This is a genomic window from Arcticibacter sp. (assembly GCF_053551015.1).
This window is the reverse complement of record NZ_JBMQOB010000011.1, coordinates 57,672-102,247: the sequence shown is the minus strand read 5'-3', so window position 1 is coordinate 102,247 and position 44,576 is coordinate 57,672. Positions and strand designations below refer to the sequence as shown.

The window sequence follows — 44,576 nt, the reverse complement described above, 5'->3', positions numbered from 1 at the left end:
ATCCTGAACCGGAGAGCGTAAGAGCGAAACACCGGCACTTGTTGAAAGATGCCGGATATCTGACACAGAATATCGACCTGATTCAAATGGGTATAGGTGGAAATGATAGCTGGACTGATGTGTCGGCGCCTCTGGAGAAATACCAAATCCCGTCAAAGCCATATCAATACACATTTTATATGTTGCCAGTAAAGTCAAAACAGGCCGATCCGGGGACTATGGCAAAGAAGATAAAGTTTTAAGGAGAAAAGATAAAGATGATCAAGAGATATTTCGCGTTCCTGATAGCCCTGCTTTGTGTTCTTAGCAATGCCAGCGCGCAGCCAGATAAAAATCTGGCAGACCCGTCGAAACCATGGGTGCTGTGGTACTGGATGCATGCCAGTTCTTCAAAGGAGGGGATTACCAAAGATCTGCTGGCAATGAAAGAAGCAGGCATTGCCGGTGCGTATATTGCCACCATCAAAGGGAAGACCAATCCTCCCTTGTTTCAGCCGGTGACTGAGCAACTGACGCCTGAGTGGTGGGAGATGATCCGGTTTGCTATAGAAGAGGCAGATCGCCTGGGCTTAAAAATAGGTTTATTACCTGGTGATGGATTTGCAACAGCCGCAGGTCCGTGGATCACCCCTGAACTATCGATGCAGAAAGTAGTTTGGAGCAAGACGCAAATCAAGGGAGCTAAGCTTTTTAACGATACACTGATCAGTCCGCCGTCTTACAAGGGCTACTATAAAGACATCGCCGTTCTTGCCTATCCTACTCCTTTCGGAGCAGTACAGAATACATACAACACGATTCCGAAGATCACGTCGAGCATTCCCGGTAAGGATGCTTCTTTCCTGATCAAAAAAGGAAATAAAGAAAACTTTGCAAGTAATGATCCCTGCTGGATTCAATATGAGTTCAGCAAACCGTTTACTGCCAGGAACGTGACTATACACGTAAATAACTTCAATACGCAATCACAGCGACTGGTGCTCGAGGTGAGCGACAACGGCAAAGATTTCCGGAGAGTAACACAGATGCAGGCACCCCGCTCTGGCTGGCTCGACTGGGATTCTGATGTAACACATGCCATCCCACCTGTCACCGCAAAATTCTTCCGGTTCGTATATAACCGTGAAGGGTCCGAACCAGGCGGAGAGGATCTGGATGGTGCAAAGTGGAAGCAAAATCTGAAGATTGCCGGGATAGAGCTGTCTTCGGAGCCTAAGGTTCATCAGTTCGAAGGTAAGACAGGAGAGGTATGGCGGGTAAGTCCCCGCAGCACAACAGGGCAGTTGGCCGACGAGCTGTGCATCCCCTTAAATAAGATTGTTGACCTGGGCAAACATCTGGATTCAAATGGTAAATTAAAATGGAAACCTGCTGCAGGAAACTGGACAGTCTTGCGCATCGGGCATACATCAACCGGCCATATGAATGAAACGGCGGGTGCAGGAAAAGGTCTTGAATCCGATAAGCTGAATCCTGAAGCAGTTACTTTGCAATTTAACAGCTGGTTTGGTAAAGCGGTACGTACAGCAGGACCGGAACTCGCCAACCGTGCTTTGAAAGTTTTTTATATTGACAGCTGGGAATGCGGAAGTCAGAACTGGACACCTGCATTTCAGGAAGAATTTAAAGCACGCAGAGGCTATGACATGAAGCTCTACATGCCTGTTATGGCGGGTATACCTGTACAGAGTGCAGACGTATCGGAAAGGTTCCTTTACGACGTACGAGTGACGATTGCGGAGTTGCTGAACAAGAACTTTTATACCGTAGCCAGGGATCTCGCGCACATGAATAACGCACTGTTTGGATCTGAGACTACCGCTCCGGTGATGATGTCCGACGGACTGATGCACTTCAATGAAGTAGACATACCCATGGGCGAATTCTGGTTAAGAAGCCCGTCTCATGATAAACCAAACGATATGGTAGACGCGATTAGCGGCGCTCATATATATGGCAAGCCAATAGTCCAGGCGGAGGCATTTACACAATTGAGGATGGCTTGGGATGAGCATCCCGGTATGTTAAAAGCATTACAGGACAGGAACTATGCGATGGGTGTGAACAGACTCGTTTATCATGTATTTACACATAATCCATGGGCTGACCGTAAACCGGGTATGACACTGGACGGAGTTGGTCTCTTGTTCCAGAGAGACCAAACCTGGTGGAAGCCGGGAAGAGCCTGGGTTGATTATGCGGAAAGAGCGCAGAAAGAACTACAGAAAGGACATTTCGTTGCAGATGTGGCCGTATTTACAGGGGAGGAGATACCAAGAAGAGCAATTTTGCCAGACCGTCTGGTCAGCACATTGCCGGGCATCTTCGGAGCTGAACGTGTTGCAAGTGAAAAGGCAAGACTCGCGAATAAGGGATTGCCGATGAAGCAAATGCCCGAAGGCGTAAACGTTTCGGCAAACCTGTACGAGCCCGAAAACTGGCATGATCCTCTGAGAGGTTATGCGTACGATTCCTTCAATCCTGATGCTCTTTTACGTCTCGCACGGGTTGAGAATGGAAGGGTCACTTTCCCTGGCGGCGCAAGCTACGCACTGTTAGTATTCCCCGGAAAACATCAGATGCAGCCAAACAGTGAGATAATGTCTGTTGAGGTGGCTGAAAAGATTCTTCGGTTAATAAATGACGGCGCTACGATCATCTTGATGGACAGACCTGCAAGTACTCCAGGACTTAGTCAGGCTAAACTGAAAGACCAGCGCTTAAAAGAGATCACCGAACAACTTTGGGGAGGAACCTTTGAGACCGTCCAGGATGGGGCAGAAAGCTTCCGGATGAAGAATTTAGGAAAAGGAAGGGTGGTATTAGGACCTTTTCTAGGATCCTCCTTCGCTAAGTTAGGCGTAGCAAGGGATGTGGAAATATTTGATTCATCATCAAATCCAGCTTCCGGATTTGTATGGACACACAGAAAGGACGGGGAGACAGATATCTACTTTGTCGCCAACCAAGACTCTGTTAAGAAAGAAGTTACCGTTTCGTTAAGAGCATCAGCTCGGATTCCTGAGCTGTATAACGCTGCTACAGGAGAGCGGTTTATGGCCCGGAGTTATAGTTCAGAGAACGGGAGAACTCAACTGAGTTATTTGTTTGAGCCCAATGCCTCTGTTTTCATCACGCTATCCACACCTGCTACGCAATCTGTGCGGGCGGAAGGGAAGAACTGGATAGAGACAGAGCATTTGCAAACCTTGTCAGAACCTTTGACTGTCCGGTTCGACGCAAGCCTGGGGGGACCTGCTGAACCGGTTCGGTTCAAAGATCTCCTAAGCTGGAGCGAGCATCCAGACTCTCTGATCCGCAACTACTCTGGAACGGCCGCGTATAAAAGCACTTTCAAATTAAAGTCTCTGCCCGCTGCCAAAAAGGTATTCCTTGACCTCGGCAACGTAGCTAACATCGCGGAAGTGACCGTTAACGGACAGAGCTGTGGGGTTGTATGGACCGCTCCATACCGCGCTGACGTTAGCTCCTGCATTAAAAAAGGTGTGAATACCATTGAAGTGCGGGTTACCAATACATGGGCTAACCGACTGATGGCCGATCAAAAGCTACCTCAAGAAAAGCGGATCACACAAACAACGGCACCGTTCCGCCTTCAGGGCAAAAAACCATTGAGGGGAGGTCTTATCGGTCCCGTGAAATTGATAAAGTCGAAAAACATTGAAAGGAATTAATATGAATAAGATTTGTACAGGCGTGGTCGCAGCAGGATTGCTGTTCATGGCGAATACCCCAGGCTTTGCTCAGCAGAAAAGCCTGGTGAACACATCAAATAGCCCCTATGCGAAATTGAAAGGGGTAAATATGAGTGCTGTGAAACTTACTAACGGCTTCTGGGCTGATCGTTTTAAGGTATGTGAAGATGAGATGATCCCCTATATGTGGGATCTATATAAAGATCCGAACAGGGCGCATGCTTTCACCAACTTTGAAATTGCGGCCGGTCTTAAAGATGGAAAACACACGGGTCCGCCGTTTCATGATGGTGATTTCTACAAATTGATTGAAGCGCTCGCTTCGGTGTACGCTGTTAATAAAGATCCTAAGATTGATAAGCTGATAGATGAGGTCATTCCGGTAATTGCCAAATGTCAGCGGGAGGATGGATATATCCATACGCCAACGATGATTGAGGAAAGAAATCAGGCAGCAGGTGCAAAAGAATTTAAGGATCGCCTGCATTTCGAAACCTATAATCTGGGCCACCTGATGACGGCTGCATGTGTTCACTATCGTGCCACAGGCAAAACCACTCTTCTCAATATCGCTAAAAAGGCGACTGACTACTTGTATAACTTTCATGAAAAAGCATCTCCGGAACTTGCAAGGAACGCGATCTGCCCGTCACATTACATGGGGGTTGTGGAAATGTACCGCACTACTAAAGATCCCCGTTACCTGGAGTTATCGAAAAATCTGATTAACATCCGTGGGCTTGTAGAAAACGGAACCGACGACAACCAGGACCGCATACCTTTCAGGAAGCAAACCAAGGCAATGGGACATGCGGTTAGAGCGAACTACCTTTACGCCGGAGTTGCAGATGTTTATGCTGAAACGGGTGACACATCCTTGATTTCCCGTCTTAACCTGATGTGGGATGACGTGACAGAAAGAAAAATGTATATCACGGGTGCCTGCGGCGCGCTTTATGATGGTGTATCGCCTGATGGTACTTCTTATGAGCCTACAGACGTCCAAAAGATCCATCAGGCTTATGGCCGCGACTACCAACTACCCAACCACACGGCCCACGGCGAGACTTGCGCCAACATCGGTAACGTGCTCTGGAACTGGAGGATGCTGCAGTTAACCGGAGATGCCCGCTACACCGATGTGATGGAGCTTGCTCTTTATAACAGTGTTCTATCCGGTATCAGCCTCGATGGTAAGAACTTTCTTTATACTAATCCATTAAGCGTGTCTGACGATCTTCCGTTTCAGCAACGCTGGTCTAAAGACAGGGTGGGGTACATAGCGCTATCCAACTGCTGCCCTCCAAATGTAGTACGTACTGTTGCTGAGATAGGAAGCTATCTCTACAATGTTTCTGACAAAGGTCTTTGGTTCAATCTCTATGGTGGAAGTGAACTGTCTACAACCCTTACAGACGGATCTAAAATCAAGCTCAACCAGATGACAACTTACCCTTGGGATGAGACAGTAAGCGTAAGCCTGCAGGAAGCACCACGGAAAGCATTCTCGATGTTCTTCAGAATACCAGGATGGTGTAAAAATGCAAAGCTAACCATCAACGGAAAGCCTGCAAATGTTAATCTTACTGCCGGCCAATATGTAGAACTCAACCGTAAATGGTCGAGGAACGATAAAATTGAATTAACCCTTCCTATGCCCGCTATGTTGATGGAATCCAATCCTTTAGTCGAGGAAACCAGAAATCAAATAGCTGTGAAAAGGGGGCCTATAGTCTATTGTCTTGAGTCGAACGATATTCCTAAGGATGAGAAGCTTTTTGATATCACCATCCCGGCCAATATCGCGTTTAAACCCGTGAAGACTACAATTGAAAACAGTCCTATTACCATGCTTGAAGGCAGCGCAATCAGTACGGGAAAAGGCGGTTGGAAGAATACCCTTTACCGCGAAGTATCAACACTGCAAAAGCCTGTTCAGATCCGCCTGGTTCCTTATTATGCATGGGGCAACCGCGGACATAATGAAATGGCAGTATGGTTACCTTTAAGCAGATAATTACGCAAATGAAATATCTTTTTTCCGCAGTCCTCTTTTTTGTAGCCCATTTAAGTCTCAGGGCTGAGATAAAAATGGCTTCCATATTCACAGATAATATGGTTTTGCAGCAGCAGTCCAATGCTCCTTTATGGGGCTGGGCATCGCCCGGTCAAACGGTTACGGTTATTCCTTCCTGGGATCAGAAGTCTTATTCTGTCAAGGCGAACGCTGCAGGTAGATGGAAGATTGAGATTGCTACTCCGGTAGCAGGAGGCCCTTATCAGATCAGCATCAGTGACGGACAGCCACTGAAACTAAATAACGTCCTGATCGGCGAGGTATGGCTATGTTCCGGACAGTCTAACATGGAAATGCCTATGAAAGGATTCAAGGGCCAGCCGGTTTATGGCGCCAATGATGCCATCCTCAAATCCCGGAACAAGAATATCCGTATTTATACAGTGCCAAGATCTTCGTTCACCGAGCCGCAGCAGGATAGCAAGCCTTCTGCATGGAAGCAGGCAGAGCCGGAAGCAGTGTCTAATTTTAGTGCCACAGCTTACTACTTTGCGCGACTCTTAAATGAAATGCTCGATGTGCCGGTTGGAGTAATCAACTCCAGCTATGGCGGCTCATCCATAGAAGCCTGGATGAATCCGGAGACTTTAAAGTCCTTTAAGGATATCAAGGTTCCCGCGAAGAATGACCCTATTGTGCAGAAAAGCCGCACCCCGACAACCCTGTACAACGGTATGATTTACCCTATCATTGGATATGGAATCAAAGGCTGCATCTGGTATCAGGGCGAGTCAAATTATGAGCGTCCTGATCAGTATGAGCAACTCTTTCCTGCACTGGTTAACCAATGGCGGAAGCAGTGGGGTGCGGGTGAATTCCCGTTCTATTATGCTCAGATCGCTCCTTTCAATTACACTCAGCTTCCTCCATATTACATGGGAGGTAAATACAATTCCGCATATCTCAGAGATGCTCAGCGAAAGTCCGCAGCAGCGATTCCAAACTCGGCAATGGCCGTCTTGCTTGACATAGGGGAGGAGAATTGTATTCACCCGATGAACAAGGAAGTTGGCGGAAAAAGGTTGGCACTCCTGGCTCTTGCGAAAACATACGGAATGAAAGGCTTTGGGGCTGCGAGTCCTGAATTTGTTTCTGCAGAAGTGAAAGGCAGCATTATGGTGCTTAAGTTTAATAACGCATCCAACGGGTTTACATCTTATGGTAAGAAACTCAGCCTTTTTGAAGTTGCCGGAGAGGATAAGGTCTTTCACCCAGCCGAGGCGATGGTAGGAGGATCAAGTATTTCTGTTTCCTCGCCTTACGTCAGCCAGCCTGTACACGTCCGCTATGCTTTCAAAGACTTCGTGATAGGCGATCTTTACAGCACGGAAGGTTTACCGGTATCATCATTTCGTTCAGACAGTTGGTAAGATGTTGAAGAGGGTATTTTTAGCTATTGCAGCGAGCTTTACGGTTATATGTTCAAATGCCCAAACGGGCATAGATCAATATAATCAGGTGTGGAATAAGCAAAGCATCAATTCAGGAGAGTCGATGCCTTGTGGTGCTGGTGACGTTGGATTGAATGTCTGGGTGGAAGGTGACGAACTGTTCTTTTATATGTCCCGCAGCGGTACATTCGATGAGAACAATACGCTGCTGAAGCTAGGAAGGGTCAGGTTGAAACTTAGTCCCAACCCATTTAGTCAGGAAGACTTTAAGCAAGCTCTGATACTGAAAAATGGCCACGTAGACATCAGTACAAAGAAAGGTTCAGCAAGCACAAACATCAGGGTATGGGTAGACGTGTTCCGCCCCGTGGTGCATGTCGATGTGAATAGCAATAGTCCCCTGATCGCCGAGGCATCTTATGAAAGCTGGAGGAATCGCGATCTGTTCCCTAAAGGGAAGGAAAATAATGCCAACTCCTGGAAATGGGCGCCGCCCTCACCGGTAGTAACCTATAAAGACTCCCTTCGCTTTAACGGCAATAGTGTTCTTTTTTATCATCAGAACAGAACGAATACTGCCTTCGACATCGTCGTGAAGCAACAGGGCATGGAGGGTGTCAAAAACCAGATGATGAACCCTCTGGCAGGTCTCTCTTTCGGGGGACTCATGAAGGGATCCAATATGTCCGCTAGTGGCACCTATGCTGGCAAGTACCACAATACAGAGTTTACAGGATGGACCCTTAAAAGTATAAAGCCTGCCAAACGTCACGAGCTTCTGATCTATCTCCCCATTGCTAAGGCAGATCAAACCTGGAGCTCAGAGCTCAAAGCTCTTGTTCAGGAAAGTCAGAGAAAATCAGGAACAGCAAAAAAGCAATCTGAAGACTGGTGGAAGAGCTATTGGGACAGAAGCTATATCTATCTGGATTCTGCAGTATCCGATAAATCATCAGCCGCCTGGCAGGTTGGACGCAACTATCAATTGTTCCGCTATATGCTGGCTTGTAATGCCTATGGTGAATACCCTACGAAGTTCAACGGCGGACTCTTTACCGTCGATCCGGTGTTTACAGATTCCACGCTTAAGTTCACACCCGATTTCCGCAACTGGGGCGGTGGAACCCACACCGCGCAGAACCAGCGTCTGGTCTACTGGCCAATGCTCCGAAGCGGGGATATTGATATGATGAAGCCGCAGTTCGACTTTTACAAGAACATGCTCCGCAATGCAGAACTTCGTTCTGAGGTTTACTGGAACCACAAGGGAGCCAGCTTTACCGAACAGATCGAGAACTTCGGATTACCTAATCCGGCAGAATACAACTGGAAAAGACCTGCAGATTACGATAAGGGCATGGAGTACAATGCCTGGTTGGAATATGAGTGGGATACTATTCTTGAGTTCTGTCAGATGATCCTGGAAACGGAACGCTACCAGAACAAGGATATCACCGGGTATATGCCTCTGATCGAGAGTTCCCTTACCTTCTTCAATGAGCACTATCAATATCTCGCCAAGAAGCGCGGGAGTAAAGCATTCGACGGAAATGGGCACCTTGTTCTGTACCCTGGTTCTGCCGCAGAGACCTATAAGATGGCGTATAACGCGACATCTACAGTGGCAGCGTTAAAGACAGTGCTGACCCGCTTGCTTGAGCTTCCCGACAGCTATCTGACTGCAAAGAAACGTGAAGAATGGTCAGCAATGCTGAAGCGCATTCCTCCGATAAGCTTCAGGCAGCAGAACGGCCATCCAACCATTGCACCTGCTAAACTATGGGAGCGCATCAACAACGTAGAAACGCCCCAGCTTTATCCTGTGTACCCATGGGGAATCTACGGAATCGGAAAACCTGGTCTGGACACCGCCCTGAACACGTACCGGTATGATACAGATGCTTTGAAGTTCCGCAGTCATGTAGGCTGGAAACAAGACAATATTTTCGCAGCACGTCTGGGGTTAAAAGAGGAGGCTCAAAGGCTGACATCCCTGAAGCTAAAAGATTCAGGGAGAAGATTTCCCGCATTCTGGGGACCCGGTTTCGACTGGACACCTGATCATAACTGGGGAGGTTCAGGAATGATCGGCCTTCAGGAGATGCTCATGCAGACCGACGGTCGGAAGATCTATCTGCTGCCTGCCTGGCCGTCAGACTGGAATGCCAGCTTCAAACTGCACGCTCCTTACAATACAACCATAGAAGCAACGGTTGAAAATGGTAAAATCACCTCAATGAAGGTGAGCCCGCAAAGCCGTAAAGCAGACGTAGAAATTATCTGAGGGATCTGCTCAGAGCTTCCACCGCATTCGCAAGATAGACCAATGGAGCATTCCAGTTAATCGCAATTTCGTTTGATGCGTAGGAGCGCTCATCATCAACGAATGCGGTTTCCGGATCAGTAAGAGAATAGGTACATCCGTCCTTCGCATCCTGCATGCCGTAATTAGGGCCTCCAGATAAAAGACCTGGAACGGGTTCCTTAATCCCGTCCGCCGCCGAAGGGCGATGATGAGGGTGCATAACACGCTTGCTCCCCAGGCCTGTTACAAAGCAGTAGCCGGTTGCATTGCGGCCCAGAAGATAATCGAGGTTTCCCAGTGCACCGCTCAGGTACGCTTTGTTATGGCTTAGAGAATATGCATTCAGCAATAAAATTCCCTGGTTGGCGGCATTTGCATTACTTCCCCAGTTGAAGTCTTGCTTTGACTGACCCATGACCGTGCGAAAAGCGTTATCCTTCCCCGTCTCCAGATAAAGATCAGCCTTTTTGATGAGCAGGTTTTTCAAGCGTAGCGCTTTGGGTTGCAATACAGAAGGCAGCTTCCTGGTGTTTCTCAGAAGCGTATAAACGCCAAGAGCTTCCACGTTAGACCAGGATGGAAGGCGTATTTCTTCCAGGACATGTTCAGAAACATGCTTTATGTAACTTTTTTCCCCCGTGGTGACCAGCAATTCACACGCTGCCCAATATTGTTCATCCTTAAATTCACGGTCCCCATAAGCACCTGTGCTGATTTCAGGCTGATAGACTTCATTGATGCGTGTTTGATCATATCGTACGTCCGAGTTGTTTAGTGACCAGCTCCATGCCCGTTCTGCGGCGACAATACAGCTATCGCTCAGTCCAGGCAGCTGCTTCCCGAACTTTCTAAGAACTCTGGAAGCCTGGGCAGTCACCGCAGCAAAATCAAGCGAAGCAGCAGTGCTCTTCTGGACCACATACCGAGGCACTTGAGTCACACCAGGCATGACCATTCCGTCAAATGCCGCATTCGTACACTTGTGATACACGCCCCCGTCATTCGGGTCCTGCATCGTTAGCATCCATCGGAGGTTGACGATGATCTCATCAAGGATATCCGGCACTTCATTACTGCTCTCCGGAATATTCGTGTGCAGACGATCAAAATAGGAAGGGAAGTCTTCGTAGGCCGAGAGGAGCGTACCCATTGTAATGCCTGAGTTAACGATGTACTTATTGTAATCGCCAGCATCATACCAGCCTCCGGGACTGGATATCCTCGTGCCTGCAGGCCTCGTTCCTAAAGCAGCAGAGGGATGAATAAGGACAGAAGTATCGGGATGCCCCGCAGATCGGGCCCACTGCCCTGCAAACCGCTTATCCAGTGGCTCTGATACCCGTTGATAGTAGAAGCCTTTCAACGAAGACAGAGCGACGGGTTTTAAAACCGAGTCGCTGATGTGAAAAGGAGCTGATGTCTGTACGCCGATACGAAGTAAATAGGTCCCCTTTTTTCGGAAGCTGCTGAAATCTGCTGCCCGTGTGCTCGTTGCCGAGTAGCGGGAAAGTTTCTCATCTCCCAAGGTTCCGCTGAAGACAGTATAACCGCTGGCAGAGTCAGTGAGGGCAAATGTCTTGGCATCGGTTTTCGAGCTCAGAAATGCTAGCTTAGGACCTTCCGTGTAGAAGCCGACCTGGTTGAATGCGATGTGGTTCTGCTGTGTAAGCGCCCTTGACGAAAACAGTAGAAAGATGAAACAAAGGGAGTATTTCATAGAGAACTACACAGCTTCCTCCAGAAGTCTGATAGCGTCGAGGTTACCCTGCTGAACGGCAAGATCCAGAGCAGTAAGGCCTCGTTTCTCTTTGATCGTTGTATCCGCCCCATGATGCAGCAGAATTTCCGCCAGCTCATTTCTCCCAAAGAGCACAGCGAACATCAGCGCTGTTCCCCCGTTTCCGTGTTGTAAGTTAAGATCCGCACCCTGAGCGATGAGAAGTTCCGCTATTTCGGGATAGCCTTTGAAACATACACCCATCAAAGCTGTATTCCCACCCGCATCCTGGATGTTTACATCGGCTCCGGATTCAATCAAGAGCTTCGAAGCCTCAAGCTGCTCGTTGTAACTGGCGATAATGAGAGGAGTGTAGCCCCTTGCGTCTTGCGTATTGACCTCAGCTCCCTGGTCGATTAAAGATTTAATGTGGTAAATATCGCCGGTGCGGGCGCTGTTAATTAAATCATCATTCAGTTGATTCATGTTTAAGATTTTGGCTATAAATGGGATTGGCCAGAATCTTTCCTTTCCGGCCAATCTCTTCCATCGGTTGTATGTATTAATAAGGCTTAGCTTCTCTGCCTTCCTCTTCGGCCTGTTGTACAGCCTCATGAGATGTAGTAGTACCAATCGGCCCCTTGTTGCTCATATCCACTTCTGTATTAGCCAGCCCTTCAGCAACACGTCTGCCGTAATCTTCGTCACACTTCCTGAACAACTCCACCATTCGATCTTGTATATCCTTGTTTGCAGTGGCCAGGGTGTTGACCAGATTGAGAATCAGCTCATCTTTTTCCCAGTCTTCAAAATTCCGGTATGTTTCTCCCGCCTGTGCAAAGTTGTTCTGCTTTTCTATTTTTTGACGTACCAATGCAGCATGATACATCGGCGTATGATCCTTTCCTGTTTTCGGAGCCTCTATCTGGCCACCCAGAGACGAAGGCTCATAGTTGACGTGCGGGTTATTCACGATGTCACCTCCCTGATTATAGGCCATCTGTCCATCCCGCTGGTTCGTAGATACTTTATTCCTGGGAGCATTGATCGGCAACTGCAGGTAATTCGTTCCCACGCGGTAACGCTGTGTATCCGAATAGGAGAAGGTTCTTCCCTGAAGCATCTTATCGTCTGAAAAATCAAGTCCATCAACCAGCACACCTGTACCGAATGCACTTTGCTCAACTTCAGCAAAGTAGTTTTCCGGATTTTTGTTCAGCGTCATCTTTCCAACCGGATGCCAGGGGAACTGTTCCTTCGGCCATAGCTTGGTATCATCCAGCGGATCAAAGTCCAGCTCGGGATGTTCTCCATCTTCCATAATCTGCACACAGAGCTCCCACTGAGGGAAGTTTCCGCTCTCAATCGCTTCATAGAGATCTTGAGTGGCATGATTGAAGTTTTTTCCCTGTATGTCCTGCGCCTGAGCAGTCGTCAGGTTTTTAATGCCCTGAAGAGGTTCCCAATGATATTTTACCAGCACGCCCACACCATCTTTATTCACCCATTTATACGTATTCACGCCTGAGCCCTGCATCTGCCGGTAATTGGCCGGTATTCCCCAGGGCGAGAAGAGGAAGGTCACCATGTGCAAAGCCTCTGGAGTATGGCTGATAAAGTCGAACTGTCTCTCCCCGTCCTGACGATTCGTAACAGGATCTGGTTTGAAAGCATGGATGAAATCAGGAAACTTCAGCGCGTCGCGTATGAAGAAGATCTTCAGGTTGTTTCCAACCAGATCCCAGTTGCCTTCCTCCGTATACATCTTCACGGCAAACCCTCGCGGATCACGCAGCGTTTCTGGAGAGTGACCTCCATGGATAACGGTCGAAAAACGCACAAAGCAGGGTGTCTGCTTTCCCTTCTCCTGTAAGAACTTGGCTCTCGTATATTTCGATACCGGCTCATTTCCTACCATTCCGTACGATTCGAAAACACCATGAGCTCCCGCGCCCCGTGCATGTACAACACGTTCAGGTACACGCTCTCTGTCGAAGTGCGACATCTTTTCCAGAAACTGGTAGTTTTCGAGCGTGGCAGGGCCTCGGCTTCCAACGGTTCTCAGGCTCTGATTATCATAGACAGGGTGGCCGTTTCTCGTGGTAAGGATTGGTTTAGTGCCGTTTTCGCTGGGTTTTCCATTGGTTTCGTGCAGATCCATTTTAGTTGTTTTATAGGTTTGTACTATAAAGTTACTGGTTTTCAGTTAAAAGCAAATCAAAATGGAATTATATTTTGCTTTTCAGAAGATCCGCCGGGGAATAGTGCACAGGTACCCCAGGCACCCTTGTTCAGGGTATTGATTAGCGCGGGACACCTGGTCCCGCTTCTAAACTGTAAAGTGCGAATAATATGGATTTGTTGTAGCAGACAAGAGATATCTTCTTAGCTCAACTGGCTTGAAAACACTTCGTTCAGCGAGATGATCGCCTCGTCAAAATGCTCTCTCTCTACAAGGAACTGAATGTTGACCTTTCTCAAAGAGAATCCCGCGCTCATGATGTTGATGCCTTTTTTCGTCAGCGCATAGGCACTTTTTGCAAGCAGACCCGGCTCATCCATGTTTGAACCCAGCAAGCATACCATGGCTGCTTTTTCCACTGTGATCTTCTCGAATTTAGCCTCCAGATCCGTAATCAGCTTGTTCACGAAGTCACGCTCCCAGATCACAAGTGAAATACAATTGGCACTGGTCGCCTTAAACGTATAACTCACATGATTATCGTAGAAAATCTGCATGATCTGCAGGTCACTTCCTACGTTACCCACCATCAGCGGGTCGTAAACATCGATGATCAGGAGCTTGTCAGTTCCAGTGATTACCTCTACGCGCTTTTGTTCGCTGATATACTCCCTGGTAATGAGTGTACCGGGGTGGGAGGGGTCGAACGTATTCTTCAGACGAAGATTGATGCCGTTAATCTCCAGCGGCTTTGTTGCCTTTGGATGGATGGCTTCCATACCTACATCAGCCAGCTGATCGGCAATGTCATAATTAGTATATCCAACGGGGAAGCAGTTGTCTACGCCAACCAGGGCAGGGTCTGCTGTCGAAAGATGATATTCCTTATGGATGATCGCTTCCTGTGGCTTCAGCAGAACAGCAATTTTGCTGAAGGTAACCTCGGAATATCCGCGGTCAAACTCCCGCATGATACCTTCTTTACCCTTCGTATAACCGGTCACAATGCAGATGGTCTTGTCAAACTCAATATTCTTGAACGCACGTTCAATCCGCTGATCAATAGTATATGCTTTCGGATCGTTGAATCCGCTCAGATCTACCAGCGTTGTATGGATGCCCATGTTCTGCAGGATATTTGTGAAGTTGAATGCCGAATGGCTTTCACCAATAGAAGCCAGGATTTCACGTGCTGCCTGAAGAATTCCCGTCTGGCTCACATAACCTGAAGCCAGGATATTGGCCAGATTATCCAGCATAGTCTGTGCTTCGAGAACATGCTTTTCAATGTACTCATCAGCTACTGCCAGATCCAGTCCCAGAGGTTCATACTGCTTGTTGATTGCCTTAAGCTTGGTGATCAGGTTCTTTATAGGCTTATGGAAGTCCTGTAGATTAACGATCTTGTGATAAACACCCGGGTCACCGGTTTTCTTGTTCTCCAACAATAAGTTTGTCACTCCTGAAAATGCTGATACAACAAAGACTCTGTTGTAAAGCTTGTCACCTGAACGTTCAAATAAAATGATATTGTTGATAACGTCCTGCAGGGCACTCATGGAAGTGCCGCCTATTTTTTCTACTGTTAACATGTTTGCTTAATATACCCGCTATGGTTGTTGCCCATGCATTCTATGCATCCGGGACATAACCTATAACCAAACCTACTAAAAAAAATGATAATTGCTTAGCCAATATCATGCTACGATGAATGTCTGTCCAAAGGAGATCTTAGATTATAGGTTCTGGTGATGCGATTTCTGCCCATAAAGAAATACAGAAGGCCCGTAATGAGATTGAAAAACAGGAACCCGACTGTCCACATGATCTTTTCACTGAGGACAAGCCGTTTTGACCTGTATATTTCAGCCAGGGACAAGATCATGAAGCCAATAAAAAAGACAGCGGCAAAGGCGAGCGTGATTTTGCCGAGCGATCCTGCGGTATGTGTAATCTTTAATGCAGAACCAGTAAGAAAAGCAGCGTAACTGAAATAAAACAGAGGCCTTAACAGTTCATTGTTTTTCATCTTTTGCAGTCAGTTTAGGTAAGTTATAGTTTTCGATATTAACGATCTTTATTCCCTCAACTTCAACCTCAAAATATTCATGTCATTGGTAATATAAAGGGTCTTCTCGTCTCCCGATAATGTACAATTGGAAGCCGGCGCCTTCAGGCCGCTTAGCTTTCCGATCAGCTTACCGCTTCTGTTGAAAATCCAGATACCACCCGGGGCACCCGAAAACACATAACCGTTTTTATTAATCTTCATACCGTCAGGTGCCCCTCTTAAGCCTTGTCCCTGATTTTTAGCGCTGTAAAAGATCCTGCCATTGGAAAGGCCATTCTCGTTTACATCATAGATATACCAGTTCGGAGCAGCACCGTCTGAACTGGCTAAAAGCAGCTGTTTTCCACCAGGGAAGAAAGCAATTCCATTAGGGCGACTGATAGAGTCGATAAGCAACACCACCTCTCCATTCTTTTTTACTTTGTAAACTCCCTGGAACTTCATTTCCTTTAGCGGATCATTGTGCTGGCGCTCCAGTCCATAGGGTGGGTCTGTGAAATAAAGTTCCCCCGCCGGAGAGTACGCAGCATCGTTCGGACTATCAAATTTCTTGCCCTTATAGTTGTCTGCCAGGGTAATGAACTTCGGTTGAGGAGCATCCAAAGGCGCATCCATCCTCGCCATCCGCCTGTCGCCGCACATACAGAGTACCAGGTTCCCTTTTGGATCCAACACGAGTCCATTAGATCCTTTTTCCCCTTTTCTGGGAATACTACCTGTATAACCTGAAGGCGTGAGGTAAACTTCCTTGCCGCCCTTCTCTGTCCACTTCCAAACAGTATCCCTCGGAACGTCAGACCAGAGCAGCATCTTGTGTCTTTCCACCCAGAGCGGTCCTTCACTCCAATCCATGCCTGTAGCAATAATTTCTGCCCGGGCACCTGGACTGATCACCTTGTCCAACTCAGGATCCAGGCGTTCAATACTTCCTATTGTTTCCGGCGAAGGCTGCATCATTCCCAGTGAAACTGCAGCTAACAGCATAACGCTTAGTTGTTTGATCATTTTGCCGGACCTTTATGCTTTAAGTGACACTTTTTGCCCGCTACGCATCGCCTGGTAGATCGCCTGAAGATAGGCCACATCCCGTCTTCCCATTTCTCCCGGAACCCGAGTCGGCCGCTTTTGGATCAGTGATAACGCAAAATCATCCATCTGACGCGCCTGTTGATTCACAGCCGGGAAGCTGAAGTTTCCTTCTGGTCCCTTACCACGGAGTCCGTTATAATTAAATGCAGGAGCAAGCTCAAAGGAGCCTTTTTCGGCCTCCACTTTCAGCATATTCCGGCTATCTGCATAGCTGGTAAATCCTTCAGCCTTTATTCCTCCAGGCATTTCAAACTGCCAGGTAAGGGATTGCTCTACAGTAGGAAAACGATCCGGATCTGTCTTCGGACCTTCTTTCGCCGTCACGGATAGCGGCGTCTGCCCCGTCACATAGCAAAATGCCTGAACGCAGTATATCCCAAGATCCATGAGCGGACCACCTCCCGCCATGGTTTTATCAAGTCGCCACATGCCTTTGGAGGCATTGAAGGCGAATCCTGCCGACATGCTTTTTATATCTCCGTAAACCTTTTTCTGGCCAAGCCTCGTCAGTTCGAGGTGGTATGGATCATAATGCAAGCGATATCCCACACCCAGCATCTTGCCCGCCTTCTTACAGGCGGCGATCATCTGATCGCATTCCTGGACCGTAATAGCCATTGGCTTTTCGCAGATCACATGCTTTCCGGCCTGTGCAGCTCTGATAACATATTCCGAGTGCATAGAATTCGGAAGAACCACGTAGACGATGTCTATATCGGGATTGTTCTTTATTTGATCAAAATTCTTATAGTCATAAACATTGGAATCAGGAATGCCATATTGTTTCTTCCATTTTTCCGCTTTCTCCGGCGTGCCCGTAACAATGCCTGCAAGATAGCAATGCGATGTTTCAGTAAGCGCCGGTGCAAGTTGCCCACCAGCGTAACTGCCCAATCCTACGAGCGCAATACCTAGCTTGCCTGCTGCTTTTTCCTTTCTCATACGTTCTTTACTGGAGTCTTCGTCATGACTTTTAAACCCCGAAAAGAGCGATAAAGCTGAGAGACCCAATGATGCAATACCCAGATCATGAATGAACTTTCTTCTGGAGTTAGATGTGAGTGAATCTTTGGTTAGTTTCATAATTGATGCAAAAGGTTATTTCCCCTGATATCAAATATCACTGGAATTTGATCGGCCTGAGAGTACTAATGTTCAGACGTATAGCAAATATGTATAAAATCAATAATTGAGATAGCCTGAAACGATCAGCAGGTTCATAAGATCAACTCAATAATTCTTATTTTCGCAACTTCAAATCGACACCCTAGAACAACATACATGAACTATTGGCTCGTTAAGTCCGAACCTTTTAAATACAGCTGGAATAAATTCAATCAGGATGGCCGCACATTCTGGGACGGCGTACGCAATTACCAGGCACGCAACAATATGAAAGCCATGAAAGAAGGCGACCTGGTGCTTTTTTACCACAGCAATGAGGGTAAGGAAGTCGTCGGGATAGCCAAAGTCGTCAAGGAATTTTATCAGGATCCCACAACAGAGGATACGAACTGGGTGGTGGTAGACCTATCTCCGATTGAAACACTGAAAAAACCCGTTACCCTGGAGCAGATCAAGAAAGATCCGCGACTGGAGAATGTTGGTCTGGTTAAACAAGGAAGACTATCCGTTATGGGAATGAAGCCCGAAGAGTTTGACCGGATTCTGGAACTCGCGAATGAGGAATGAATTTATATCAGCTGTAGATGAATCCGGGTAGGGGGCATCTACAGCCTTTTTTTCCAATTAACCTTCGGGAAAGAATAACGCCTTTAGCTGAGTTGCATTCTCCGGCTTCATCTTGTTCGCCAGGATCAGGCGAAGCTCACGGCGGGAAAGAGCTGTTTCAAATAGCAGCTTCTCCTCATCAGTCTCCGGTATGAGCTCAGGTACACGTACAGGATTGCCCTGATCATCCAGCGCTACAAAGGTATAGTATGCCTCATTGCTCTTGATGCGGCTGTTCGGATGAATGTTTTCTGAAAATACTTCCAGCCTGATCTCCATCGAAGTGCTGAATGCCCGTGTCACCTTTGCATGTATCGTGATCACATCTCCAAGCTTTACCGGATGCTTAAATGACACGTTATCCACAGAGGCTGTCACCACGATATGATTAGAATGCTTTTGCGCGGAGATCGCCGCTGCAATATCCATTAGATGCAATAAGCGTCCTCCCATCAGATTATGAAGTGGGTTCGTGTCATTCGGAAAAACAAGTTCATTCATGATGGTGAATGAATAGCTTGCTGGCTTGGAGGTAACTGTCATAGAGTATTTTTAATTAATTGTTGAATTCATGGAATCCGACAAGCTGATCCCACCGGGATCCGGGTCGCCGATAGTACAAGAATGCCTGATAACTGTTTTTTGTTTCGAAGAATGAGCCCTCAAACAAGGTGCTGCTGGCTTTGAGGGGATTATTTTTATCTACCCACACGTACTGATAGTCATACAGTCCCTGTTTAAGGTAAACAGAGCCATAAAAACGTGAGCGCTCAGCGTCATAGACCAGCTTATCCACCAGTCGATAATCATTGAACTTACCCACTACATACACATCTCCATCTACACCAGGGCGTGCCGCCTCAAGCGTAAACGTGACGTAGGCATAGTCGCCATCTGTAGCCGGGTCTCGTCCCTCCTGATTCCTGATAAAAAAACTCCCGTTCTCATCGAAAGTGGAGGAGTAGTTGGATGCCGTATGGGGCTGATCGGGCAGCAGCTGAACCGTGTTCACCGAATCTTTATAGATCTGCTCCACCTGCTCGGTCTGCAGGCGAAGGGTGCGGATATCAAACTTCCTGAACTCGTTTGAGCCATTAAACTCCAGGGTGCCGAGGTCATTATAAACCAGCTGTCCCGATCTGATCTGATTGGGGTGCCTCGCAATTTGCTCTGCATCGGGACGGCCGTTCTGCCTCACGACAAGTTGCACCTCGGTATATGGATTCTGAATATTCAGCTGCGGGTGCTCTACGGTTATGTTGATCTTCTGATTGGTTCTACGGTCCGAAACGCGGGTGGGTGCCATAATCTCCGAACGGAGAACCACTGCAGCCTGGAGGACATAGAACCTGCGCGTCAGCAGCACACGCTCTGGGTATCCTTCTTCGTAAACTTTAAGCACATAATTGCCGTCTATCTTAGGGCGGACCGTCTGGTTCGGGATCGACAGCTGATAATGTGTATATCCCTGGAGGGTATTGAGCGACACGTCATAATCGTTGATCCGGTCTTCACCAAAGCCATCCAAGTAGTCGAGAGGGGAGAGCCTGCTGCTCTTCCAGTTCATATCGCAATGCTCAATCGTATACGCGTAGGAGCGGCTGCCTTCCCGGAGGTCGTCAAAGCTGAGCAGCAGCTCGTCCGACGAGTTCAAGTGAATAAGAGGCAGGGATTGCTCTTTGTTCCTGTTATAGAACTCAACCGAGCGCAGCGCCTTGTTGTACACCTGGTCCTGAAATACGGTTTCTTGTGCCTGAACCGGCAGGATAATATAAAACAAAGCAGCCAGGACTATCGCAAAACGCGTAGCTCCTGGCTGCAAATAAGATATGTCGAACTGCTTATTCAAGCTCCATAATCTGTTCTGCGAGACTCTCCCAGTCTGCCTGATAGGCCTGAAGTTCGGTCTTTACAGATTGATAGTGTTGATTGGCAGCCTCCAGCTTTTTCTTGTCCTGATAGGTTTCTTCCTGTCCGAGAACCAGTTCCGCCTGGGCGAGCTGTTTCTCCAGAAGCGATACCTTTTCTTCCACCTGCTGAAGCGTCTGGTTCAGCTTTTTGATCTGCTTGCCTTTGTCTTCTGTAGGTGCTTTTTTTACAGGTTTTTCTTCCTTCTTCGGCTGCACGGCTGCCTGCGGCTTATCTGCTACAACCGGCCGCTTGGACTGCCACTCTTCGTATTCAGCATAGGTACCTGGATATTCCTTGATCTGCTGATCTTCGATAAACCAGATCTTGTTCGCTACATTGTCGAGTAAATACCGGTCGTGAGATACCACAATGAACGTACCCTCATACTGGTTGAGCGCCTGTATCAGGATGTTCACCGAAGCCATGTCCAGGTGATTGGTTGGCTCATCCAGAATCAGGAAGTTCGCATCAGCCGTAAGGGCTTTTGCCAGGGCTACCCGCGATTTCTCTCCTCCGGATAATACCTTGATCTTCTTGAATACGTCGTCCCCCGTAAACAGGAAACTTCCCAGTATAGAGCGGAGTTCTGTATCGGTATGTTTAGGCGCGAAAGCCTGTAACTCTTCTAAAATAGCATTCTCCAGGTGCAGTGATTCCAGCTGATGCTGAGCAAAGAATGTTTGTGTAACATTGTGCCCGGTGATTGATGCTCCTTCGAAAGTCTCCACACCGGCAATGATCCGCAGGAGCGTAGATTTACCACGTCCGTTTGCACCGATTAAAGCGATCTTGTCGCCCTTCTCGATCACGGCGTTCGCATGCTTCAGGATGACGTTGGAAGGGTAGGCCTTGCTCACATCCTCTATACGGATAACGTGACGGCCGGATTGCTTGCTGAACTTAAAGGAGAAGTTCACGCTCGGATTTTCATCATCAACATCCTCAATGCGCTCCATTTTATCCAGCATCTTGATACGTGATTGCGCAAGTTTTGCCTTGCTGGCCTTTGCCCGGAAGCGGTTAATGAGCTGTTCTTCCTGTTTGATCTTCTGCTGCTGATTCTTGAACTCGTTGCGCTGGATCTCTCCGCGTAATGCCTTTTCTTCCAGATAAAAGCTGTAATTACCGGCATACGGGGTTAGTTTACCTTTACGGGATTCCACAATGCGGTTTACAACCTTATCGAGGAACCATCTGTCGTGTGATACAATAACGATTGCACCCTCAAAGCCCAGCAAATAGGTTTCCAACCATTTAATGGATGGAAGATCCAGGTGGTTGGTAGGCTCATCGAGCAAGAGAATGTCGGGGGCCTGCAGAAGGATCTTGGCCAGCATCACACGCATGCGCCATCCTCCGGAAAACTCGCCCAGCTGACGCTTTTGGTCGGCTTCGCTGAAACCCAGTCCCGCCAGGATCTCATGTGCTTTAAACTCGATGTTGTAGCCATCGAGCGCATCAAATTCGTGTTGTTTATCGCTTAACTTGTGGAGAACGTCTTCCGAATAGTCTGTTTCCAGTTTCTTTAACAGTTCTTCAATTTCAGTGTGTAGCTGATTCTGGCGCTCGAAAGCTTCCATGGCGACATGCAGAATATTTTTGTCTGATTGATAGGATAGCAGATCCTGATTCAGGTAGCCGATCTTGATGTCCTTAGCCATCGAGATGGTACCGCTTGTTGGCTGCATATCGCCAACGATCAATTTCAGTAAGGTAGTTTTTCCAGTACCATTCGCCCCGATTAATCCGGTTTTGTCACCTGGCTTGATGTGCCAATTTGCTTCATCATATAAAGCCCTCGAACCAATCTCGAAGGTAAGGTTGTTTATTGCAATCACTTTGCAAAATTACAAAATTGATTCTATCTGAGGAACTTGATTGTAATGATTCTTTGTTTGCGCCTCAAAGTTGACAATACACAGGTGTTTTATTTATTAAACCATCTCGCCAAACGGTCAAGATGAAGAACCTGGAAAAGAATAACGGTAACGATATTATTCGAACGAGATTTCATAGAAGTAAACGTGATGTTTTCTTCCATATTAACTGAAATGCCCGGCCTTTATTGTTAGTCCTCCAGCTTTTTCGTCTTGTCCAAGCTTTTCAGGTATATAAAACCAAGGCTGCCCGCTAATATAGATGCTACTAAAATGGAGAATTTGGCTTCCGACTGGTGCTCTATGTCGCTGAACGATAGAAGAGATATGAAAATGGACATGGTAAAACCGATACCGCCCAGCATGCCTACCCCCAGGATATGTTTCCATCGTGCTTCTGAAGGAAGTCCCGACCATTTTAACTTGACAGACAGCCAGGAGAAGAGGAAGATACCCAAAGTTTTGCCGGCGAGTAGTCCCGCTATAATTCCCATTCCCAAGGAGCTGGTTAATCCTTCAACCATTCCGCTTTCGAAGCGAATCAGTGTATTGGAGAGTGCGAATATGGGCATGATCAGGAAGTTCACCGGCTTGGTCAGACTATGTTCCAGCTTCTCAAGGGGCGACTCCTCGTCTGTTGTATTGGTTGGGATAGTGAAGGCGAGTAAGACGCCTGCGATCGTGGCATGGATACCCGAATGATGTACGAAGTACCATAAGAACAATCCGGGGATCAGATAGAAAGCCAGGTTTTTTACCCCAAGCTTATTAAAGAGCACCAGCAGCGCGAGGATGCCTCCTGAGTAAAGGAGTTGATCAGTATGTAGCTCATTGGTATAAAATACGGCGATAACGACGATGGCACCGAGGTCGTCGACGATTGCAAGGGCAGCCAGAAAGATCTTCAGCGAAGCCGGAACCCGGTCACCCAGCATCGAAATGATGGCCAGCGCGAAGGCAATGTCTGTAGCCATAGGAATGCCCCAGCCACCTGCGGTTGGGGTGCCCTGATTGAATGCTGCGTAGATCGCTGCAGGAACCAGCATACCGCCGAGTGCCGCAAAAACGGGCATTGCTGCATGTTTGAGTGATGATAGCTCTCCCTCTACAATTTCGCGTTTGATCTCCAGTCCCACAAGAAGGAAGAAGATCGCCATCAGTCCATCGTTGATCCAAACTTCAGTTGAATATTCCAGCTGAAAAGACGCTGTACTCAGACCGAAGGTGTAGTGCAGAATGTCTTCGACAGAATCGTACAAAGGACTGTTGGCGATACAAAGTGATATCACAACTGAGAAAAGCAGGAGGACGCCCCCAATTTGTCCAGATCTAAAAAAGTCTTTGAATGCTTTCAGGTTGATTTTACGAGCCATACCGCAAACTTACAAAAAATGACTTAATGGGGGCCCGGACCGTGCCTGCGAGGCTTACACATACTCTTCTAATTTGCCTTTGCCTACTCTGAGAACGGTAAAATCACCTGTAGTACAATCCACTACGGTCGAAGCGACATTGCCTCCGTAGCCACCATCTATAACAAGATCAACCAGGTCTTCAAACTTCTCGTGGATCAGTTCCGGATCGGTTGAATACTCCAGTATTTCGTCCTCGTCGCGGATCGAAGTGGACAGGATGGGATTTCCCAACTGTTTCACGATTTCCCTTGCGATCGAATTGTCCGGAACACGTATTCCTACAGTCTTTTTCTTGGAACTCAGTAGTTTCGGAACTTTGTTGGAAGCTTCGAAAATGAATGTAAAAGGACCCGGAAGCGCCTTTTTAATGAGGCGGAACACCGAGGTGTCAATCGGCTTGACGTATTCCGAGATGTTCTGCAGATCATGGCAAACGAAGGAGAAGTTTGCCTTCTCAGGCTTGATTCCTCTTATCTGACAGATTTTTTCAATTGCTTTCTGATTAGTGATGTCGCAACCCAGTCCATAAATCGTATCAGTAGGGTAGATGATGATTCCCCCGTTTCTGAGTACATCGACAACTTGTTCAATAGCTTTAGGGTTAGGATTTTCCGGATAGATTCGTATTAGCATAATGAAATGTTATTAAAAAAGGCCTGAGCTATTAAAACCCAGGCCTTTAGAAAATGTTGTCAATTATTTAAAATTCAGCGTTCTTCGGTGTCCGCGGGAATGCAATCACATCGCGGATATTGGTCATGCCCGTAACAAAGAGGACGAGGCGCTCAAAGCCGAGCCCGAAGCCTGCATGCGGTGCAGATCCGAACCGTCGTGTATCCAGGAACCACGACATCTCTTCTACAGGGATGTGCATATCGTGCATTCTTTGTTCCAGTTTTTCCAGGCGCTCCTCACGTTGAGATCCGCCAACGATTTCGCCGATACCTGGGAACAGGATATCCATAGCCGCTACGGTTTTTCTACCCAGCTCATCCGGCTCATTCTGACGCATGTAGAATGATTTGATATCCGCAGGGTAGTCGGTCAGGATCACCGGCTTCTTGAAATGTTTTTCCACCAGGAAACGTTCGTGTTCCGACTGCAAATCAGCTCCCCATTCGTCGATCAGGTATTTAAATTGCTTTTTCTGGTTTGGTTTGGAGCTCTTCAGGATCTTGATCGCTTCGGTATAGGTGATGCGTTCAAAGTCGTTCTCTAAACAGAAGTTCAGCTTGGCTAACAGATCCATTTCTGAACGTTCTGCCTGTGGCTTCTGCTTTTCTTCTTCCATTAAGCGCGACTTCAGGAATTCAAGTTCCTCACCGCAATGGTCAAGGGCATAGCGGATCAAATATTTCAGCAGTTCCTCCGCCAGATCCATATTATCGTGGATGTCGAAGAAAGCCATTTCCGGCTCGATCATCCAGAACTCTGCGAGGTGGCGTGTGGTATTGGAATTCTCTGCACGGAAAGTAGGTCCGAAGGTATAGATCTCCCCGAAGGCCATGGCCGCAAGTTCGCCCTCCAGCTGTCCGGAAACAGTCAGATTAGTCGACTTGCCAAAGAAGTCTTCTTTATAATTTACTGTACCGTCTTCGTTGCGTGGTACGTTATCAAAGTCGATAGTAGATACTCTGAACATCTCTCCGGCGCCTTCAGCGTCTGATCCGGTGATGATTGGGGTATGCATATAAACAAAGCCCTTTTCGTTAAAAAACTGATGCACGGCAAATGCCAGCGCATGTCTGATCTTGAAAATGGCGTTGAAAGTTGTGGTACGGAAGCGTAGATGCGCAATCTCGCGCAAAAACTCGAGACTGTGTTTCTTTGGCTGCAGAGGGTATTTCTCAGGATCGCTGTCACCCAGGATCTCCAGATTTTTAACCTTTAATTCTACACGCTGGCCTTTACCCAATGATTCAACAAGATCTCCGGTAACCGAAACGGCTGCACCCGTAGTAACGCGCTTTAATATGGCCTCATCGGTATTGGTGAAGTCAACAACAGCTTGTAAATTATTGATCGTCGAACCGTCATTGATTGCAATGAACTGATTGTTCCTGAACGTTCTTACCCAGCCTTGAACATTAATCTCCTGCCCAAAGTCAGTCGTATTTAAGAGGTCTTTGATTTTTGTGCGCTTCATATGTGTGCAAATCTAAAAAAAGAAACAAAATCAAAATGGTATTTATTTGTCAAACAGTGTTAAAGTATTACAGCGCGGCCAGAGCGACTACCGTAAACTTATTTAACTGATTCGTACAGCCCCTATTCCGGGAATTTATTTACATGCCTGTGTATAGATTCAGTTTTGTGCCCGGGATGAGTCCGACTTAGAAGCAGAAAAAGTCGGACTTATTATAGGCTTATAGTTGACTGGACAGAAGTTTATAGGAAACGTTTTTTGATTGAGTTGGATGATGCAGGCCATTATGATTTATTAAATAGCCAATCAGCGGGATATTTTTGCGGCCGGATTTAACGTATTTGAGCCCGCTTGCCGAGACAAAACAGACCAATTAAATTCAGAGTTATGATGTTTAAAAAACTAAGTTTTCTGCTCTCCTTGCTGTTCTTTACAACTTTATTTACCCAGGCACAAACCAGCCTCTCTCAGGATGAACGAATGAAATGGTGGCGGGAGGCCCGCTTTGGTATGTTCATTCATTTTGGTGTATATGTCCAGCTGGCAGGGGAGTACAGAGGGCACCAGCAGGCAAAGGGTGGTGCAGAATGGATCATGAACAGAATGAAGATTCCGGTAGGGGAGTACAGGTCTGTCGGGCGGCAGTTTAATCCGTTTAAGTTCGATGCGGATGAATGGGTGAAGACAGCCCACGATTCAGGAATGAAATACATCGTCATCACAGCAAAGCATCATGACGGATTTGCGACTTTTGATTCGAAGGTCTCGGATTGGGATATCTGCGATACAAGCCCCTATAAACAGGACATCTTGAAGCCCCTTGCTGAGGCCTGCAGGAAGTATGGCATTAAATTGGGCTTCTACTATTCCCAGGCGCAGGATTGCGATCAAAGGTGGTGTCTTCTATAATCTAGGAGGTCCGGAGCCCGGGTATCCGCATCATGGCAAATATTTGGTGTTATGGAACTTCCAGCATCGTTCTGCGGCCGACAGGCATTACAACTTTTGGGATATGAGCAGGAGGCGGAACTTTACCATTGCTCATCCGATTCTTGTAGGATTCCAATCTGATAAAAAGGTGAGTTTTGAAAATGAAGGCATAAACCAGCTACAAGGCGAGATAGTCAGGCCCGAATCACTATTCGAAGCTCAGCTTGACATACGTCTGAAAGGAACCTTCTAAGCAGCTTTTTATTGAAATGATTTTTTAGTTCTTAACACTTGAAATCTGATGCAGAAATATTGTCTTACACTGGATCTTAAAGATGATCCTCAACTTATGGAAGAGTATGTGCGATGGCACCGACAGGTTTGGGACGAGATCAAAGAGAGCATCCGCCAGTCGGGGATCCTCGGTCTTGAGATCTATCGTCTTGGTAACCGTTTATGCATGATCATGGAAACGGATGCATCCTTCAGCTTTGAACGCAAGAACCAGCTGGATGCTGCAAATCCGAAGGTGCAGGAGTGGGAAGATTTGATGTGGAAATACCAAAAGCCTTTGCCGGGAGCGAAGCCTGGCGAGAAATGGATGCTGATGGAGAATATCTTCTCGCTATCAGGGAGTGGTATTCAGTAGTTGGATCTTTTTCTTTTCTCCAACGATCCAGACAATGTCGCCCCATTCAAACACCGTTGTGGAGTTGGGGTTCAACATACGCTGATTATTCCGTTCAATCCCCACAACGAGGCCGTTTGTACGCTCTCTGATTCCGGAGTTGCGGACGGTGAGGCCTTTGAGCTTGTTGTGTTCATCGACAACAATTTTCTGAACGACGATGTTCTCGACTTTATAGTCAACAAATTCTACCTGTTCTTTTGCGTCAAACACAGGTTTGAAGGCTTGCATTTGCTCGTCCGTGGCGATAATACCCACCTGGTCAAACGGCAGTAACTTGTTATGACGGGCGGGCGCGTAGATCAGTCTGTCGCCACGCTTGATATAGGCGATATTGATACCGTAGTTTTCCCGCCACGACAATTCTTCGAGCGTTTTTCCGATGTACTCGGCATGCTGACTGACTTCCAGGTCCACCATATGGGCATCCCAGGGGGAGAGGGAGGTGGTATCGGGATTGAACTCCCTATGAAGGATATTTTCAGATTGTAATTTCAGATCCGCCTGAGCGGTTTCGCGGGCATTCAAATTAGAGAGGAACCTGCCTTCCAATCGTTGGTGGAACTGCTGTATACGCTGGGAGAAGAGGATCAGAATGATCGAAATAACCGGTATAGCTACCATCAGTGCGATGGCCGTGGGAAATAGCTCATTCACCCAGAATCCGATCAGCAGAACGCCAAGGACAATACGCAGGAACTCCAGTACGAGCAGCGGTCCCCGGTTGTACCTTTTGTTCAGCCACAGCTCTTTATACGCCATATTGTGCGGTCTTTTAGCCATCAGTGCCCAGAGGAAAGGCGTTGCGATACCGAATGAAACGACAAGAGCGATGACGCTGCGTGTGATATCGTTGGTGATTGCCTGGTCAAGGAAGGGCAGAAGGATTTTGATAGACAGCAGCATTAGCGCCAGGAGGATGATCCCGTTCGTAAAAGCGATGCTCGAATAAGACTTCAGTACCACTTTCCACTCATTTTCCGCCTGGATGTTCTGGGTGCTGGTGGAGTAAGTGTTGAGGTTCTTAACCCACTTTTCAGGAAGTGTACGCTGAAGGAAATTATAGAACCGCTCCGAATACTTGATCATGTATGGAGTGGTGAAGGTCGTAATGGCTGAAGCTCCTACGGCGACAGGGAACAAGAAGTCACTGATAACGCCTAGCGACAATCCCAGCGTAGCTACGATGAAGGCAAATTCGCCGATCTGCGCCATACTCATCCCCACTTGTACAGACTGCTTCAGAGGCTGTCCCGATAGCAGCGCTCCCAAGGTGGTACTGAACAACTTACCAAACAAGGTAAGCAGCGTAACGCCGATGACGGTCCAGCCATGCTCCATTATGGTGACAGGATCGATCAGCATACCGACAGACACAAAGAATATAGCGCCAAAAAAGTTCTTTATAGGAAGGGTGATATGCTCGACCTTTTCCGCGGATGTGGTTTCGGCAAGGATGGAACCCATGATAAAGGCTCCAAGTTCGGCTGAGAAGCCAACCTGAGTGGCTACAACCACCATCCCGAGACAAAGACCGAGGGACAGGATCAGGAGCGTCTCCTCATCGAGGACGGTCTTGGCTTTTCTTAGGAGGGTTGGAATCAGGAATATTCCTGCAAGGAACCAGAGGATCAGGAAGAAGAGGAGCTTACCCACGGTAAAGAGCATCTCCGTTCCTTCAAACTGTTTGGTTACCGCCACTGTGGATAGTAATACCATCAGGAGGATCACCACAATGTCTTCGACGACAAGTACCCCGAAAACAATACGTGCGTATTGCTTGGTTTTGACACCTAGCTCGTCGAATGCCTTGATAATGATGGTGGTAGAGGAACTGGCGAGCATCCCCCCGAGGAACAGGCTATCCATGGTAGACCAACCCATCCAGTGGCCGGCGAGATATCCTGCGGTCGTGATAAATATAATCTCCACAAAGGCCGTGATCGATGCCGAACCTCCTACACGGACAAGCTTCTTAAAACTGAATTCAAGTCCCAGACTAAAGAGTAGGAAGATTACGCCAATATCGGCAAAGGTTTTTACGTTCTCTGTGTCGGCTACACTCGGGGTAAGCGAGAGGTAGGGGCCGACGAGTAAGCCTGCAATGATATAGCCTAAAACTAAAGGTTGCTTAATGCTTTTGAAAAGTAAGGTCACGAAGGCCGCGACAATCAAAATTAATGCTAAGTCCTCTATTAGTTTCGGTAAGTGTCCCATTCAGTAATTTGTGTGTGAATCGACCTAATTTAATGAAAACGGAGCGTTTTTGAAACTCTCACTGCTTTTTTGATGTTCGCATGGCTTTAACTTTCCTGAGTTCGGGGTCGTTTGCTAATGATTGATAGGGGGTTGTTTCCATTCCGAACAATGCAAATTTTCCATCAGCATTACAGTGAATTCCGAAGCCATAGGTCTTTGTCAGCGGCGAGGCTCTGAGGCATGGCTGCCCTTTGGAGAAAAATTCTTCCCTGCTTTGAGGGTATTCGTCTTCGGTCAGATCATTCTTTCGGGCGTATGCCTGGAAGAGGATATCATCTGAGGTGTATTGGTACGGGTTCCCGGCAATCAATTCATATTGGATCCCGGCGACCGTTTCTTTTCCGCCCTTAGATGGAGGCCTGGTTCCGCTCAGGGCCCTGGTATCTTCGGCGACTTCGATAAAGGTGTTGAAGTAATTGGTGGTATGTAGTTTTTTGATGTCTGACATAGCTACAATATACGTTGATGTGCTTTCATTATCAAATCATAAGGAAATGTGATCTTTGAACCTTCAGAAGTTGATGGAAATACCAGGCATAAAAAAAGGACGGCTCCTTTGGGATACCGTCCTTTCAAATTATAAGGCTTTTAGAATTAAGCTTCTTCAGCCAATACTTTAGTCACCAGTTCAGCAGCTTCCTTCAACAGGATAGCAGAGTAAACTTTAAGACCTGATTCGTCAATTAGCTTTTTCGCTTCTTCAGCATTTGTTCCTTGTAAACGAACGATGATTGGAACGCGGATGTTTCCAAGTTCCTGATATGCGTCGATAACACCCTGAGCTACACGGTCACAGCGAACGATACCACCGAAGATGTTGATCAGGATTGCTTTTACATTCGGATCCTGAAGGATGATGTTGAATGCAGCTTTAACAGTCTGTGCGTTGGCTGTTCCGCCCACGTCAAGGAAGTTAGCCGGCTCACCACCTGCCAATTTGATAATGTCCATAGTAGCCATGGCAAGACCAGCACCGTTAACCATACAGCCAACGTTTCCGTCAAGCTTTACGAAGTTCAGGTTTGATTTGCTTGCTTCCACTTCCATTGGATCTTCTTCGCTTTCGTCGCGCAGATCAGCATAGTCCTTATGACGGAACAGACCGTTATCATCCAGATTAACCTTGGCATCAACCGCCAGGATCTTGTTGTCTGATGTTTTCAGGACAGGGTTGATTTCGAACATGGATGAATCCGTTTCTTCGTATGCCTTGTAAAGAGCAGTAACGAATTTGGTCATCTCTTTCATTGCTGCACCACTTAAACCGAGGTTATATGCAATACGGCTTGCCTGGAACGGGCGAAGACCTAACTGAGGATCAATTTCTTCTTTGAAGATCAGGTGAGGAGTGGTTTCAGCTACGTGCTCGATATCCATTCCACCTTCCGTAGAGTACATGATGATGTTACGACCTTTTGCACGGTCAAGCAACACACTGATGTAGAATTCTTTTGGCTCTGTTTCTCCGGGATAGTAAACATCCTGAGCAACGAGAACCTTATTTACTTTTTTACCTTCAGGACCAGTCTGAGGAGTTACAAGCTGCATACCGATGATCTGCTCTGCTCTTTCTTTAACCTCATCGAGGTTCTTCGCCAGCTTTACACCACCGCCTTTACCACGGCCACCCGCATGAATCTGAGCTTTTACTACCACCCAGTCAGAGTTAAAATCTTCTTTCAGCTTCTTGGCGGCTTCAACAGCCTGCTCGGGAGTATCGGCAACGATGCCTTCCTGCACTCTGACGCCGAAGCTTTTGAGTATTGCTTTGCCTTGATATTCGTGAATATTCATTATTTTGAAGTTTGCGTGGCGTAAAGCTAGTATTTTTTTTCTTTATAGAATACCGAAAGACCCGAACATTCATTCTTTTAAGTAATTTCGTCGGATGCTGCAAGCGACAGGAATTTACAAGAAATATGGCCAGCTGGAGATCCTGAAAGGGGTAGATCTGCATGTTGCCAAGGGAGAGATTGTGACGATACTGGGTGCTTCGGGAGCAGGGAAGAGTACCCTTCTTCATATTGTGGGTACGCTGGATAAATCAGATGCCGGGCAGGTGGTTATTGACGGAATAAACGTCTCCGCATTGTCGACGGCAAAGCTAAGCGCCTTTCGTAATCAGCGCCTGGGCTTCATTTTCCAGTTCCATCATCTGCTGCCTGAATTTACCGCACTCGAGAATGTCTGCATTCCTGCATTTATCGCCAAAAAGGGAAAAAAGGAATCGGAAGTGAGGGCGCTTGAACTGCTGGAGATGTTGGGCCTGGGTTCAAGAGCGAGCCACAAGCCTTCCGAGTTGTCGGGTGGCGAACAGCAGCGGGTGGCGGTAGCGCGCGCGCTGATCAACAATCCTTCGCTGATCCTGGCGGATGAACCTTCGGGAAATCTGGATTCAGAGAATGCACTGAGCCTGCACAGCCTGTTCAAAGATCTTCGCGACCAGTTTCAGCAAACGTTCATTATCGTGACACATAATGAGGAGCTCGGTGAGATGTCAGACCGCAAGGTCTTTATGAAAGATGGACTAATATTAAGTGAGTAGAGATTGAATATTCTGATTACCGGAGCGACAACATCCAAGGCCTATCAGCTCGAACGGTTACTGAACCGTCCTGATGATATAATTCTGGCCGACTCGGCAGAGCTCCCTGCCTTTATGTTAAAAAGTAAGCGTTTTTTGCGGATCCCGGATGAAAATGCTTCCACGTTTGTGCATGAGGTTCTGGCCTTGTGCCTGGATCACGATATCAAAGAGGTGTATCCCCTGAAACCACAGGAAATAGCGGGTTTGGTATCCGCCAGGCAGCTGTTTGAGGAATACGGAATTCGCGTGGTGACACCTGATGACTATTCATTTTAAAAGAGCCATGATTAATTATTCAGACTTCGATCCCGCTAAAAAAGCCTTTGTTTTTGAATTGGACAATGTGCTTTATCCGGAGAAAGATTACCTGCTGCAGGTATATTATCTTTTCGCGAACCTCCTGGAATATATAGAAACCGTGCCTCCTGCTGCTGATCTGACCGCCTTTATGAAGACGGCCTACGAGCACCAGGGGAAAGAGGGGATCTTCGACCGGGCTCAGGAAGTGTTTGGTATCGATGAGAAGTACCGCGAGAATTTCATGCGTCTGCACCGCGAGGCCAAGTTGCCCTTGAAGCTTCTTCTCTATAAGGAGATGCTGGATCTGCTGCAGCAGATAACCGTTGATCGGAAGATGATCTTTCTGGTAACCGGCGGAAACCCTATCCAGCAGCTGAATAAGATCAGGCACATGGAGTGGAACGGTCTGGAGAATTACCTCAAGGTGTTTTTTACCGATGAGCTGGAAGCGAAGCCTGCGCCTGGTGTGCTGCTCAATATTCTGAAAGACTATGAATTAAGTGCAAGTGAAGTCGTGTTCGTTGGGAACGGGGAGGAAGATAAGCTTTTTGCAAAAAATGCAGGTATTGAGTTTGTTGGTGTGTAATATTTGTCTTACTAAGCACAAACCTTTAACCATGATACGAACCGTTCATCCTTATTTGCTGCGTGCTGTTCTGGCGCTGGGCGTCGCCGTACTTTCTTTTGCCGCATGCAAGAAAGACAAGAATGATGGTCCGGGGACCAGTGCAGAGAAAAAGGAGAGGCTCCTGAAAGATTCCGTTTACTTATATACCAAGTTCGTGTATCTGTGGGAGGATGCCTTGCCCAATACGTTCGATACGAGGAGCTATAGCAAGGCAGAGGATGTTCTGGATGCGCTGATGCTATATAAAAAAGATGCGAGCGGCCAGCCTATAGACCGTTACAGCTTTCTGGATCGTACGGGTTCCGTATCGGAGGAGATTCAGGAAGGACTGGCGGACGACTTCGGTTTTGACGTGCGCTATTATGCAGGTGACGATCTGCGGATTAAGCTCGTGCAGCCGGGATCGCCCGCAGGGGAAGCAGGCATTGCAAGAAGCTGGCGGATCCTGAGCATCAACGGGAACTCGAACATCAGCCAGACTGCTCTTGAGAAAGCGAATTTCAAAGTGCTGTTTGATGCGCTGGCAGGAAGTTCCATCACGCTGGGTTTGCAAAAGCCGGATAATTCAACCACTACGGTGACCCTTCAGCGTAAGCAATACACGATTAATCCGGTTCTTTTTTCGAAGGTGTACCCCCTTAGCAATGGGAAGAAAGTGGGTTATTTCGTGTTCAACAGTTTTATTGCTATTACCACGGGCAGCCGGACGCCGACCCAGGCAAAGGCCAGGATAGATGAAGTGGTGAACAGCTTTCAGACCGCAGGAGTAAGCGACGTCATTGTAGACCTCCGGTATAATGGAGGCGGCTCTGTTGGCACTGCCGAATACCTGACTGATTTACTCGCGCCGGCATCTGCCAATGGTAAACTGATGTATTCATACAACATGAATAAGAACCTGGCTGCTGACAAAGACTTTCAGAAAGGGTTTGCACCTGTTTACATCAACAAAAAGGGTTCATTGAACCCGAACAATATTTATTTTATTACCACCCGGGGCACGGCCTCTGCAAGTGAACTGCTGATCAACAATCTCAGGCCCTATGTGCCTGTGCAGCTGATCGGCGAGGCGCGGACGTACGGCAAGCCGGTTGGGTTTTTCGGTATTCCGATCTTTGATACTGAATTGTATGCTGTATCATTCGAGACCCTGAACAGCAGGGGCGAAGGACGCTATTATGCGGGGATAGAAGCGGACCGGACACAACGCGATGATCTGCTGGAGTCATTTGGGTCTGCCGGGGAGGACTGCCTTGCCCAGGCCCTGTATCATGCAGAGACGGGTAGATTCCTTACGCAGCCAGCTGCAACGGTATCATCTGCAGGCAGCGCGACTTCTGCAAGAGCCAGCGTTCTGCTGAACACGGCTCTTGATATGAGGGGCAATAAGGATATGTTTAAATTCCGGGTGCCGATTAAGCGACTTCCCTGAGATCTACAGCAACCACTTTCGATACACCCTGTTCGACCATCGTTACGCCATACACCACATCGGTGCTGGCAATGGTTCTCTTGTTGTGAGATACCACGATGAACTGCGACTCTGCGGAAAACTTGCGGATGATCTTGTTGAACTTGTCGATATTGGTATCATCCAGCGGAGCATCCACCTCATCGAAAATACAGAATGGAGCAGGTTTCAGTAGGTAAAGGGAGAAGAGCAGCGCAGTGGCTGTAAGAGTCTTTTCACCGCCGGAGAGCTGGTTGATCGACAGCGGGCGCTTTCCTTTGGGACGGGCAACGATATCAATGTCGGAATCGAGTGGTGATTGCGGGTTTGATAAAATGAGATCGCAGCTGTCTTCCTCATTGAAAAGAGAGCGGAAGACGCGCACGAAGTTTTCTCTTACCTGGGTGAAAGCATCCATGAACTTGTTGCGGGCAGTATCGTCGATTTCCTTGATAGTGGCCATCAGGGAGGCCTTCGCTTCTGCAAGATCCTGTTTTTCTTTTTGTATGAAAGTGTAGCGTTCGGTCATTTCACGGAAGGCTTCCATCGCCATGGAATTGATGGCTCCGAAGTCGTCCAGCTGCTTTTTGATCTTCAGCGTTTTCTCTCTCAGGCTGTCTTCGGATTCGCCTTGTGGGACTTCTGCGTCGAGCAGATCTTCAATATCTATAGAGAACTCAACAGCCAGCCGCTCTTTGAGGGAAGTCAGGCCCATGCGAAGATCGTTTTTCTTTGCGGAGAGCTCTGAGGCCATGAGTTCAGCATGCTCCTTGTTTTTACGAAGCGTAGCGATGCTGTTTTCTGTTTCGGTGATGAGCGATCTTGAAGTAAAGTAGAGCTTTTCCGATTCGCTCACGCCCTTCTCGAATTCCTCTTTTTGAGCGTACATTTTGGCAAGATCTTCATCCGACAGATCGACGTGCTGGAGCACCTCGTCCATGGCAGCCTTGCACTTGCTTAGCTCCTGACCGTTGGCGGCCATATTATTTTCAAGGGACTCCTGCTGGTTTTCACGGTGCTCGAGATCCTTTTGCAGGCCGGATACCTTATTCTGCTGCTGATGGAAGCGGATATTGTCCTGATTGAAGTCATTCGCCTTTTCATTCACCAGCTCGGTAAGCTCCTGATAGTCCTGTTGCTTTTCCATGAGCTCCATGCCCATTTCATGACGGGTTTCCTTGAGTTTCGCGAGTGCAGGTTCGGCGATCGACAGCTCATCATTGATAGACTGCATCTTCAGCTCGATATCCTGCTTGCGATTCTGGCTGTTCTCAATGAAGCTCAGGTATTGGTCCCTGCGTGTGTGCAGAGTAATCCGCTCGTTGTTCAGCCGGTTAATATCTTGTTCCAGGATCCTGACCTCATTTCGTTTCGAAGAGCCGCGGAGAGTTTCCAGGCGCTGAGTTTCCTTCAGCAAGGTATCTTTCAGTGTCTGGATTTGAGCATCGAGCTCCTGTATGTCTTTGCTGAGCTTATCGAGGTTACGCGCGCGACCAATACGTTTACCGTCGAACAGGCCAACGGAACCTCCTGACATGGTCAGGCGGCTTTTGCTGTATTTTCCTGAGCTGCTCAGGTACACGACGTTCTGGTCGGGCAGGGCTTCGGCCATTTCGGCCTCATCCATGGAGGTGACCAGGTATACATTGCGCAGCAGCTGGTGGCAGAGCCTGTAATATTTCGGATCGGTCTCGATGATGCTGAGAGCCGGGATGACATTATCTGGTACCATGGCCACTTTTCCAGGTTCAGGAAGCGTTTCCAGAGCTTCCAGAATGAAGAAGTTAGCCCTTCCCCGGGAGGCGCTGCTCAGGAGCTGTATGGCGTGTACGGCCTCCGTCTGCGACTCGACCACGTAGTGGTTCATGACCGTTTCAAGGTAATTTTCGATTGCTACGCGGTATTCTTCCTTACAAAAGAGAACATCAGAGAGGAGCGGGGCCTTTTTTGCCCAAGTCGTGTTCTTTTTCAGGAAGCGGATCGACTCCGGAAAGCCTTCAAGGTTGTCTACCAGTGATTTGGTGAGGTTGTATTCGTTACGAAGAGCATCGAGCTTGCGGCTTTCAGATGCCTGCTGTTCACGGCTCTGGTGGATGATGTCTTCAGAGAATCTGATCTGATCGGCCAGGTTCTTTTCGAACTCTTCGAGCTCGGCGAATTCGTTGGTGCGGCTATTCAATTGCTGATCGAGTGCTTCAATCGCGATATTGAACTGGTTCAGCTCCGCCTCCTTGGACTGTGTATCCTCCAGATGGCGCCTGCTTTCTTCATAGAGGGCATCGCGTTGGATTTTCAGGATCGTCAGGTCCTTTTCGGTGGTGTGAACCTGGTTCTGGACCTCATTGTTCTGCTTGGCAAACTGATCAAGCTTCTGCTTGGACGTTTGCTGCTGCAGGCGAAGCTCATCCAGTTCCAGCTTTCTGTTAGAAAGTCCGGATTCAATGGAGCTAAGATTCTCCTGTTCGAGGAGATGTTCTTCGGCCAGGCGCTTCAGTTGATAGCTAACACTATCCAGCTGGTTTTTGTCTTTCAGAATCTCATCGCTGAGACGCTGCTCCTTATCGCGGAGATGACGCAGCTGTTCATTTTTTATTTTCTTTTCATTTTCAAACGTCCGGATTCTGGAGACGAACTCATTGCTTGCCTTCTGCTGCGCAGAAAGGTTTTTCTCACGGGTTAGATTTTCGGTCTTCAACTCGTGAAGGGAGGTTTCCAGGGTGTCCAGCTTTGTTGAGATGCTTGTTTTTTCACCAAGCTGCTGTTCTTCCTGAGAGGCGATCCGGCTCAATGAATCGCGGAATCCCGTGATGTGGAAAGAAGCAAGAGATACACTCAGGTTCTTGTACTGATCCTTTAGCTTGTAATAGCGGTCCGCTTTTTTCGCCTGGTTTTCCAGCGTCTTCATGTTCTTCTCAATTTCGAAGAGCAGATCGTTTACGCGGCTGAGGTCGGCCTCTGTATCACGAAGTTTGTTAAAGGTCTGTTTTTTGCGCAGCTTGTACTTGGAAATGCCGGAAGCTTCTTCAAAGAGGCCCCGCCTGGAACCCTCTTTATTCGCGATGATCTCATCGATCATCCGAAGTTCAATGATCGAGTAGGAGTCAGAGCCAATACCTGTATCAAGAAAGAGGTCGTTGATGTCTTTCAGTCGGCATTGTACGTCGTTCAGACGGTATTCGCTATCGCCATTCCTATATAGTTTCCTGGTGATGGTGACGTGAGCAAACTCCGTAGGTAGGATGTTCCTGGTATTGTCGAACGTCAGCGATACCTCAGCAAGCTGTGAAGGCTTGCGGTTCTTTGTGCCGTTGAAGATGATGTTTTCCATCTTCTCAGAGCGAAGCATCTTCGTGCTTTGCTCACCCAATACCCAGCGGATGGCGTCGACGACGTTGGATTTTCCGCAGCCGTTAGGTCCGGCTATTGCTGTAATTCCTTCGTTGAAATTTATAGTTATCTTATCTCCAAAACTCTTGAAGCCTTTGACTTCCAGCCGTGTTAGTTGCATTGTCCCTTGTGTTTTTCCCTCTTATCGTTCTCTGGAGCGAATTTTCGAGCAGCAAAGTAATGAAATTACTACGAATTATGAGAATCCGTATTTAAGCCTTAACTTTAAAGAATGGGAGAGTACTTACCGTTTTTGTTTGCCATTGCATACGTCGTTTACGGCTTTTATAACAACCTCAAGAAGGCGCAGGAGGAAGCAAAGAAGAGGAATCCGTCTCAGCCCTGGGAGGGGGAGCAGGATCGCGGTAAGCAAAAGCCCCAGCGTTCAGCACCTTCACCGGGCAAACCCGTGGAGACAAAGCCTGTAAAGCCCACCTATACAGCTGCGGAGCCCATTCTGGTCAAGGAAGTTTATGACCCTGCCTACCCTGAACCTAAGTATGAATCCGTTTATCAGCAGCCGGCGTATGCCGAATATGTGAAGCTAAAGACTGCTCCCAAAAAGAAGAGTGCTATCCCGACGAGCGTCAGTATTTCAGACCGGATCAATCATCATGATGAAGAGCCTGCTTATGCATTTGACATCAGGGACGCCGTGGTCAAGAAGGCGATACTAGACCGCCCTCAATACTGAGAAATATACTGGTATAATACCAGATCAGACTCATCGCGGATGTTGTAGACAGCATTGTTATGCATGAGGACAATGCGCCCGCTCACTTCCATAAGCGAGTGGTACATGTGATCTGTAAGAATGATCCCTTTCGTCTTGCCCAATTCACGGATTATATCCTGTAAATTTTCGACCTGATAAGGAGCTATTTCAGAGAAGGGCTCATCGAGCAGGTAGCAGTCTGCAGGTCGCGACAAGATCCAGAGGCATTCGAGAAACCTACGTTCTCCACCCGAAACATCCACAAGGGGAATATCTGATAAAACTCTATACCTGTCTCTGATTCCAGGTGAGATGAAGGCTGGAGAACAAGCGGCGATCACATCTTTGACACGTAGAAAAGGCGGCATGAAGTTGCTTTGGGGGAGATAGGCAACCTTTCCTTCCTGAAAGCACTTGGATACTGCTTTTCCGTCGATAGTGATACGCATGAACTGCGGCTTCAGTGATCCGAAGATGACTTTCATCAGGCTTGTTTTGCCGCTCCCGTTTCTGCCGAGCAATCCCAGCACTTCGCCCCGCTTGCAGGACATGTAGCAGCCTGACAAGATGTTCTTTTTACCAAAAGCTAGGGTTAGGCTATCCAGTTCAAGCATGGAAAAAGAAATTTAATATGCTGGCAATGAATGTGAAAACGAGCAGGTCAGCAAGACAGGAGCGTGTGTAGAGTTTGGTGATGCTGTGGCCGCAGTTTTGAAAATAACACCAGTATCTCTTTGCGCGGGAGATACTGGCGAAATAAAGTATGATATACAATAGTACTTTTACGATGAGTGCAGCAGGAAGAGACCTGGTATACAGGTATCCATATACTCCTGCTATCCAGCCCATAAGGAACCAGGCCAAGTATAACCTGTAGAATTGAAAGTAAATCTCCACAGGTTTAAATTAGTAAATATCCCGGAAATTAACCGAGGTATGATTTAAGAATTTTGCTTCTGGAAGTATGTCTTAATCGCTGTAATGCTTTGTCTTTAATCTGACGTACGCGTTCACGTGTCAGGTTGAATTGCTCTCCGATTTCCTCTAGCGACAATGGCTGATTGTTGGTAATTCCGAAGAATAATGAAACGATCTCTCTTTCCCTGTCTGTGAGTGTCAGGAGCGATCTTTTAATCTCTTCGGCAAGCGATTCATTGATCAGGATGCTGTCGGTATTTGGATCTGAATTCTCGAGTACGTCAAGCAGGGTGTTTTCTTCCCCCTGAACAAAAGGAGCATCCATGGAAACGTGGCGCCCTGAATTACTCAGGGTGTCGGATATCTTGTCAACGGTTGTTTCAAGCGTATCTGCCAGTTCTTCGGGAGACGGTTCTCTTTCGTACTCCTGCTCAAGTTTGGAAAAGGCCTTGCTGATCTTGCTTAAAGAGCCAACCTGATTAAGCGGAAGTCTGACAATGCGAGATTGTTCAGCAATGGCTTGCAATATGGACTGACGGATCCACCATACGGCATAGGAAATAAATTTAAAGCCCTTGGTTTCGTCAAATCGTTTTGCTGCCTTGATAAGACCGAGATTGCCCTCATTAATCAGGTCTCCCAGAGTTAATCCCTGGTTCTGATATTGCTTGGCTACAGATACCACGAAGCGTAAATTAGTTTTGGTCAGCCGTTCGAGAGCGGCTCTGTCACCTTCGCGGATTTTTTGAGCAAGAATAACTTCCTCCTCTGCAGTAATAAGATCTACTTTGCCAATCTCGTGGAGGTATTTGTCGAGTGACTGTGACTCCCTGTTGGTTATGGACTGAGAAATTTTAAGTTGCCTCATTTATAGTACGCTACCCCTTTCTGATCGTTAATTCCAATTAGTGCAATAACAACATTAAGTATAAAAAAGTTGTTAAAGATTCTTAATTAAATTATTATTTCAAAATCAAATAACAACATATTAAGACACGATAATCACCCGGGAATTTCGGTGAGTGGGAAGGTTCTGTCCACCCGTATGCCTTTGTCTGTCATTCTCAATGTACAGCACTCTATATCGGGATCGTGCCCGAAAAAGAGAATGTATTCATTTTCAAGAGCTTCAATAAGAAAGGCTGCTTTTTCCTGCATCGTCTTCAGTGGGCTGACGTCGTATGAAGGGACGTATGCTACAGGAATGTGAGCAGTTGTAGGAAAAAGATCTGCAACGAATGCTATTGTCCGGTTTTTGTACCTGACAAAGGGCATCATCATGGATTCGGTGTGGCCGGAGCTTAAGCGGGTGCTCAATTCTTGAGGAAATTGGCTGCGATCATCAGGATCGAGGAAATGGAGGACATTCTGTTCCATCAAAGGGAGTAGGTTTTCTTTGAGGAAAGATGATTTTTCACGGGGATTTGGATCTAGTGCCCATTCCCAATGATCCCGATGCGTCCAGTACCGCGCGTTCGGGAAGGCTGGGACCAGCGCACCGTTGACCCGGCTTACAGCACCACCTGCATGGTCAAGATGGAGATGGGTGAGGTATACATCGGTCACGTCGGCGCGGGAGAAGCCATGAGCAGCCAGCGATTTATCTGTTGAATCGTCACCATGAAGATAATAGTGCGCCAGAAATTTGTCATCCTGCTTGTTCCCAATACCGGTATCTACCAGGATCAGCCGCTCATTGCTCTCTATAAGAAGCGACCGCATGGCTAAGCGGACGAGGTTATTATCGTCGGCAGCAGTAGTTTTGCTCCAAAGTGTTTTGGGAACAACACCAAACATGGCACCTCCGTCGAGCTTGAAATATCCGTTTGCTATTGAATACAGTTTAGTCATGGTTTTCAGAAAATAAAGATAAAAAAAAAGACCTGCTATTCAGCAGGTCTTCAATATGTCAATGGAACGAATGATTACAAGTGGATCACTTCGCCGTAAGCATCGGCAGCCGCTTCCATGATTGCCTCACTCATGGTAGGGTGAGGGTGAACAGTTTTCACGATGTCCATACCAGTGGTTTCCAGTTTACGCGCAACCACCACTTCAGCGATCATTTCAGTTACGTTGGCACCGATCAGGTGAGCGCCCAGGAATTCTCCGTATTTCGCGTCGAAGATCACTTTCACGAAACCATCTTTGTTTCCACCAGCGCTTGCTTTGCCGGAAGCAGAGAATGGGAATTTACCTACTTTGATTTCGTATCCAGCCTCTTTAGCCGCTTTCTCGGTATAGCCGACAGAAGCAACTTCAGGAGAGCAGTATGTACATCCTGGGATGTTATTGTAATCAAGAGGTTCAGGATGGTGTCCTGCGATCTTTTCTACGCAGATGATACCTTCAGCAGACGCTACGTGAGCCAATGCCTGACCTTTAACGATGTCGCCGATGGCATAAACACCTTCCACGTTCGTTTTGTAGAAGTCGTCAACTAACACGCGACCTTTATCTGTTTTTACCCCAGTCTCTTCAAGACCGATATTTTCGATGTTCGGAGTGATACCTACAGCAGAAAGCACGATATCAGCTTCGAGGGTTTCTGTGCCTTTAGCCGTTTTAACCTGTGCTTTACAGCCTGCACCTGAAGTGTCAACCGATTCAACGTTTGCACTGGTCAGGATATTGATACCTGCTTTTTTCAGGCTGCGCTCCAGTTGTTTTGATATTTCTTCATCTTCAACAGGGACGATTCTGTCCATGAACTCAACAACGGTCACTTTGGTGCCCATTGCATTGTAGAAATAAGCAAACTCGATACCGATTGCTCCGGAGCCTACAACGATAATGCTTTTCGGTTGCTCAGGAAGGTTCATAGCCTGGCGATATCCGATGATCTTCTTTCCGTCCTGTTTCAGGTTAGGAAGTTCACGTGAACGAGCTCCCGTTGCCAGGATAGTGTGTTTAGCAGTATATTCTTTTGCTGAACCGTCAGCAGCTTTAACTTCCACTTTGCCGCCTTTTTTGATTTTAGCGGTTCCCATGATCACATCGATCTTGTTTTTCTTCATCAGGAACTGGATGCCTTTGCTCATGCCGTCGGCAACGCCTCTGCTGCGTTTAACTACAGCACCGAAATCGGCTTCGCCACCCTGAACCTTGATTCCGTAATCTGAAGCGTGATTAATGTATTCGAATACCTGCGCACTTTTCAGAAGGGCCTTTGTTGGAATACATCCCCAGTTAAGGCATATACCGCCTAAAGATTCGCGCTCAATAATGGCTGTTTTAAGCCCAAGTTGTGAAGCTCGAATTGCAGCAACATAACCGCCGGGTCCGCTTCCGATAACTATCAAGTCGTAATTCATGAATTCTATTTTAAAAAATGTAAACGGCCAAATCTACAAATTGTATGTGGTTTTTAGAAACGAATAAAAAAGCGGTTTTAAACATATTATAACAAGGTTTTAAAGTCGTTTTTTTGAAAATGCGTTATGGTGGGAAATTTTGTCATAAAGGCAGGTGTATTGAAAAATTTTGTAGTAAAAAATGATTTTGCTAAAAAGATCTCAATAAAGCGTTTAAAATAATGACATTCTTAACATTAAATTCATATACAAAGCGCTGAAAATCCCAAAATCGTAGTTATCTTTGCGGCGATAATTCACAGAATTAAGTCATTAATTAAAATTTATGAAGAAGTTTTTACTTTTTACACTTGTTGCACTGCTTGGATTCGCCTCGGTAAGGGCCCAGGTAACGACAAGTAGTTTAACGGGAACCGTAAGAGATGCAAAGGGAGAGCCTCTTATTGGTGCAACTGTTAAAGCGATTCACACTCCGACCGGTACGGTGTATGGTGCATCTACCAACACAGAAGGGCGCGTGAATATGGGAAACATGCGTGTAGGCGGCCCTTACACCATTGCTGTTTCTTACATCGGATTCGATTCTGAGAAGATTCAAAATGTGTACCTGAAGCTTGGAGAACCTTATGTACTTCATTCTATTTTAGGTACAACTGGACGTGAGCTTCAGGAAGTAGTAGTGACTGGATCTCAGGATCAGATATTAAATAGCAGAAGAACAGGTGCTGCTACCAATATCAGCAAGAAGCAACTTGAAACACTACCAACTGTAAACAGAAGCCTTCAGGATTTTACCCGAATGACTCCTCAGATGACTTCATCAAATTCATTCTCAGGTACAAGCGGAAAGTACAACAATATTACCATTGATGGTGCTGTGAACAACGACGTTTTCGGACTTTCATCAGCTGGTAGCGGTCCGGGAAGTGGTGCAGGTACACAGCCAATATCACTGGATGCTATTCAGGAGGTGCAGGTTGTTCTTGCTCCTTATGACATTACCTATGGTAACTTTACTGGAGGTGGTATCAACGCAATTACCCGTTCAGGTACAAACGAATTCCAGGGATCGGCATATACCTTTTTGAAGAGCCAGGATTTCGTAGGAAAGAATGTACTTACAGATGAGAAGTATCCTTCTTTCTCTGACAATCAATATGGACTTCGTCTGGGTGGACCGCTGATTAAAGACAAATTGTTCTTTTTCGTAAATGGCGAGCTTGGCAGAAGAAGTGCTCCTTTAGCAAATAATGCCGGTGAAAATGGCTCAGCGATCTCTGTTGCAACAGCAAAGCAGATCAGAGATTTTACACTGGAGAAATATGGATATGACGTAGGTTCTTACGATGCTTTGGATCTTAAGAGAAATAACGACAAGGTTTTTGCGCGTATCGACTGGAATATTAACAATAAGCACCAGTTGATGCTTCGCCATAACTACATCAGTGCTTTTGATGATAATCTAAGTAGAAGCGGAACTATTTTCAATTTCGGAAATACGGCCTATCAGTTCACTAACAAACAAAATATTACTGTAGCGGAGTTAAGAAGTAACTTCTCATCTCAATTCTCGAACAACTTGATTCTTGGATATTCCAGAATCCGGGACAAAAGAGAGCCAGGGGATTTGTTTCCTTTCGTTCAGATTAACAATATTGAAGGGGTTTCTTCAAACAGAGTTAACTTAGGAACAGAGAGAAGTTCATATGCAAACCAGTTGGATCAGGATATATTTGAAATAACAAACAACTTCAAGTATAATACAGGTAAGC

36 protein-coding genes (1 of these 36 only partly in view) are annotated in these 44,576 nt (G+C 47.1%); 15 read left to right on the top strand and 21 right to left on the bottom strand.

Features of this window, described 5'->3' with window-relative positions:
• The 5 genes from ACO1NU_RS07525 to ACO1NU_RS07505 all read left to right on the top strand — a co-directional run.
• Positions 1 to 242, top strand: a 242-nt coding sequence (locus ACO1NU_RS07525) for a beta-galactosidase small subunit-related protein (protein ID WP_448817863.1), incomplete at its 5' end; no start/stop codon positions are given.
• A gap of 15 nt (positions 243 to 257) precedes the next feature.
• Entirely contained in the window at positions 258 to 3,695 is a 3,438-nt protein-coding gene (locus ACO1NU_RS07520; protein WP_448817862.1) for a glycosyl hydrolase, read from the top strand.
• Position 3,696: 1 nt separating this feature from the next.
• A complete protein-coding gene (locus ACO1NU_RS07515; protein WP_448817861.1) occupies positions 3,697 to 5,733 on the top strand; it encodes an aceric acid hydrolase in 2,037 nt (678 codons plus the stop codon).
• Positions 5,734 to 5,807: 74 nt separating this feature from the next.
• Positions 5,808 to 7,163, top strand: coding sequence for a sialate O-acetylesterase (locus tag ACO1NU_RS07510; RefSeq protein WP_448817860.1), 1,356 nt, complete (start codon positions 5,808 to 5,810; stop codon positions 7,161 to 7,163).
• Between the two features lies 1 nt (position 7,164).
• Entirely contained in the window at positions 7,165 to 9,468 is a 2,304-nt protein-coding gene (locus ACO1NU_RS07505; protein ID WP_448817859.1) for a DUF5703 domain-containing protein, read from the top strand.
• Here the strand turns inward: ACO1NU_RS07505 and ACO1NU_RS07500 are convergent.
• The 7 genes from ACO1NU_RS07500 to ACO1NU_RS07470 form a co-directional block, all read right to left on the bottom strand.
• Positions 9,461 to 11,206 (bottom strand): glycoside hydrolase family 9 protein, encoded by a 1,746-nt coding sequence (locus ACO1NU_RS07500; protein WP_448817858.1) that lies wholly within the window; start codon positions 11,204 to 11,206, stop codon positions 9,461 to 9,463. The two genes, ACO1NU_RS07505 and ACO1NU_RS07500, sit on opposite strands and share 8 nt — an antisense overlap.
• A 6-nt stretch (positions 11,207 to 11,212) precedes the next feature.
• On the bottom strand, positions 11,213 to 11,692 hold the full coding sequence (locus ACO1NU_RS07495) for an ankyrin repeat domain-containing protein (protein WP_448817857.1): 480 nt from the start codon (positions 11,690 to 11,692) through the stop codon (positions 11,213 to 11,215).
• A 76-nt stretch (positions 11,693 to 11,768) separates the two neighbouring features.
• A complete protein-coding gene (locus ACO1NU_RS07490) occupies positions 11,769 to 13,367 on the bottom strand; it encodes a catalase (RefSeq protein ID WP_448817856.1) in 1,599 nt (532 codons plus the stop codon).
• Between the two features lie 224 nt (positions 13,368 to 13,591).
• Complete coding sequence (locus ACO1NU_RS07485; protein WP_448817855.1) at positions 13,592 to 14,980, bottom strand: aspartate kinase; 1,389 nt, start codon at positions 14,978 to 14,980, stop codon at positions 13,592 to 13,594.
• A gap of 110 nt (positions 14,981 to 15,090) precedes the next feature.
• A complete protein-coding gene (locus ACO1NU_RS07480; protein WP_448817854.1) occupies positions 15,091 to 15,417 on the bottom strand; it encodes a PLDc N-terminal domain-containing protein in 327 nt (108 codons plus the stop codon).
• A 48-nt stretch (positions 15,418 to 15,465) separates the two neighbouring features.
• Positions 15,466 to 16,464 carry an SMP-30/gluconolactonase/LRE family protein gene (locus ACO1NU_RS07475; RefSeq protein WP_448817853.1) on the bottom strand — a complete coding sequence of 333 codons (999 nt, stop codon included), beginning with the start codon at positions 16,462 to 16,464 and terminating at the stop codon, positions 15,466 to 15,468.
• A 12-nt stretch (positions 16,465 to 16,476) separates the two neighbouring features.
• Positions 16,477 to 17,631, bottom strand: a complete 1,155-nt coding sequence (locus tag ACO1NU_RS07470) for a Gfo/Idh/MocA family protein (RefSeq protein WP_448817852.1) — start codon at positions 17,629 to 17,631, stop codon at positions 16,477 to 16,479.
• Between the two features lie 198 nt (positions 17,632 to 17,829).
• Between ACO1NU_RS07470 and ACO1NU_RS07465 the strand changes: the two genes are divergently transcribed.
• Complete coding sequence (locus ACO1NU_RS07465; protein WP_448817851.1) at positions 17,830 to 18,240, top strand: EVE domain-containing protein; 411 nt, start codon at positions 17,830 to 17,832, stop codon at positions 18,238 to 18,240.
• 57 nt (positions 18,241 to 18,297) lie between these two features.
• Here the strand turns inward: ACO1NU_RS07465 and ACO1NU_RS07460 are convergent, their stop codons facing one another.
• From ACO1NU_RS07460 to asnS, 6 genes are all read right to left on the bottom strand, one after another.
• Positions 18,298 to 18,822 (bottom strand): acyl-CoA thioesterase, encoded by a 525-nt coding sequence (locus ACO1NU_RS07460; protein ID WP_448817850.1) that lies wholly within the window; start codon positions 18,820 to 18,822, stop codon positions 18,298 to 18,300.
• Between the two features lie 13 nt (positions 18,823 to 18,835).
• Positions 18,836 to 20,128, bottom strand: a complete 1,293-nt coding sequence (locus ACO1NU_RS07455) for a type IX secretion system plug protein (protein ID WP_448817849.1) — start codon at positions 20,126 to 20,128, stop codon at positions 18,836 to 18,838.
• Positions 20,121 to 22,028, bottom strand: a complete 1,908-nt coding sequence (locus ACO1NU_RS07450; RefSeq protein WP_448817848.1) for an ABC-F family ATP-binding cassette domain-containing protein — start codon at positions 22,026 to 22,028, stop codon at positions 20,121 to 20,123. The genes ACO1NU_RS07455 and ACO1NU_RS07450 overlap by 8 nt, the downstream gene beginning before the upstream one ends.
• Positions 22,029 to 22,258: 230 nt before the next feature.
• On the bottom strand, positions 22,259 to 23,440 hold the full coding sequence (gene nhaA, locus ACO1NU_RS07445) for a Na+/H+ antiporter NhaA (protein ID WP_448817847.1): 1,182 nt from the start codon (positions 23,438 to 23,440) through the stop codon (positions 22,259 to 22,261).
• Positions 23,441 to 23,494: 54 nt separating this feature from the next.
• Complete coding sequence (locus tag ACO1NU_RS07440) at positions 23,495 to 24,115, bottom strand: L-threonylcarbamoyladenylate synthase (protein ID WP_448817846.1); 621 nt, start codon at positions 24,113 to 24,115, stop codon at positions 23,495 to 23,497.
• A 67-nt stretch (positions 24,116 to 24,182) separates the two neighbouring features.
• The gene (gene asnS, locus ACO1NU_RS07435; protein WP_448817845.1) at positions 24,183 to 25,628 is read right to left on the bottom strand and encodes an asparagine--tRNA ligase; all 1,446 of its coding nucleotides are present in this window, start codon (positions 25,626 to 25,628) and stop codon (positions 24,183 to 24,185) included.
• A 387-nt stretch (positions 25,629 to 26,015) separates the two neighbouring features.
• Between asnS and ACO1NU_RS07430 the strand changes: the two genes are divergently transcribed.
• The 3 genes from ACO1NU_RS07430 to ACO1NU_RS07420 are packed head-to-tail and all read left to right on the top strand — an operon-like array spanning position 26,016 to position 27,207.
• Entirely contained in the window at positions 26,016 to 26,537 is a 522-nt protein-coding gene (locus ACO1NU_RS07430; RefSeq protein WP_448817844.1) for an alpha-L-fucosidase, read from the top strand.
• Positions 26,470 to 26,811, top strand: a complete 342-nt coding sequence (locus ACO1NU_RS07425; RefSeq protein ID WP_448817843.1) for a DUF4955 domain-containing protein — start codon at positions 26,470 to 26,472, stop codon at positions 26,809 to 26,811. The genes ACO1NU_RS07430 and ACO1NU_RS07425 overlap by 68 nt, the downstream gene beginning before the upstream one ends.
• 48 nt (positions 26,812 to 26,859) lie before the next feature.
• Positions 26,860 to 27,207: an L-rhamnose mutarotase gene (locus tag ACO1NU_RS07420; protein ID WP_448817842.1), complete on the top strand. Its 348-nt coding sequence runs from the start codon at positions 26,860 to 26,862 to the stop codon at positions 27,205 to 27,207.
• On the opposite strand, the gene ACO1NU_RS07415 is transcribed toward ACO1NU_RS07420, so the two are convergent.
• From ACO1NU_RS07415 to sucC, 3 genes are all read right to left on the bottom strand, one after another.
• Complete coding sequence (locus tag ACO1NU_RS07415) at positions 27,187 to 29,463, bottom strand: cation:proton antiporter domain-containing protein (RefSeq protein WP_448817841.1); 2,277 nt, start codon at positions 29,461 to 29,463, stop codon at positions 27,187 to 27,189. The two genes, ACO1NU_RS07420 and ACO1NU_RS07415, sit on opposite strands and share 21 nt — an antisense overlap.
• A 58-nt stretch (positions 29,464 to 29,521) precedes the next feature.
• Complete coding sequence (locus tag ACO1NU_RS07410) at positions 29,522 to 29,953, bottom strand: DUF6157 family protein (RefSeq protein ID WP_448817840.1); 432 nt, start codon at positions 29,951 to 29,953, stop codon at positions 29,522 to 29,524.
• 146 nt (positions 29,954 to 30,099) lie between these two features.
• Positions 30,100 to 31,299: an ADP-forming succinate--CoA ligase subunit beta gene (gene sucC, locus ACO1NU_RS07405; protein ID WP_448817839.1), complete on the bottom strand. Its 1,200-nt coding sequence runs from the start codon at positions 31,297 to 31,299 to the stop codon at positions 30,100 to 30,102.
• Between the two features lie 94 nt (positions 31,300 to 31,393).
• On the opposite strand from sucC, the gene ACO1NU_RS07400 reads away from it, so the two are divergent.
• The 4 genes from ACO1NU_RS07400 to ACO1NU_RS07385 are packed head-to-tail and all read left to right on the top strand — an operon-like array spanning position 31,394 to position 34,452.
• On the top strand, positions 31,394 to 32,050 hold the full coding sequence (locus ACO1NU_RS07400) for an ABC transporter ATP-binding protein (protein WP_448817838.1): 657 nt from the start codon (positions 31,394 to 31,396) through the stop codon (positions 32,048 to 32,050).
• A 3-nt stretch (positions 32,051 to 32,053) separates the two neighbouring features.
• Positions 32,054 to 32,368, top strand: coding sequence for a hypothetical protein (locus ACO1NU_RS07395; protein ID WP_448817837.1), 315 nt, complete (start codon positions 32,054 to 32,056; stop codon positions 32,366 to 32,368).
• Positions 32,369 to 32,375: 7 nt separating this feature from the next.
• Positions 32,376 to 32,978, top strand: coding sequence for an HAD family hydrolase (locus ACO1NU_RS07390; protein ID WP_448817836.1), 603 nt, complete (start codon positions 32,376 to 32,378; stop codon positions 32,976 to 32,978).
• 31 nt (positions 32,979 to 33,009) lie between these two features.
• A complete protein-coding gene (locus tag ACO1NU_RS07385; RefSeq protein WP_448817835.1) occupies positions 33,010 to 34,452 on the top strand; it encodes a S41 family peptidase in 1,443 nt (480 codons plus the stop codon).
• On the opposite strand, the gene smc is transcribed toward ACO1NU_RS07385, so the two are convergent.
• Positions 34,436 to 37,978: a chromosome segregation protein SMC gene (smc, locus tag ACO1NU_RS07380; RefSeq protein ID WP_448817834.1), complete on the bottom strand. Its 3,543-nt coding sequence runs from the start codon at positions 37,976 to 37,978 to the stop codon at positions 34,436 to 34,438. The genes ACO1NU_RS07385 and smc overlap by 17 nt on opposite strands.
• Before the next feature lie 111 nt (positions 37,979 to 38,089).
• On the opposite strand from smc, the gene ACO1NU_RS07375 reads away from it, so the two are divergent.
• Positions 38,090 to 38,551 (top strand): hypothetical protein, encoded by a 462-nt coding sequence (locus ACO1NU_RS07375; RefSeq protein WP_448817833.1) that lies wholly within the window; start codon positions 38,090 to 38,092, stop codon positions 38,549 to 38,551.
• On the opposite strand, the gene ACO1NU_RS07370 is transcribed toward ACO1NU_RS07375, so the two are convergent.
• From ACO1NU_RS07370 to lpdA, 4 genes are all read right to left on the bottom strand, one after another.
• Positions 38,542 to 39,186, bottom strand: a complete 645-nt coding sequence (locus ACO1NU_RS07370) for an ATP-binding cassette domain-containing protein (RefSeq protein WP_448817832.1) — start codon at positions 39,184 to 39,186, stop codon at positions 38,542 to 38,544. The two genes, ACO1NU_RS07375 and ACO1NU_RS07370, sit on opposite strands and share 10 nt — an antisense overlap.
• A gap of 311 nt (positions 39,187 to 39,497) precedes the next feature.
• Positions 39,498 to 40,358: a sigma-70 family RNA polymerase sigma factor gene (locus ACO1NU_RS07365; RefSeq protein WP_448817831.1), complete on the bottom strand. Its 861-nt coding sequence runs from the start codon at positions 40,356 to 40,358 to the stop codon at positions 39,498 to 39,500.
• Positions 40,359 to 40,492: 134 nt separating this feature from the next.
• Complete coding sequence (locus tag ACO1NU_RS07360) at positions 40,493 to 41,341, bottom strand: MBL fold metallo-hydrolase (RefSeq protein WP_448817830.1); 849 nt, start codon at positions 41,339 to 41,341, stop codon at positions 40,493 to 40,495.
• 74 nt (positions 41,342 to 41,415) lie between these two features.
• Complete coding sequence (lpdA, locus tag ACO1NU_RS07355) at positions 41,416 to 42,804, bottom strand: dihydrolipoyl dehydrogenase (protein WP_448817829.1); 1,389 nt, start codon at positions 42,802 to 42,804, stop codon at positions 41,416 to 41,418.
• 325 nt (positions 42,805 to 43,129) lie between these two features.
• Here lpdA and ACO1NU_RS07350 point away from each other — a divergent pair, with 325 nt between their 5' ends.
• On the top strand, positions 43,130 to 44,576 hold the start of the coding sequence (locus tag ACO1NU_RS07350) for a TonB-dependent receptor (RefSeq protein ID WP_448817828.1). It continues 1,703 nt past the right edge of the window; 1,447 of the gene's 3,150 nt are visible here — the first part of the coding sequence; the start codon lies at positions 43,130 to 43,132; its stop codon lies off the right edge, out of view.

Excerpts from the sequence above, each read along its gene's own strand:
- ACO1NU_RS07390 (WP_448817836.1), top strand. The coding sequence starts at position 32,376 with ATGATTAATTATTCAGACTTCGATCCCGCTAAAAAAGCCTTTGTTTTT.
- sucC (WP_448817839.1), bottom strand. The coding sequence starts at position 31,299 with ATGAATATTCACGAATATCAAGGCAAAGCAATACTCAAAAGCTTCGGC.
- ACO1NU_RS07370 (WP_448817832.1), bottom strand. The coding sequence starts at position 39,186 with ATGCTTGAACTGGATAGCCTAACCCTAGCTTTTGGTAAAAAGAACATC.
- ACO1NU_RS07460 (WP_448817850.1), bottom strand. The coding sequence starts at position 18,822 with ATGACAGTTACCTCCAAGCCAGCAAGCTATTCATTCACCATCATGAAT.
- ACO1NU_RS07475 (WP_448817853.1), bottom strand. The coding sequence starts at position 16,464 with ATGATCAAACAACTAAGCGTTATGCTGTTAGCTGCAGTTTCACTGGGA.
- ACO1NU_RS07360 (WP_448817830.1), bottom strand. The coding sequence starts at position 41,341 with ATGACTAAACTGTATTCAATAGCAAACGGATATTTCAAGCTCGACGGA.
- lpdA (WP_448817829.1), bottom strand. The coding sequence starts at position 42,804 with ATGAATTACGACTTGATAGTTATCGGAAGCGGACCCGGCGGTTATGTT.
- ACO1NU_RS07470 (WP_448817852.1), bottom strand. The coding sequence starts at position 17,631 with ATGAAACTAACCAAAGATTCACTCACATCTAACTCCAGAAGAAAGTTC.
- ACO1NU_RS07400 (WP_448817838.1), top strand. The coding sequence starts at position 31,394 with ATGCTGCAAGCGACAGGAATTTACAAGAAATATGGCCAGCTGGAGATC.
- ACO1NU_RS07430 (WP_448817844.1), top strand. The coding sequence starts at position 26,016 with ATGATGTTTAAAAAACTAAGTTTTCTGCTCTCCTTGCTGTTCTTTACA.
- ACO1NU_RS07365 (WP_448817831.1), bottom strand. The coding sequence starts at position 40,358 with ATGAGGCAACTTAAAATTTCTCAGTCCATAACCAACAGGGAGTCACAG.
- ACO1NU_RS07410 (WP_448817840.1), bottom strand. The coding sequence starts at position 29,953 with ATGTCAGACATCAAAAAACTACATACCACCAATTACTTCAACACCTTT.
- ACO1NU_RS07425 (WP_448817843.1), top strand. The coding sequence starts at position 26,470 with ATGGCATTAAATTGGGCTTCTACTATTCCCAGGCGCAGGATTGCGATC.
- asnS (WP_448817845.1), bottom strand. The coding sequence starts at position 25,628 with ATGAAGCGCACAAAAATCAAAGACCTCTTAAATACGACTGACTTTGGG.
- ACO1NU_RS07490 (WP_448817856.1), bottom strand. The coding sequence starts at position 13,367 with ATGGATCTGCACGAAACCAATGGAAAACCCAGCGAAAACGGCACTAAA.
- smc (WP_448817834.1), bottom strand. The coding sequence starts at position 37,978 with ATGCAACTAACACGGCTGGAAGTCAAAGGCTTCAAGAGTTTTGGAGAT.
- ACO1NU_RS07420 (WP_448817842.1), top strand. The coding sequence starts at position 26,860 with ATGCAGAAATATTGTCTTACACTGGATCTTAAAGATGATCCTCAACTT.
- ACO1NU_RS07375 (WP_448817833.1), top strand. The coding sequence starts at position 38,090 with ATGGGAGAGTACTTACCGTTTTTGTTTGCCATTGCATACGTCGTTTAC.
- ACO1NU_RS07505 (WP_448817859.1), top strand. The coding sequence starts at position 7,165 with ATGTTGAAGAGGGTATTTTTAGCTATTGCAGCGAGCTTTACGGTTATA.
- ACO1NU_RS07485 (WP_448817855.1), bottom strand. The coding sequence starts at position 14,980 with ATGTTAACAGTAGAAAAAATAGGCGGCACTTCCATGAGTGCCCTGCAG.
- ACO1NU_RS07495 (WP_448817857.1), bottom strand. The coding sequence starts at position 11,692 with ATGAATCAACTGAATGATGATTTAATTAACAGCGCCCGCACCGGCGAT.
- ACO1NU_RS07500 (WP_448817858.1), bottom strand. The coding sequence starts at position 11,206 with ATGAAATACTCCCTTTGTTTCATCTTTCTACTGTTTTCGTCAAGGGCG.
- ACO1NU_RS07510 (WP_448817860.1), top strand. The coding sequence starts at position 5,808 with ATGGCTTCCATATTCACAGATAATATGGTTTTGCAGCAGCAGTCCAAT.
- ACO1NU_RS07515 (WP_448817861.1), top strand. The coding sequence starts at position 3,697 with ATGAATAAGATTTGTACAGGCGTGGTCGCAGCAGGATTGCTGTTCATG.
- ACO1NU_RS07480 (WP_448817854.1), bottom strand. The coding sequence starts at position 15,417 with ATGAAAAACAATGAACTGTTAAGGCCTCTGTTTTATTTCAGTTACGCT.
- ACO1NU_RS07520 (WP_448817862.1), top strand. The coding sequence starts at position 258 with ATGATCAAGAGATATTTCGCGTTCCTGATAGCCCTGCTTTGTGTTCTT.
- ACO1NU_RS07415 (WP_448817841.1), bottom strand. The coding sequence starts at position 29,463 with ATGGGACACTTACCGAAACTAATAGAGGACTTAGCATTAATTTTGATT.
- ACO1NU_RS07465 (WP_448817851.1), top strand. The coding sequence starts at position 17,830 with ATGAACTATTGGCTCGTTAAGTCCGAACCTTTTAAATACAGCTGGAAT.
- nhaA (WP_448817847.1), bottom strand. The coding sequence starts at position 23,440 with ATGGCTCGTAAAATCAACCTGAAAGCATTCAAAGACTTTTTTAGATCT.
- ACO1NU_RS07385 (WP_448817835.1), top strand. The coding sequence starts at position 33,010 with ATGATACGAACCGTTCATCCTTATTTGCTGCGTGCTGTTCTGGCGCTG.
- ACO1NU_RS07440 (WP_448817846.1), bottom strand. The coding sequence starts at position 24,115 with ATGCTAATACGAATCTATCCGGAAAATCCTAACCCTAAAGCTATTGAA.